Source organism: uncultured Bacteroides sp. (genome assembly GCF_947632445.1).
In the GTDB taxonomy this organism is placed as follows: domain Bacteria; phylum Bacteroidota; class Bacteroidia; order Bacteroidales; family Bacteroidaceae; genus Bacteroides.
In genome coordinates this window covers 1-57,671 of record NZ_CANRPM010000004.1, presented here as the reverse complement: position 1 = coordinate 57,671, position 57,671 = coordinate 1, and the positions used below count along the sequence as shown (strand labels likewise).

Annotated in this window: 46 protein-coding genes (1 of these 46 running past the window's edge); 27 read left to right on the top strand and 19 right to left on the bottom strand. The window is 52.3% G+C overall.

What is annotated here, in order from left to right; all coding sequences use genetic code 11:
- From Q0Z70_RS01615 to Q0Z70_RS01585, 7 genes are all read right to left on the bottom strand, one after another.
- Nucleotides 1–689: the beginning of an MMPL family transporter gene (locus tag Q0Z70_RS01615; RefSeq protein WP_298072007.1), read on the bottom strand. Its footprint begins 1,816 nt before the window's first position; the window shows 689 of its 2,505 coding nt (coding positions 1–689); its start codon is at nucleotides 687–689; its stop codon lies beyond the left edge, outside the window.
- Nucleotides 686–1,051: a beta-hydroxyacyl-ACP dehydratase gene (locus Q0Z70_RS01610; protein ID WP_298072005.1), complete on the bottom strand. Its 366-nt coding sequence runs from the start codon at nucleotides 1,049–1,051 to the stop codon at nucleotides 686–688. Before Q0Z70_RS01610 ends, Q0Z70_RS01615 begins: the two co-directional genes overlap by 4 nt.
- Before the next feature lie 29 nt (nucleotides 1,052–1,080).
- Complete coding sequence (locus Q0Z70_RS01605; RefSeq protein WP_298072003.1) at nucleotides 1,081–1,506, bottom strand: beta-hydroxyacyl-ACP dehydratase; 426 nt, start codon at nucleotides 1,504–1,506, stop codon at nucleotides 1,081–1,083.
- Entirely contained in the window at nucleotides 1,503–1,751 is a 249-nt protein-coding gene (locus Q0Z70_RS01600; protein WP_298072001.1) for a phosphopantetheine-binding protein, read from the bottom strand. Before Q0Z70_RS01600 ends, Q0Z70_RS01605 begins: the two co-directional genes overlap by 4 nt.
- 25 nt (nucleotides 1,752–1,776) lie before the next feature.
- Complete coding sequence (locus Q0Z70_RS01595) at nucleotides 1,777–2,997, bottom strand: beta-ketoacyl-[acyl-carrier-protein] synthase family protein (protein ID WP_298072000.1); 1,221 nt, start codon at nucleotides 2,995–2,997, stop codon at nucleotides 1,777–1,779.
- A gap of 31 nt (nucleotides 2,998–3,028) precedes the next feature.
- Nucleotides 3,029–4,165: an N-acetyltransferase gene (locus tag Q0Z70_RS01590; protein WP_298071998.1), complete on the bottom strand. Its 1,137-nt coding sequence runs from the start codon at nucleotides 4,163–4,165 to the stop codon at nucleotides 3,029–3,031.
- 401 nt (nucleotides 4,166–4,566) lie between these two features.
- Nucleotides 4,567–6,258 carry a DUF3078 domain-containing protein gene (locus Q0Z70_RS01585; RefSeq protein ID WP_298071996.1) on the bottom strand — a complete coding sequence of 564 codons (1,692 nt, stop codon included), beginning with the start codon at nucleotides 6,256–6,258 and terminating at the stop codon, nucleotides 4,567–4,569.
- Nucleotides 6,259–6,426: 168 nt separating this feature from the next.
- On the opposite strand from Q0Z70_RS01585, the gene Q0Z70_RS01580 reads away from it, so the two are divergent.
- The 4 genes from Q0Z70_RS01580 (at nucleotide 6,427) to Q0Z70_RS01565 (ending at nucleotide 12,663) form a co-directional block, all read left to right on the top strand.
- Nucleotides 6,427–8,079, top strand: coding sequence for a CTP synthase (locus tag Q0Z70_RS01580; RefSeq protein ID WP_298071993.1), 1,653 nt, complete (start codon nucleotides 6,427–6,429; stop codon nucleotides 8,077–8,079).
- A 24-nt stretch (nucleotides 8,080–8,103) separates the two neighbouring features.
- Nucleotides 8,104–9,951, top strand: coding sequence for a membrane protein insertase YidC (gene yidC, locus Q0Z70_RS01575; protein WP_298071991.1), 1,848 nt, complete (start codon nucleotides 8,104–8,106; stop codon nucleotides 9,949–9,951).
- An 11-nt stretch (nucleotides 9,952–9,962) separates the two neighbouring features.
- A complete protein-coding gene (locus Q0Z70_RS01570) occupies nucleotides 9,963–11,294 on the top strand; it encodes an MATE family efflux transporter (RefSeq protein ID WP_298072047.1) in 1,332 nt (443 codons plus the stop codon).
- Between the two features lie 349 nt (nucleotides 11,295–11,643).
- Nucleotides 11,644–12,663, top strand: a complete 1,020-nt coding sequence (locus Q0Z70_RS01565; protein WP_298071989.1) for a DUF6261 family protein — start codon at nucleotides 11,644–11,646, stop codon at nucleotides 12,661–12,663.
- A 284-nt stretch (nucleotides 12,664–12,947) separates the two neighbouring features.
- Here Q0Z70_RS01565 and Q0Z70_RS01560 read toward each other — a convergent pair whose 3' ends face one another.
- The 4 genes from Q0Z70_RS01560 to Q0Z70_RS01545 all read right to left on the bottom strand — a co-directional run bounded on the left by Q0Z70_RS01560 (nucleotide 12,948) and on the right by Q0Z70_RS01545 (nucleotide 22,529).
- Nucleotides 12,948–16,535, bottom strand: a complete 3,588-nt coding sequence (locus Q0Z70_RS01560) for a sugar-binding domain-containing protein (RefSeq protein ID WP_298072045.1) — start codon at nucleotides 16,533–16,535, stop codon at nucleotides 12,948–12,950.
- Nucleotides 16,536–16,673: 138 nt separating this feature from the next.
- Nucleotides 16,674–18,944 carry a GH92 family glycosyl hydrolase gene (locus Q0Z70_RS01555; RefSeq protein ID WP_298071987.1) on the bottom strand — a complete coding sequence of 757 codons (2,271 nt, stop codon included), beginning with the start codon at nucleotides 18,942–18,944 and terminating at the stop codon, nucleotides 16,674–16,676.
- A gap of 36 nt (nucleotides 18,945–18,980) precedes the next feature.
- Nucleotides 18,981–20,459 (bottom strand): glycoside hydrolase family 125 protein, encoded by a 1,479-nt coding sequence (locus tag Q0Z70_RS01550; protein ID WP_298071985.1) that lies wholly within the window; start codon nucleotides 20,457–20,459, stop codon nucleotides 18,981–18,983.
- A 12-nt stretch (nucleotides 20,460–20,471) separates the two neighbouring features.
- Nucleotides 20,472–22,529: a family 20 glycosylhydrolase gene (locus Q0Z70_RS01545; protein WP_298071983.1), complete on the bottom strand. Its 2,058-nt coding sequence runs from the start codon at nucleotides 22,527–22,529 to the stop codon at nucleotides 20,472–20,474.
- A 621-nt stretch (nucleotides 22,530–23,150) separates the two neighbouring features.
- Here Q0Z70_RS01545 and Q0Z70_RS01540 point away from each other — a divergent pair.
- Entirely contained in the window at nucleotides 23,151–23,987 is an 837-nt protein-coding gene (locus Q0Z70_RS01540) for a DUF6261 family protein (protein WP_298071981.1), read from the top strand.
- A gap of 37 nt (nucleotides 23,988–24,024) precedes the next feature.
- Complete coding sequence (locus Q0Z70_RS01535; protein ID WP_298071979.1) at nucleotides 24,025–26,142, top strand: S9 family peptidase; 2,118 nt, start codon at nucleotides 24,025–24,027, stop codon at nucleotides 26,140–26,142.
- A gap of 63 nt (nucleotides 26,143–26,205) precedes the next feature.
- Here the strand turns inward: Q0Z70_RS01535 and Q0Z70_RS01530 are convergent, their stop codons facing one another.
- Both Q0Z70_RS01530 and Q0Z70_RS01525 read right to left on the bottom strand, forming a co-directional pair.
- A complete protein-coding gene (locus Q0Z70_RS01530) occupies nucleotides 26,206–27,318 on the bottom strand; it encodes a PspC domain-containing protein (protein ID WP_298071977.1) in 1,113 nt (370 codons plus the stop codon).
- Between the two features lie 43 nt (nucleotides 27,319–27,361).
- Nucleotides 27,362–27,688 (bottom strand): PadR family transcriptional regulator, encoded by a 327-nt coding sequence (locus Q0Z70_RS01525; RefSeq protein ID WP_298071975.1) that lies wholly within the window; start codon nucleotides 27,686–27,688, stop codon nucleotides 27,362–27,364.
- 229 nt (nucleotides 27,689–27,917) lie between these two features.
- On the opposite strand from Q0Z70_RS01525, the gene Q0Z70_RS01520 reads away from it, so the two are divergent.
- Nucleotides 27,918–29,327, top strand: a complete 1,410-nt coding sequence (locus Q0Z70_RS01520; protein WP_298071973.1) for a hypothetical protein — start codon at nucleotides 27,918–27,920, stop codon at nucleotides 29,325–29,327.
- Between the two features lie 62 nt (nucleotides 29,328–29,389).
- On the top strand, nucleotides 29,390–29,887 hold the full coding sequence (locus Q0Z70_RS01515; protein WP_298071971.1) for a GNAT family N-acetyltransferase: 498 nt from the start codon (nucleotides 29,390–29,392) through the stop codon (nucleotides 29,885–29,887).
- 53 nt (nucleotides 29,888–29,940) lie between these two features.
- Here the strand turns inward: Q0Z70_RS01515 and Q0Z70_RS01510 are convergent, their stop codons facing one another.
- The 3 genes from Q0Z70_RS01510 to uvrA form a co-directional block, all read right to left on the bottom strand.
- On the bottom strand, nucleotides 29,941–31,473 hold the full coding sequence (locus tag Q0Z70_RS01510; protein WP_298071969.1) for a peptide MFS transporter: 1,533 nt from the start codon (nucleotides 31,471–31,473) through the stop codon (nucleotides 29,941–29,943).
- A 70-nt stretch (nucleotides 31,474–31,543) separates the two neighbouring features.
- Nucleotides 31,544–32,020: a Cys-tRNA(Pro) deacylase gene (gene ybaK / locus Q0Z70_RS01505; protein WP_298071968.1), complete on the bottom strand. Its 477-nt coding sequence runs from the start codon at nucleotides 32,018–32,020 to the stop codon at nucleotides 31,544–31,546.
- A 180-nt stretch (nucleotides 32,021–32,200) separates the two neighbouring features.
- Nucleotides 32,201–35,029 (bottom strand): excinuclease ABC subunit UvrA, encoded by a 2,829-nt coding sequence (gene uvrA, locus Q0Z70_RS01500; protein ID WP_298071966.1) that lies wholly within the window; start codon nucleotides 35,027–35,029, stop codon nucleotides 32,201–32,203.
- 179 nt (nucleotides 35,030–35,208) lie between these two features.
- On the opposite strand from uvrA, the gene Q0Z70_RS01495 reads away from it, so the two are divergent.
- The 9 genes from Q0Z70_RS01495 to Q0Z70_RS01460 all read left to right on the top strand — a co-directional run bounded on the left by Q0Z70_RS01495 (nucleotide 35,209) and on the right by Q0Z70_RS01460 (nucleotide 44,143).
- Nucleotides 35,209–36,279 carry a DUF1848 domain-containing protein gene (locus tag Q0Z70_RS01495; protein WP_298071964.1) on the top strand — a complete coding sequence of 357 codons (1,071 nt, stop codon included), beginning with the start codon at nucleotides 35,209–35,211 and terminating at the stop codon, nucleotides 36,277–36,279.
- 7 nt (nucleotides 36,280–36,286) lie between these two features.
- Entirely contained in the window at nucleotides 36,287–36,925 is a 639-nt protein-coding gene (locus Q0Z70_RS01490; RefSeq protein ID WP_298071962.1) for an AAA family ATPase, read from the top strand.
- Between the two features lie 9 nt (nucleotides 36,926–36,934).
- Entirely contained in the window at nucleotides 36,935–37,321 is a 387-nt protein-coding gene (locus tag Q0Z70_RS13520; RefSeq protein WP_366807083.1) for a 3'-5' exonuclease, read from the top strand.
- 184 nt (nucleotides 37,322–37,505) lie between these two features.
- The gene (locus Q0Z70_RS01485; RefSeq protein WP_298071960.1) at nucleotides 37,506–38,873 is read left to right on the top strand and encodes a hypothetical protein; all 1,368 of its coding nucleotides are present in this window, start codon (nucleotides 37,506–37,508) and stop codon (nucleotides 38,871–38,873) included.
- Nucleotides 38,860–39,690 carry a hypothetical protein gene (locus Q0Z70_RS01480; protein WP_298071957.1) on the top strand — a complete coding sequence of 277 codons (831 nt, stop codon included), beginning with the start codon at nucleotides 38,860–38,862 and terminating at the stop codon, nucleotides 39,688–39,690. The genes Q0Z70_RS01485 and Q0Z70_RS01480 overlap by 14 nt, the downstream gene beginning before the upstream one ends.
- A 44-nt stretch (nucleotides 39,691–39,734) precedes the next feature.
- A complete protein-coding gene (locus Q0Z70_RS01475; protein ID WP_298071955.1) occupies nucleotides 39,735–40,394 on the top strand; it encodes a class I SAM-dependent methyltransferase in 660 nt (219 codons plus the stop codon).
- Between the two features lie 365 nt (nucleotides 40,395–40,759).
- A complete protein-coding gene (locus Q0Z70_RS01470; protein ID WP_298071953.1) occupies nucleotides 40,760–42,535 on the top strand; it encodes a LysM peptidoglycan-binding domain-containing protein in 1,776 nt (591 codons plus the stop codon).
- A gap of 49 nt (nucleotides 42,536–42,584) precedes the next feature.
- Nucleotides 42,585–43,274, top strand: coding sequence for a porin family protein (locus Q0Z70_RS01465; protein ID WP_298071951.1), 690 nt, complete (start codon nucleotides 42,585–42,587; stop codon nucleotides 43,272–43,274).
- A 344-nt stretch (nucleotides 43,275–43,618) separates the two neighbouring features.
- Nucleotides 43,619–44,143, top strand: coding sequence for a hypothetical protein (locus Q0Z70_RS01460; protein WP_298071949.1), 525 nt, complete (start codon nucleotides 43,619–43,621; stop codon nucleotides 44,141–44,143).
- Nucleotides 44,144–44,224: 81 nt separating this feature from the next.
- On the opposite strand, the gene Q0Z70_RS01455 is transcribed toward Q0Z70_RS01460, so the two are convergent.
- Complete coding sequence (locus Q0Z70_RS01455; RefSeq protein ID WP_298071948.1) at nucleotides 44,225–44,440, bottom strand: hypothetical protein; 216 nt, start codon at nucleotides 44,438–44,440, stop codon at nucleotides 44,225–44,227.
- A 13-nt stretch (nucleotides 44,441–44,453) separates the two neighbouring features.
- On the opposite strand from Q0Z70_RS01455, the gene Q0Z70_RS01450 reads away from it, so the two are divergent.
- From Q0Z70_RS01450 to Q0Z70_RS01405, 10 genes are all read left to right on the top strand, one after another.
- The gene (locus Q0Z70_RS01450) at nucleotides 44,454–45,020 is read left to right on the top strand and encodes a sugar O-acetyltransferase (protein ID WP_298071946.1); all 567 of its coding nucleotides are present in this window, start codon (nucleotides 44,454–44,456) and stop codon (nucleotides 45,018–45,020) included.
- Between the two features lie 13 nt (nucleotides 45,021–45,033).
- A complete protein-coding gene (locus Q0Z70_RS01445; protein ID WP_298071944.1) occupies nucleotides 45,034–45,852 on the top strand; it encodes a carboxymuconolactone decarboxylase family protein in 819 nt (272 codons plus the stop codon).
- Nucleotides 45,853–45,961: 109 nt separating this feature from the next.
- Entirely contained in the window at nucleotides 45,962–46,555 is a 594-nt protein-coding gene (locus Q0Z70_RS01440; RefSeq protein ID WP_298071942.1) for an occludin, read from the top strand.
- 13 nt (nucleotides 46,556–46,568) lie between these two features.
- Nucleotides 46,569–47,468: an SDR family oxidoreductase gene (locus Q0Z70_RS01435; protein WP_298071940.1), complete on the top strand. Its 900-nt coding sequence runs from the start codon at nucleotides 46,569–46,571 to the stop codon at nucleotides 47,466–47,468.
- A 685-nt stretch (nucleotides 47,469–48,153) separates the two neighbouring features.
- A complete protein-coding gene (gene bioA / locus Q0Z70_RS01430) occupies nucleotides 48,154–50,400 on the top strand; it encodes an adenosylmethionine--8-amino-7-oxononanoate transaminase (protein ID WP_298072043.1) in 2,247 nt (748 codons plus the stop codon).
- Nucleotides 50,397–51,551: an 8-amino-7-oxononanoate synthase gene (locus Q0Z70_RS01425; protein WP_298071938.1), complete on the top strand. Its 1,155-nt coding sequence runs from the start codon at nucleotides 50,397–50,399 to the stop codon at nucleotides 51,549–51,551. Before bioA ends, Q0Z70_RS01425 begins: the two co-directional genes overlap by 4 nt.
- A gap of 73 nt (nucleotides 51,552–51,624) precedes the next feature.
- Nucleotides 51,625–52,290 (top strand): alpha/beta fold hydrolase, encoded by a 666-nt coding sequence (locus Q0Z70_RS01420; protein WP_298071936.1) that lies wholly within the window; start codon nucleotides 51,625–51,627, stop codon nucleotides 52,288–52,290.
- A complete protein-coding gene (gene bioC / locus Q0Z70_RS01415) occupies nucleotides 52,275–53,033 on the top strand; it encodes a malonyl-ACP O-methyltransferase BioC (protein WP_298071935.1) in 759 nt (252 codons plus the stop codon). The genes Q0Z70_RS01420 and bioC overlap by 16 nt, the downstream gene beginning before the upstream one ends.
- A 24-nt stretch (nucleotides 53,034–53,057) precedes the next feature.
- The gene (gene bioD, locus Q0Z70_RS01410) at nucleotides 53,058–53,708 is read left to right on the top strand and encodes a dethiobiotin synthase (RefSeq protein ID WP_298072041.1); all 651 of its coding nucleotides are present in this window, start codon (nucleotides 53,058–53,060) and stop codon (nucleotides 53,706–53,708) included.
- A 73-nt stretch (nucleotides 53,709–53,781) separates the two neighbouring features.
- Entirely contained in the window at nucleotides 53,782–54,954 is a 1,173-nt protein-coding gene (locus Q0Z70_RS01405; protein WP_298071933.1) for a glycosyltransferase, read from the top strand.
- A gap of 47 nt (nucleotides 54,955–55,001) precedes the next feature.
- Here the strand turns inward: Q0Z70_RS01405 and Q0Z70_RS01400 are convergent, their stop codons facing one another.
- Both Q0Z70_RS01400 and Q0Z70_RS01395 read right to left on the bottom strand, forming a co-directional pair.
- Nucleotides 55,002–56,246 (bottom strand): ABC transporter permease, encoded by a 1,245-nt coding sequence (locus Q0Z70_RS01400; RefSeq protein ID WP_298071931.1) that lies wholly within the window; start codon nucleotides 56,244–56,246, stop codon nucleotides 55,002–55,004.
- Between the two features lie 3 nt (nucleotides 56,247–56,249).
- Entirely contained in the window at nucleotides 56,250–57,449 is a 1,200-nt protein-coding gene (locus Q0Z70_RS01395) for a pyridoxal phosphate-dependent aminotransferase (RefSeq protein ID WP_298071929.1), read from the bottom strand.
- Nucleotides 57,450–57,671: the final 222 nt, after the last annotated feature.

Sequence of the window (57,671 nt, the reverse complement as noted above, 5' to 3'; positions counted from 1 at the left end):
GCTGAATAGTGTGGAGTCAAAAAAGCTACACACACGGTGGTATCAGGAACAAAAAAGTGCCCGTCAACAATATGATAACTGCCTGTCTCATCCTTGGATATATGCTTCATCTGACCTGCCAGCAAGTTACGCAGGCCTAACGGATCCATCTGTATCAACTCAGGAAACATCTGTCCAAAATTGCCTGTCAGATCCTGACGGTTCTGAAGCATCTGGCATTTCATGTGCTCAACAGTCAGCATCGAATCTATATGTATGTAAAGAGCCGTATCAATATAGGCCGGGAAATGACCAGTAAAGTAATCGACAACATTGGGTAACAAATCGTCAGAAAGACAATAGAATACGTCGTCAATCAATCGCCCATCTTCATCATAATCAGATGCTGCATTCCTTGCCTGCAACGAATCAACAAAAGTATCGCATACCTCAGCAATACGTTCTGCAGAAACTCCCTCCATTCCCTCAAAGAGTAAAAACGTCTTATCCTTAATACGCAGGTTGGCAAAAGCCAATTTGATACTTCCATCTTCATTTCTCGATACAGGAAAAAGTTTATTTAAATCCTCCTCCAAATGGATTTGTGAGGCAAAATAGCCACAAAAAAGAAACACCCCCACCATCATGCTCCAAAAGGTCACACGATGAAGACGAAAATACCGATAAATATGGATGCAAAGTCTTATCATACAATCATATTTCCTTTATATTCCATATAAATATGCTCTGCGTCGGCTATCGTGGCAACAATACTGTAGCCTGCTTCCACAGACTCCAGCTTAATCCTTACAACTAACTCAGGGCAAATAACCGGGGTAGCTAATGTAATCAGCCTACATTGACGGATATATCCGATACGCAGTGGCTTTCCGACTAACCGTTCGGCACATTCTTTCACAATCTGTATATTGCATACGCCAGGGCAAACAGGATGACCAGGGAAATGACCGGTATATATATCACATTCTTGCAATAAGGCTATTCGGAAAGTACTGCCATTCGCATCTGTACTTCTGTCAATTAAATTGTAATAATACCCTTCAAGTTTCATATCCCTTATCCTCTACTCAAAAATATTATTCATCTGTCTGGCTGGACAAATATTTTCATCTGCGTATCTGCCACCACTTCACCGTCTATATGGCTTTCTCCCGTTACCAGTGTTACCCCATTCACTTCCGTACCCAATCTGACTGTTGTGTATAACTTGTCCCCTATATGTGGACAACGGTAACAATGGAAGTGCTTAATCTCACCGATGTAGCCAATAGGAGGTCTTTCTGCTCCAGCCAAAACAGCCATATAACCGGCCAGTGCAGATGCTGACTGGGCCATATGTTCTATTAAACCTGTCTCTTCCAACAATCCGTCTACACCGATAAACAGATTGTCAGGGCGGATGGTGAAACAAGTCGTAGCCTTCTCGCTATCTGCTTCCAGCAACTCATCTACCATTAAAATGGGGCTGCGTTGCGGAATAAGTTCCTCTATACACCGCCTGCTCATTCGTTCGGAAGATGTGACTCGATGTAGTCATACAGATTATTGAAAGTCTGTATATTGCGTAACTCCGTTACGGGAATTTTCACTTTATACATCTGCTGCATCAGGGCTACAAGGTCTACCAAACTCAAACTATCCAGATTCAGGGTTTCTTTCACATTCGCATCCGGCAACAATGTTTCAGCCTTTACTTCAAATTCTTCTGCCAACAGAATGTTTATTTGCTTTACAATCTCTTCACGTGTCATGTCATTCAATATTAAAAAAATTACATTATATACTTTTCACAATAAGTGTCGAATTAGTTCCTCCAAAGCCAAAAGAATTGGAAAGGAACATGTCAAAATGAACTTCCTTCCGTTCGGGTAAAACATGGATACAAGCTGTATCTTCATCAGGATTTTCAAAATTGAGATTTCCGGCAATAAAATCATTTTTCATCATCAGCATCGAATAAATCAGTTCGCTTGCGCCAGCCATCCACATCTCATGTCCTGTCTGTCCTTTGTTCGATGTGACAGGTACCTGCCAATCACCGAATACGCGGGCAATAGCCTGCGCCTCGCGGGCATCGCCAATACGAGTCGATGTAGCGTGTGCATTGATGTAACCTATCTCTCTCGGCGTCACACCCCCATTACGCAAACAAGCTTCCAAAGAGCGCACCGGCCCTTCAATGTTGGGTGTCGAAATGTGATCGCCATTACCGGAAAAGCCCCAGCCAACAATTTCGCCCCATATCGGAGCACCTCGTCGCATGGCATGTTCGTAACTCTCCAAAACGAGGGTCGCCGCACCACCACCGGGCACCAGTCCATCACGATCGCGATCGAAAGGGCGGCTGGCGCAGGTAGGATTGTCCTCACGGACAGAAAACGATTGTATTCCATCGAAGGCCGCCACACTGTACAGATTATTTTCCTGTGCACCACCACATACGACACATTCCTGCAAACCATTCCGAATGAGTAACGCAGCCAATCCTACCGACTGGGATCCTGATGCACACGCCGCAGAAGCCGTCAGATTGATACCCTTCAGGCGGAACAAGCAGGCAAGATTCATCGTCACCGTAGAATTCATCGACTGAAAGATGGCACCACTGCCGCAGGCTGCCGTATCATGAAACTCCCGAAACTTGTCGAGGGCATGCATCGTGGCTTCAGCAACAGAGTCGTTGCCATATATCAGGCCTACCTCATGATGCTCCATGTAGTCGGCATCCAGCTTTGCATTCTCTAACGCTTGTCTCGTGGCCATATAAGCATACTGGGCCTCTTCGGGCATAAACTGACGCTGGTTGCGAGGAATGAATGGTTTCAAATCGGGTTTGGGGACATCGGTACACAAGGCTGAACGAAATCCCAAAGACTTGCGTTCGGCATTGAAAACGATGCCACTCTTGCCATTATATAGAGAATCACGCACTTCATCCAATGTCGTACCGATACAGGACCAAATGCCCATCCCTGTAATAACTACTCTCTTTTCCATATCATAATTCTTATTCCAAGCTATTCATGTTTCATAAATCTTTCTTGTAGCATCGTCTGCGTTTGACTATTGAAGGATTCAGCGGCTTCCATTGAGAGAGTTCACGTACATTACTTTCCAACTGAGGGCCGGTCTCCGCCCAACGATACCCAAGTTTGTTATATACAGGGATTAAGTCGGCAAAGAATAAGGCATTCACTCCCAACCCCTGATAATCGGGATGCACGGCCACAAGCAGAAGTTCTGCCTTATCCTCATGTTTCCATTTGAGAGCCCGTACCAAATGATACCACCCTGTAGGGAACAATCTGCCATGCGATTTCCGTAAAGCATTAGACAAACTTCCCATTGTAATCGCTATACCTACCACCTGCCCTTCCTCGTTTTCTATCACAGGCAGCATACGCTTATCCATCAAAGGTATATAGTGTTTCAAAAAAGAATCTATCTGTTTGTCTGTCAATTCCGTATATCCAAACAGAGGTGAGTAGGCAAGATTCAGCAGATCGAATACTTTTTTCCCATATCCATGCTTGAAAATATCCTTATCCGTAAGTTTTTTGACTTTCAAGCCAAACATTTCCTTCGACAAACGGGCGACACGTTCATATTTTTCGGGAACAGCAGGAGGCACATCAATGCGTATCTGTACCCAATCCACCGCCTTCCGGTAGCCTAATGCTTCCAAATGTTTGGGATAATAAGGCGGATTGTAGATTGTTATCATAGAGCCCATTTGGTCAAAATCCTCTATAAGCATCCCTTCTTTTTCAAAATCCAAAATGCTCATCGGCCCTTGTATATGTGTCATTCCCTGCTCGCGTCCCCACTGTTCGACCGTATCCAATAAAGCCCTGGATACATCCATGTCGTCAATAAACTCGATGAAACCAAATCTGACATTCTTCGTTTTCCACTTTTGGTTGGCACGGGAGTTAATGATTCCGGCAATACGCCCTACCGGTTTATCCGATTCATCGTAAGCCACAAACGGTTGAATGACAGAATACTCCAACCCCATATTTTTTGCCGGGTCGAAAGCATCCCGCGTATCTATCTCCAAATCCGGGACATAATAGGGAGAATCAGCATACAACATATCTGTCAACCGAACAAAATCATCCATCCGGTGTTTCGTATCTGCTCTTTTTACAATAACATGTTTCATTCCCCAAATTATCTCCTCAAATCAATAAAAATCCTTTCAAAAAGCCGGATAAACCATCCTTTGCCTTTCATCATAATCTACCCAATGTAAAACTTCGCCGCAAAAATAGATATAAACATTCATTTACATTTGTTCAATTTTCCACAAATAATAGTCTATAATTCACCTCAGATGAAAACCCACCGAAAAAATGAATTGGCGAACACGACGTTTGCAAACGTCAGCGTAGAATACTGAAGAGGAATTTTACGGAGCTCAGGAAAGACCCGGTATAATGATAAAGGAAATCGCTCTTTCAAGAGGATAACGAGAACCACAGCCGAAAAAGCAATGCTTTGCCAGACGAAAAACATCGTCTTCTTCATCACAAAACATTGCTTCCCCCATTGAATGCTTTCTGCTTACCAAGAGTAGTTGAGACCAAAACCAAGCGTTTCGGTAGCCTGCAAATAATTGTCACCTACCCTGGGTTTCGTACTGTCATCGAAACGGGCCAGCACATACAGCTTTGCCGACAAGAAACGAGTCAGGATAAAGTCGATGTTTGTCTCCCATTCGGAGCGAACCCATTTGTAGGTTGTCAGGTAGTCCAAGCGTGTAGCCAGTCTGATGGAAGGAATAATAGTCCAAGAAAAATTCGTCTGAATCTGCGAACCGAAATCATGCTTCACTGTAGCCCCTTCCTCCAAGCCGTAACTGGTTTCGCTTACTTTCTCATTGCCAACGTAACGCATCGTATGGGTCAGAGGTGCCAAGAACACGGACAATCTATACTTTGACTTCTCCAACTTGTAGTCCATACCAATACCGGTCGACCAATCGAACGGAGCCAGGAAAGCTGCTTTCAAGTTCATGCTGTTGCTCCCATAAGAATTGAAGAGCTGAGTCTTTAATTCGGTGGATATGGTATAATACCACCTGGTAAAGGCCTTAATACCCATTTTGCTATACAAGCGAAGCTGGTCGCTGGTTATCAAAAAGTCGTGATAGGTATCCGAAGGGGCCGAGTTCACATTGGTCTTGACTTCCAGCAGATTTTCCCACTCTACGCGCTCATGGTCATTGTAATTGGCCCTCAGCAGAAGGTTGAACAGCACAGAGATTGAGCTTTCACCTCCCTTGTACCAGTTGTTCGAGATGCTGTTTTGAGAGAACTGCAACGAGCCGTTCCCCGATGTTATCCACCAGTTAGGTTTGTGGATGATGACTCCCGCCTCTTCGTTGATGTCGATGTGGCTCTTCTTTATCAGCTTCGTAACCGACGGCTTGGAAGAATCTTCTTTCTGGATGTCGTCATTGTAACTGGGCTTCAACATCACTTCGTCCTCCGTCAGTACCACCTGCTTCGAGCAGTAGGGATAGACGGCAAGCAGGGTACGGTTCACCACCTCGTTGGTTTGCTCTATGGCCCTAAAAGGTAGCGGGTCGAACGAAAGCGGCTCAGGAGTGGAGACGGTCACCGAGTCGCTCCATAACGAAGGCTTCCACTTCAACTGGGAAATCTCCGCCATCGGTGCATAATAGAAGGTAAAGGGCAAGAACAGGCGGAAGTATTTGGGGTCGCGGGCAATATAGCGTTCAGGAGTAGCCGGATCGTTCAGATAATACAAGACGCCCAAATTCTTTTCATACAAGAACGACACGGTGTCCAGTTTCATCTCCGAAGTACCTTCTGCGGGTTTCAGCTTGAGAACGCAATAGCGGGAAAGAAATTCCGATAATTGCGGCCGTTTCTTCCTGACCTTCTTTTCCGGCTCCTTCTTCGCCCCTTCCAGAGACTCCGACTCCTGACTTACCGTATCCTGCCGCAGGGTGTCGGCCTGTACGACTGCCGACAACAAAGAGTCTACCCTCAGCGAATCGGCCGGCATGGAAACAGCAGACTGCAAGGTGTCGGCCCGCAAGGAGTCCGACCGGACGACAGGCACCAGCGAAATCAGTGTGTCCTGCTTCAAGAGATTGTCTTGACCGAACAGACTTCCTGCCCGCGAAGAGGCGGCCCATTCATCTTCTACCATAGTGACTTGCGCCGAAAGCGACACGGACATCACCGACAACATCGCCCAGACGCATACATAATATTTATTCTTCATAAAACTCATATAAACCATTAAGCCCTAAAATCCATGAATACGGCTACAAATTTAGCTTAAAATATTTACTTTCTCTTCTTTTTTTATAATTTTGCGGCTTAAAATGTAATCAAGGCCGGAAGACCTTCTGCGGATAAGCAAGCTAACATATTAAACTCTATTATAATTGTGGGAGAAACAAAGTATATTTTCGTCACCGGTGGTGTTGCCTCTTCCTTAGGCAAAGGAATCATTTCGTCTTCCATCGGGAAACTGCTGCAGGCAAGAGGGTACAATGTAACCATCCAAAAATTTGACCCGTATATCAATATCGATCCGGGTACGCTCAATCCATACGAACACGGTGAATGTTACGTAACCGTAGACGGACACGAAGCCGACCTCGACCTGGGGCATTACGAGCGCTTCCTGGGCATCCAGACGACCAAAGCCAACAATATCACGACGGGACGCATCTACAAAAGCGTCATCGACAAAGAGCGCCGCGGAGATTACCTGGGGAAAACGATACAGATCATTCCTCACATCACGGACGAAATCAAACGGAACGTGAAGCTGCTTGGCAACAAGTACAAATTCGATTTTGTCATCACCGAAATCGGCGGGACCGTCGGCGACATCGAGTCGTTGCCTTATCTGGAAAGCATCCGACAGCTGAAATGGGAATTGGGCAAAGACGCCCTGTGCGTACACCTGACCTACGTCCCCTATCTGGCCGCCGCCGGCGAACTGAAAACAAAACCCACCCAGCACTCGGTGAAAGAGCTGCAAAGCGCCGGCATCCAACCGGATATTCTGGTGCTGCGTACCGAACATGAACTCAGCCTCAATCTCCGCAAGAAAGTCGCCCTGTTCTGCAACGTGGACGAAGACGCGGTGGTGCAGAGCATCGACGCGCCGACCATTTACGAAGTGCCTATCCTCATGCAGGCCCAGAAGCTGGACGAAACCATCCTGAAGAAAATGGGGCTTCCCGTGGGCGACACGCCGGGCCTCGGCCCCTGGCGCAGCTTCCTGGAGCGTCGCCACAAGGCGGAGAAAACCGACCCCATCCACATCGCGCTGGTAGGGAAATACGACTTGCAGGATGCCTACAAGTCCATCCGCGAGGCCCTGTCGCAGGCGGGAACCTACAACGACCGCAAAGTTTCCGTAGACTTCGTGAACAGTGAAAGGCTGACGGACGGGAACGTCGCCGAAAGTCTGAAAGGCATGTCGGGCGTACTCATCGGCCCCGGCTTCGGCGAGCGCGGCATCAACGGCAAGTTCGTGGCCATCAAGTATGCACGCACGCACGACATCCCGACCTTCGGCATCTGCCTCGGCATGCAGTGCATCGCCATCGAGTTCGCCCGCAACGTATTGGGGTATGCCGACGCCAATTCGCGCGAGATGAACGAGAAGACGCCGTACAACGTCATCGACATCATGGAAGAGCAGAAGTCCGTCACCAACATGGGCGGCACGATGCGGCTCGGCGCCTACGACTGCATCTTGCAGAAGGATAGCAAGGCCTACGAGGCATACGGCACCACACACATCCAGGAGCGCCACCGCCACCGCTACGAGTTCAACAACCAGTACAAGGCCGAGTACGAGGCAGCCGGAATGAAATGCACCGGCATCAACCCCGAATCGGACCTGGTGGAAATCGTGGAGATACCCACCCTACGCTGGTACGTGGGGACGCAGTTCCACCCGGAATACAGCAGCACCGTGCTCCATCCGCATCCGCTGTTCGTCTCGTTCGTGAAGGCGGCCATCGAATACGGCGGGGGCGGCCGGAAGAAAACGGCAAACAATTCACTCACCGACAACTGATTTCACCCTTAATTCAAGACCCACATGGACAAAAATACCATTACCGGATTTGCGCTGATTGCCATTCTGCTGATCGGCTTCAGTTTCCTGAGCCGACCCAGCAAGGAGCAGCTGGAGGCCCGGCAACACTACTACGACTCCATCGCGCTCGTCCAGCAGCGCGAAGCCGACCTGAAAGCCAAAGCGGAAGCGGCCCTCGCCAACGAGAAGGAAGAGGCCGTCGACGACTCTACCGCCCTGTTCTTCCGCGCATTCAAGGGGCAGGACGAAACGATTACCATCCAGAACGACCTGATGGCGCTGGCCGTCCGTACCAAAGGCGGCACGCCGTGCTCCGTGACCCTGAAAGGCTACATGGAGCAGGACAAGAAGACACCGCTCACCCTGTTCGGCAGCGACGATGTCGACCTCAACTTCCTGTTCTACAACAAAAGGGAGACCATGCAGACGCGCAACTACTATTTCGAGGCGGCCGACCGAACGGACTCCACCCTCACCATGCGTCTGGCGGCCGACGACGACAGCTACATCGACTTCTGCTACAGCCTGCACCGGGGTTCCTACCTCGTCGACTTCAGCATACGGGCGACGGGCATGGACGGGAAGCTGGCCGCCGGAAACAGCCACGTGGACATCGAGTGGTCGCAGCGCGCCCGTCAGATTGAAAAGGGATACACGTTTGAAAACCGCCTCGCCGAACTGACGTACAAGGTCAGCGGCGAGGGGACGGACAACCTTTCCGCCGCCAAGAGCAGCGAGAAGGAACCCGCCGGCACGCTCAGCTGGATTGCCTTCAAGAACCAGTTCTTCTCGTCGGTATTCATCGCCGAAGACGACTTCGCGCAGGCCAAACTCGCCTCGCGGACGGAACCGCAGGGCAGCGGCTACATCAAGGACTACTCCGCCGAGATGAACACCCGCTTCGACCCCGCCGGAAACGACGCCACGCAGCTGCACTTCTACTTCGGCCCCAACCACTACAAGACGCTGACCGCCCTCGACAAGGGCCGCGACACGGAATGGGAGCTGAACAAGCTGGTCTACCTGGGCTGGCCCCTGTTCCGCTGGGTGAACAGGTGGTTCATCATCAACATCTTCGACTGGCTGTCCGGCTGGGGGCTCAGCATGGGCATGGTGCTGCTCTTCCTGACGCTCATCGTGAAGGCCGTCGTCTTCCCCGCCACGTGGAAGACGTATCTCTCCTCCGCCAGGATGCGCGTGCTGAAGCCGAAAATCGACGTCATCAACCAAAAGTACCCCAAGCAGGAAGACGCCATGAAGAAGCAGCAGGAAATCATGACCCTCTACAGCCAGTACGGCGTCAGCCCGATGGGCGGATGCCTGCCGATGCTCATCCAGATGCCGGTGCTCATCGCCCTCTTCATGTTCATCCCAAGCGCCATCGAACTGCGCCAGCAGGGCTTCCTCTGGGCGGACGACCTGTCGACCTACGACGCCTTCGTCAACTTCCCCTTCCGCATCCCGTTCCTGGGCGACCACCTCAGCCTGTTCTGCGTGCTGATGACGGCGACGAACATCCTGAACACGAAGTACATGATGCAGCAGCAGGACACGGGCGCCAACCCCCAGATGGCCGCCATGAAGTGGATGTCCTACCTGATGCCCGTCATGTTCCTGTTCATCCTGAACGACTATCCGTCGGGCCTGAACTACTACTACTTCATCTCCACGCTCGTCAGCGTAGTGACGACCCTCGTGCTGCGCCGGACGACCGACGAGGCGAAACTCCTCGCCCGACTGGAGGCTAACAAGAAAGACCCCAAGAAGATGAAGACATCCGGCTTCGCCGCCCGACTGGAGGCCATGCAGAAGCAGCAGGAGCTGATGAAGCAGCGGCAGAACCGCAGATGACGGCCCCCGAACTGCCTGCCCGCTACACCGACGGGCAAATCCGGCGCATCGCCTGCCCCGTCCTCGTCAGCCTGCTCATGGAGCAGCTGATCGGCATGACCGACACGGCTTTTCTGGGCCGCGTCGGCGAGGTCGAGCTGGGCGCCTCGGCCATCGCCGGGGTGTTCTACATGGTCATCTTCATGGTGGCCTTCGGGTTCAGCATCGGGACGCAGATACTCGTGGGGCGGCGCAACGGCGAGGGGCGCTACCGCGAAATCGGCCCCCTGTTCTATCAGGGCATCTATTTCCAGACCGCACTGGCCGCCGTGCTCTTCCTCCTCTCCCACTGTTTTTCGCCCCTGCTGCTGAAGCGCATCATCGCTTCGCCGCAGATTTACGAGGCCGCCTCGGCCTACCTGCACTGGCGCGTCTTCGGCGCCTTCTTCTCCTTCAGTGCGGCCATCTTCCGCGCGTTTTTCCTCGGCACCACACAGACGCGGACGCTGACGCTGAACTCCGTCGTCATGGTGCTGAGCAACGTGGTGTTCAATTATGTCCTGATTTTCGGAATGCCGGGGCTGCCGGCGATGGGCATTGCCGGAGCGGCCATCGGCTCGTCGCTGGCCGAGCTGGTGTCGCTCGTGTTCTTCGCCGCCTACACGCGCCGCCGCATCGACTGCCGCAAGTACGGGCTCGACCGCATCCCGCCGCTGCGGACGGACGTGCTGCGCCGGATGCTGGACGTGTCGTTCTGGATGATGTTGCAGAATTTCCTGTCGCTCGGCACGTGGTTCCTGTTCTTTCTCTACATCGAACACCTGGGCGAACGCCCGCTGGCGGTGACCAACGTCATCCGCAGCGTCAGCGGCATCCTGTTCATGGTGATGATGGCCTTCGCCTCGACCTGCGGCTCGCTGGTGAGCAACCTCATCGGGGCGGGCCGCGCCGGCAGCGTGCGCCCCACCGTCCGCCAGCACATCCGCCTGGCCTATACCTTCGTCCTCCCGCCGGCCCTGCTCTTCTGCCTCTTCCCCCGCGTCGTGCTGGGCATCTATACCGACATGGCCGACCTGCAACAGGCAGCCGTGCCCTCGCTGTGGGTCATGTGCTCCACCTACCTGCTGCTGGTGCCCGCCAATGTCTGCTTCCAGGCCGTTTCGGGCACGGGAAACACGCGCACGGCGCTCGCGCTGGAGCTGGCGACGCTGGTCGTCTACGTGGCCTACATTACGCTCATCATCCTCTTCCTGCGCGTCGACGTGGCCCTGTGCTGGACGTCGGAGCTGGTCTATGCCGCCTTCATCCTGTTCTTCTGCGACCGCTACCTGCGGCGGGGCAACTGGGCGGAGAAGCGGATATAGCGCACCGCGCGACGGAAAAGGCCGCTCCGCCCGACGGATTTTCGCGCCGCAAAGGCGGATTTTACCGACTATTTCATTATCTTTACGGCAGAAATCGCGATGGTCGGGCTGAAAACCTCGGTTGCGGAGCCGAAAATCGGGATGTTCGGGCCAAAAACCGCCGTTGCGGGGCAGAAAATCGCGAAAGTCGGCCGAAAACCGCGGTTGCGGAGCAGAAAATCGGGATGGTCGGGCTGAAAACCTCGGTTGCGGAGCAGAAAATCGGGATGTTCGGGCCAAACACCGCCGTTGCGGGGCAGAAAATCGCGAAAGTCGGCCGAAAACCGCGGTTGCGGGGCAGAAAATCGGGATGGTCGGGCTGAAAACCGCGGTTGCGGGGCAGAAAATCGGGATGTTCGGGCTGAAAACCGTCGTCGACGGGGCAAAAATCGGGATGTCCGGCCCGACAACCGCCGTTGCAGGGTGGAAAATCGCGATAGCCGGCATCGCCACCGCCGCAGACGAAAGGAAAATACAGTTAACCCAAATAATAACCTTTAAAATTGAAGTAAAGATTATGGCAGTATCACAAATTACAGGGTTCGCCCTGACGCATTTGACAACAGGCGCCCACAACAAGTTCCACCTCGACGTGAACAAGGCCATCGGCAACGCCACCGCAGCCGCCCTCCACGTGGAGAGCTACGTCGACGAGTACACGAAGAAAATCGAACTCGAAGGCAACATCGTCAACCGCAAGACCGCAATGGCGAGCACCGTCGACGTCAGTGCGGCCGACAGCCGGCGCGACCGGGGCGTGGGCGTCATCATGAACGTGACGGTAGCCCACACCACTTCCATCATCGCCGAAAAGGCCGACGCCGCCAACAAGCTCCGCCAGCTGCTCGCGCCCTACAAGGGCATCGGCGGGCACGCCTACCAGAAGGAGACGGCCGAAATCAACGGCATGGTTGCCGTGCTGAGCGCCGGCGAAGGCGCCACCTACGCCGCCGCCCTCGGCCTGAAAGACGAAGTGACCGCGCTGAAGCAGGCCAACGACGACTTCGAGAAGGCCTACGAGCGCAACCAGGAGGAAGCCGCCACGCTGGCCGCCCTGCAAAGCATCGACAGCCGCGAGCTGCGCACGCAAATTGACGCCATCTACCAGCAGATTGTGCTGACGGTGAACGCGCTTGCCGTGCTCCAGCCCTCGGACGAAGTGACCGCCTTCATCCAGAAGGTGAACGGCATCATCTTCAAGGCCGAACAGGAGATGGGCTCGTCGACCTCCGGCGGCTCCATGACCGACCTTCCCGACTCCGACACCGGCGGCGGTACGTCCGGCACCGGCGGCGACGGCGGAGGCGACGACGGCGAGAGTCCCCTCTAAACCGCGAGCGGACGACCGGCCGCAAACAGAAAGGGTGCCCCCGATTCCGAAAAGGGGCACCCTTTGTTGTGTCCGTGCGGGGCGGACGGGGCGGCGGCAGGCACCGGCGGTCAGAACCGCAGGCGGATTTCTCAAATGTTTGCGCCTGTAAGGAGGCAGCCGCCGCAAGGGCTGCCATCCACATCCGTTTTTCTTTTCATAATCCGAATGTTAATTGTAAACGATACCGCAAAAATAAGGATTTGCAGCCCTGCCGGAAAGAATTTTGCCGGCAGGCTGCCCGTTTACTTCACATTATAGCCCGACACGCGGAGCAAAGGCGCATTTCCGCGCGTGTCCGCGTCCTTCCAGTGCACGCTCACCTGCTTCGTCTCGCCCGGCAGCAGCGCAAAGTAGTTGTCGGAGTAGAAGATGGGGAGGAACTGCATGCCGTCCTTGTCGCCGACGATGTTCAGGCGGACCATCAAGGCCGGAGTCTCGGAGCGGTTCCCGACCGTCACTTCGGCTTTCCACTCGCCGTCGTCGCCCTTCGCGTAGCGGGTCTGCGTGCGCAGGGAAATCTTCGGGAGCTGCCTGAGTTCGCGGTAGTCGTTGTCCTCCGCCAGGCTGCGGTGGTAGAAGTTCTCGGAGACGATCCTGCCGTTTTCCTCCAGCGTCAGCCTGATGAAGTGGACGCGGCTCAGCCCTTCGGGAAATTCCGGCTTGATGCACTTCTCGGTCGTGTCTTCGCGGCTGTCCACCGTGACTTCCTTTTCCCAGACGGTGACGGCATCCATGCCCATCACTTGGGCGCGGGCTTTCAACGCGGGATGCCGGCCGGCATGGTAGTTCACCACCTCCACATCGCCGTCGGCCGGGTTCCACTGGATGTGCAGCGGCTCGGAAGCCTTCTTGATGGCGAAGTAGGCCGCCGTCGGCTCGAAAAAGTAGTCGTAGGTCTGCCACACCATCGAGGGCCAGCAGGGGTGGCTCATCCACATCAGCAGGCCCATGCGGTTCTTGCTGCGCGACTCGAAGAGGCTGCGGTGGCCGTCGTAGTTCACCCACTGGGCCAGGTCGGCAAATTCCTTCGCGCTTTCGGGCTGCCCGTAGCCGGCGGCGATAATCTCGTTGAACGACGCGGCGCCCTGCGCTCCCTCTAAGGTGTAGTCGTGCATCCCCCACTGGTCGGACTGCGGCCAGATGCCTTCGGGCGAATAGGTGCGGAGGAAGCTCTCGTAGGTCAGCACGTTGGGCATGCCGCGCTCGCTGTGGAACTTGTCGTTGCCGGTTTCCAGCGTGAAGTAGTCGCGGGCGGGCAGCATGCGGTAGGGGCCGTGCCCGCTCACCACGCCGTCGGCCGAACTGGAGATGTAGTGTATGCCCGGATGCTCCTCTTTCACGATGCGGCGCAGGGCCTTGTCGATGACTTCGGGCGGGAAGCCCTCGTTGCGGCCGCAATACAGGCCGACGGAGGCATGGCTGCGGATGCGCTTCACGTAGTCTTCGGCATTGGCGATGAACAGGTCGGGGCAATCGGGGTCGGGACCGTCGGCAGGGTTGGCCAGCCAGAAGTCCTGCCAGATGAGGATGCCGTATTTGTCGCAGGCATCATAGAGTTCTTCGTCGCCGGTCATGCCCACCCAGTTGCGCAGCATGGTGAAGTGCATGTCGGCGTGATAGGCCACAGCCGTCTCGTATTCGCGGCCGCGGTAGTTCAGGTTCGACTCGCTGAAGCCCCAGTTTCCGCCGCGCCCGATGAAACGGCGCCCGTTGACGTAGAGATTCAGCACGCCGCCGTCCTCGCTGAACGTCATCTGGCGGATGCCCACCTTGAAGTCGCGGGAGTCGGACACCTCGTCGCCCACCTTGAAGGTGAAGTTTGCGTCATACAGGTAAGGGGTGCCGTAGCCGTTGGGCCACCACAGGCGGGGGTTCTTCCATTGCAGTCCGGGGAAGCGGTCGGCATCGAACACCACCGTGCGTTCCTCGCCCGCCGCCAGCTGCACGGGCTGCTCGATACGGATGTCGCCTATCCTGCCCGACAAAATTCCGCTCACCTCCCTGCCGTCGTGGTTCTTCACCACCACTTCTGCCGTCAGCCGGGCCTGCGTGGTGTCGGGCAAGGCCAGCCGGGTCTGCACGTAGGGGTCTTGCACGGTGACCTTGCCGGTTGTCGTCAGGAAAACGTCGTTCCAGATGCCGATGTTTCGCCCGCGCACGGTGGGTATCCAGTCCCATCCGATGGTGGCGTGGAACGTAGGATTGTCCGCACCGAGGATGCCCCCGTTGAAGTCCGTGCTCTGCTTGTTCTTCTCCTTGATGGCGCCGATGTGGGCGTTCTTGATGATTTCTACGGCGAGTATGTTCGTGCCTTCCTTCACGTAATCCGTCACGTCGAACTTGCCTCGGATGAAGGCGCCCTCTATCCGGCCCGCCTGCCGTCCGTTCAGGTAGACATTGGCCTTCCAGTTGATGCCGTCGAAGTTCAGGAACACACGGTCGCGCTTGAACGACGGCGGCACCCGGAACTCGTTGCGGTACCAGAAGTCGGAGTTGAAGAACGACTCGGAGATCATCAGCTGGTTGTCGGCGTAGTTGGGGTCGGCCAGGGCTCCCACGTTCTTGTACGAAGTCAGCACCGTACCCGGTACCGTAGCCGTCACCCATCCTTCGGGCTTATAGGCGGGCGAGGCGATTTCCGTGCCTTCGGCCTGCACCTGCGAAGCGCGCTGCAACAGCCAGCCGCCTCCCGATAGCGTCAGCTTCCCGCCGGTTGCCTGGGGCATGGCTGCCGCATGGGGCCGCAGTCCGCCACGACCCATCACCTCCACTTCGCTCAGGATGTAACGGTCGCCGTTGGCCGACTGCTCCATGCAGACACGCACGTAGCGGGCCCTGCCTTTGACGGCTATCTCGTCCGTCAGTTCGTCACCGCCGGGCAGCGGGGCCGCGTCCTTCCACGTCTGCGCATCATCCGAAATCTGGATGCGTCCCTCGACAGCCTTGTTCACCCAATGGAGAATAACCTTGTCGAACTCCGAACGCGAGCCCAAGTCTACGCTGACCCACTCCTTGCCCGCCGTAGCGCTCATCCAGGCACTGGTGAAGAACTGCGACGGCTTCAGGTCTACCGCTCCGTCGGCATTGGAGAACTCCACTTCGTGGAAAGTCCACTCGTAAGCGCCCTTCATCCGCAGGCGGATGCGGTAGGAAGTATATGCCGCCGCGTCCGTAAACTCGAAGGTTTCCTCCAACCGGCGCATCGGCATGGACACGGTACCGCCGTTCTGCTTGTTGGGGTCGTTCACCTCCACCCGGCCGGAACGGGCCTCACCGGGCAGGCCTGCGCCCTCTTTCACGGCCAGCACCGTCCAGATACCGCCGTCGTTCGAGGCCTCCCACGTCATTTCGTAGCCGTCCTGAGCCGCCTTATCGTCGTAAATCAGGGTGCCGGTCACCACCGCACGGGTGATGGTCTTGCTGTAATTGTGCATGCCGAACACGAAAAAGGCCTCCTCGCCGCGCACGGTGTTGCGCGAATAGGGGCCTCCGTCTATCATCCATTCCCGCTCTCGCTTGGGCACACAGCCTTCGGCCGTCCGAAGGTCGAAATACTTGGGAACCAAGTCGGTCACGATGCCGTCGGTCAGCAGTTGCGAGGTCAGGTTGTAATCATAGGCCGACGACTGGTACGTGGCACGCAGAAGGGCCAGGTTGCGATACTGTTCGCCATCGGGCAGAAGCTCAGGCGAGAAGTCTTCCTGCGGACTGCCCGGATAGACGCCGATGCCCCTGGTATAATAGTCGGAACGAAGGAACGAATCTTCCGAAGTTGTACGCACATCGGAACAGGCGGACAAGAACAACAGGACCCCTACTCCGCCATACATGAATGCGATGTTTTTTTTCTTTTTCATAAGGACTTAATTGACAATCAGATTTTAAAGAATGAGAAAGCCGCCCTTCCCGGACGAAAAGGCTATCGGCCCTGGACAGGACGGCTTATCAGAGGTTTGGATAAGAGGCATTTATTCTCCCAACGAGCGGGGACGGTCTGCCGCGTCGGCACCGAATGCCTTGTTCGGCTCGCTGCCCATCTCGAAGCTCAGCGTACCGCCCTTCATAATATCCTCGTAGTTGATGTAGCTCTTTGTGTAAGGCTCGCCGTTCAAGCGTACAGACCGGATGTATTTGTTGTCCTTGCTTGCGGCCGGAGCCTCGACAGTGAAGGTCTTGCCTTCCGGCAGATTGATTGTGACTTTCTCAAAACGGGGACTGCCGAAAACGAACACACCGTTGGACGGATTTACCTGATAGAAGCCCAAAGCGGAAAGCACGTGCCAGGCGGACATCTGTCCGCAGTCCTCGTTACCGATGATGCCATCGGGCCGGTCGGTATAGAAGTTGTGCTGGATGTAGCTGACTTTCTCGGCCGTCTTCCATTGCTGTCCGGCATAGGCATAGAGGTAGGCCACGTGGTGGCTGGGTTCGTTGCCATGCGCATACATGCCAATCAGTCCGCTGATGTCGGCCGAAGCGTGCTCGCCCATGTCGCCTTCGGCCACAAAGAGCGAATCCAGCTTGCTCACAAAGCGTTCGTCGCCACCCATCAGGCTGATGAGACCTTCGGGATGCTGGGGCACGAAGAAGGTGTAGTGCCAGCCGTTGCCCTCGCAGAAGTCACCCCAGCCGTGAATGGACTGGAAGGGGTCGTAGGGTGTACGCCAGCTGCCGTCGTCCATCTTCGGACGGATGAAGTTGATGCTCTTGTCGAAATACTGCTCATAATAATGCCCGCGCTTTAGGAAAGTGTCGTAGATGTCCTGCTTGCCCATCTTCTGCGCCATCATAGCCAGTCCCCAGTCGCCCACAGCATACTCCATGGCGATGGAAGTGGCTTCGGGCAGCTTGTCGCACGGTATCCAGCCCTTCTCCAGCACGTAGGGCACGCCGCGCTGCTTCTCATACGTAGCCGAAGCGACCATCGCATTCAAGGCCCGTTCGGGGTCGAAGCCCCGGATGCCTTTCAGATAAGCGTCGGCAATGACGGGGATGGCGCTGTAACCCGGCATCTGATCGGTTTCGCCTCCCACCAACGGCCAGACGGGCAACTTGCCTTGCTGGTCGTAAATGCTCAGCATGGAGTTCACCATGTCGGGCACCAACTGCGGCCGGATGACGGTGAGCAGCGGATGAAGCGTGCGGTACGTATCCCACAGCGAGAAAGTGGAGTAGTTGGTCCAGTCGGCCTTATAAATCTTGTCGTCGTGACCGCGAAACTCTCCGTTCACGTCGGCATAGAGCGTCGGAGCGATGAACATGTGGTAAAGGCTCGTATAGAAAATCTTTTTGCCGCGCTCGTCTGTGCTTTCTACGTCGATGCACGAGAGTATCTGGTTCCAACGCTTTTCGGCATCTGTTCGGACTTTCTCGAAGTCCCATCCGGGCTGTTCGGACTCCAGATTTGCCAGCGCGTTAGCACAGCTTACGGACGACAAAGCTACCTTGAGCTGTACGTTCTTCGGATTGTCTTTGAAGGTTAATACGCCTTTTACGGACTTTCCCGAAAGTGTGTCCAGACCGGCCGGTGTGTCGTCGTCGAATACGGCTACGCTTTCGATAGGCTGTTCGGACTTCAGTACGAAGAAAACTTTGTGTTGCGGGCTCCATCCTTTGGAGAAGCGGTAGCCTTCTACTGTATATTCGTCCAAACGTTTCAGTCCGGTGGAATACGCGCGGTCTCCGTTGCCCTCCTTCAGGTTTATTAATAAGCGCGGCGTTCCTTCGGGATAGGTGTAACGATGAATGGCAACGCGATCGGTCGCTGAGAGTTCGGCTCGCACGCCGTTGTCCATCAACAGAGAATAGTAGCCCGGAGAAACCTTCTCATTCTTGTGCGAATAATAGGTCGAGCAGGCTCCCTCAATGTTATTCTGCTCTCCGCGAGCTGTGCGGGGCTCTCCCACGTAGGGCATCAGAAGCACGTCACCCAAGTCGGCACAGCCCGTGCCGCTGAGATGCGTATGGCTAAAGCCGATTAGCACGCTATCCGAATAATGATAGCCCGAACACCAGTCCCAGCCTTTGTGAATATTCTGCGGACCTGCCTGCACCATGCCGAGGGGAACACAGGCGCCGACGAAGACATGTCCGTGTTCTCCTGAGCCGATGTAGGGGTCGACGTAGCTTAGATAATTCTGTTCCGCGCTCTTGTTCTCTTTCCGAAGCGTGCAGGAAAACAAAATTGTGACCAGCAGTCCGAGCAGCGCGATCGTTTTAATAAATGAAATGTGTCTCATATCATCAGGATTATTATTCGTTGAGTTTTCGGGTTGTTAAAGGCTGTTCAGCAAGTCCAGTTTACCGTCGCCGATCAGCTTAAGAATGAGTTCGCCGAAGAGCGTGTTCTGCCAGGCAAACCATTTTCGCGTGAACTTCTCCGCATTGTCTTTGTGGAAGGATTCATGCATGAAGCCGGTGCCCGCATCGGTTGTCATTAACATGCGGAGGCAGTCGCGGATTTCTCCGTCGTCCCGGCTGGTGAAGGCTCTCATCATGATGCTCATCGGCCACACCATGTCATAGCCGATGTGAGGACCGCCGATACCCTCGCCTGCTTTCCCTTTGAAGAAGTAGGGATTGTCTTCGCTCCACACCAGTCGGCGGGTGTTCTGATAGACCGGGTCGTTCACATCGACATCGCCCAGATAGGGAAGTGCCAGGAGGCTGGGCACATTGGCATCGTCCATGAACAGGCGGCTGCCGAAGCCGTCGATCTCGAACGCATAGACGGTACCGTACTTCGGGTGCTCGAACGTGGCATATTTTTTCAGCGCCTGCTCCACTTCCGAAGCAAGGTCGGTACACTGGCGGGCAAGTCCGTCGTTTCCGTTGACTTCCGACAGGATTTCGGCGGCCTTGCGCAGGGAGCTTACGGCAAAGAAATTGGACGGGATGAGGAACGGAAGCGTCGTGGCATCGTCCGACGGGCGGAAGACAGAGACAATCAGCCCCACCGGATTGACCGGACTGCCCCAGCCGTCGTTGACGGTGGTGTCCGTTGCCCGCTCGGTCTTGCGCTGAAAGCGATACGGGCCTTTTCCTTCCTTCCGCTGCTGTTCCTTGAAGGTTTGCAGGATGTTTTCCACCGCCTTCAGCCAGTTCTCGTCGAAAACGCCGGTGTCGCCCGTCATCTTCCAATAGTGGTAGGCCAGCCGCAGGGGATAGCACAAGGAATCAATTTCCCACTTGCGTTCGTGTAGTTCCGGTCTCATCGACGTGTAGTCGGAAGCCCACTCGCTGCCGGTCGGTCCGTCGTTGAATGCGTTGGCATACGGGTCGAGGTTGATACATAAGAACTGACGCCGGATGACACCTTCGAGCATCGACTTCAGTCTCCCGTCCTCATTGGCGAATTGTACGTAGGGCCAGACTTGTGCCCCGGAGTCGCGGAGCCACATGGCGTGGATGTCGCCCGTATAAACAAACGTATCGGGAAGGCCGTTCTTCAGGCGGAAGTGCACCGTAGTGTCCAGCGTGTTCGGAAAACAGTTCTCGAACATCCACGACAGGTACGGGTTTGTCAACATCGCCTTGACTTCGGCAATTTTCTTCTCGATGATATCCGACCGGAACAATCTTTCTTCCTGCGGAGGGCGTTGGCTTACGTAACGTCCCACGTTGTCTTTCGGCGCGGTCAGGGGCGCTTCGGCAAGCGGCTTGAAAGCATCCGGCGACATGGCGGAGGCAGCTGCGCCCGGCGCGACGCCCGAAAGAAGCAGCGCGGCGGCCCATAAGAGTCTTTTGTTTGTCATAGATAATTTATTTTAGTTAATTACAATTTCATCGGTAAACAGCCAGCCCATTACTTCGCGGTTCAGGAGGCCGACGAAGTGCACATAGCGTGTTTTCGCAGAGCCTTCCCACCGGTAGTTTTGGAAAACGAGCTTTGTTTCGGTCACGGGCACGTCGGTGACGATGCGTTTCACTTCCGTGAAGGTCTTTCCGTCGTCCGAGAAGGAAATCGCCACTTCTTTCGGAAGCCAGATTTCGGGGCCGCGCAGCTGCATAAAGTCGGCTTCGACCTGCCGGATGTCCGACACCTTGCCCAAGTCGACGGTGACATCCACATCCTTGCAGAGAAAACCCTGCCAGCGTCGGTCGCCATAAGACCACCCGCCGCGCAGTCCGTCGGTCAGTGTGGAGTCTCCTGCGGCGGGATAGGCTGCCGACCACGGCTGCGCGTAGGCAACCGCGCAATGAAGTCCGCGATGCGCCACCGGCCGGAGGGACTCGCGCCGCTCGCCCACCTCTTCGGAAAGGTCGAACGGGTGATACCCGTACATTTGCAGCCATGCCACTTCCTTCAGTGCCGCCTTTCGGAAGCGCGGGAAGTCTTTCCGAGCAGGCGACGTCCATGCCACTTCGGACAGCGCCAACAGACGCGGATACGTCATATATTCGGCGTGCTCTTCCGTCGGCATGTATTCCGCCCAGACATTGGCCTGTACACCTCTTATATATAGTTGCTGTTCGGCGGAAGCTCCGTCGGGAACGGGATTGTACGAATAGACTTTTTCTAAGGTCAGGTAGCCTCCGATGGCTTCCGGCTGCGTTACGGGAGCATCCTGATAAGCATCCAAGTAACAGAAAGCGCCGGGCGTCATAATCACCTCGTGACCCGCCTTTGCCGCAGCGATGCCGCCTTCCTCACCCCGCCACGACATGACCACCGCATCCTGCGGCAGACCGCCTTCGAGGATTTCGTCCCAGCCGATGAGTTTGCGCCCGTGTTCGCCCAAGAATTTCGCGATACGGCCTATCAGGTAGCCCTGCAACTCTTTCCCGTCCTTCAAACCTTCGCTGCGCATGCGCGCCCGACACTTCGGACACTGCTCCCAGCTGACGGTGGAGGCTTCGTCGCCGCCGATATGGATGTATTCCGACGGAAAGAGTTCCATCACCTCCTCCAACACATGCTCCAGGAAGTCGAAGGTTGCTTCGTTGCCGATGCAAAGCTCTCCGCTCCGTTGCGAATGGTTCGGACAGGCCAGTTGCGGGAAAACGGCAAGTATCTCTTCCGAGTGCCCCGGCATCTCGATTTCGGGAATGACGTCGATGTGCAGCCTGCGCGCATGTTCGAGCACCCGGCGCACGTCGTCCTGCGAGTAATATCCGCCGGAAGCTCCCGGTGAATCCTTGCTGCAATATTTGCGTCCGCCGTTCCACCACGATTTCCAGTCGGGGTACGGACGGTAGGCGGCCTGTTCCGTCAGCTGCGGGTAGCACTTGAGTTCCAGACGCCACCCCGCGCCGTCGGTCAGGTGCCAATGAAAGCGGTTCAGCTTGTATCTCGCCATCGCGTCGAGCTGCTTCATTACAAATTCCACCGAACGGAAATGGCGCGATACATCCATGTGCATGCCGCGATAAGCGAAACGGGGATAGTCGGTTATGCGGACGAACGGCATCGTGAAGCGACCGTCTTTTTCCTCGGCCAACTGCAACAAGGTTTGAAAGGCGTAGAACAGTCCGACAGGCGCAACGGCCTCGGCACGAATGCCGTCGGCATCGACCGTCAGCCGGTAGCCTTCTTCGGAAGAAACATCGGGCAGCGCATCCACGCGCTCGAAGCGGAGCAGCGCGCCGTCGTCGTCCGAAGCCGTCAGGCAGAAAGGCGAAGAAGCGAAAACGGCCGAAAGGTCAGCCCGTTCGCTCTCCGACAGATTGGTATGGAAAGCGCAGCCCGTCGCAAAGGAATATGTACCGTCCTGCACGTCGAGCGACTGCGGTTGCGGAACGACGCTCACCTCGCGGTCTGCGGATGAGCTGCACGCTGTCAGCAAGAGACACGGAACAATCAGAGAAAAGAGTGCTTTTTTCATGGTTAACAAATTATGTTAGTTTACTGTTTCATTTCGGCCGACCAAGATACGAAAAACTTTCGGATAAGCAAACTATTTAGCCGAAATTATTTTTTATTTCATTTTTTCTGTAAAATATTTGCAGGAAACAAACCGATTCCGTAACTTAGAGCCGAAATTGCTAAAGTTCGTTATAAAACGCCATGAAAAACGACACAACGGTGTATTGAGCACCATTTCCGAACGGTTGGGGTGGTCGTCGTACTTTCCGACGGTCTGCCCCAACGCTCGGAGAGACTTTCGGACATTCCGACAGAGCGCGAAAACATTTGGAGAAACCTTCGGACGTTCCGACAGAGCGCGAAAACGCTCGGAGAGACTTTCGGACATTCCGACGAAGCGCGGAAATGCTCGGAGAGACTTTCGGACGTTCCGACAGAGCGCGAAAACGCTTGGAAAGACTTTCGGACATTCCGACAGAGCGCGAAAACGCTCGGAGAGACTTTCGGACATTCCGACAGAGCGCGAAAATACACGGAGAGACTTTCGGACGTTCCGACGGACAGAAATAAATGTGAAACATTACCTCTCGCTCGGCGAGACAATGAAATATACCTATTATTAACTTTAAATTAAGATAGTATGCAAATTATTACTTCGCAAGTTCCCTACACGAGCAAGGCCCGCAATGCGGAACACAATTATCTCTTCAACAAACTTGTGGATGCCATTCCGCAAGACTTCGCAGAGAAGCACGGATTTTCCGCCCATCACAAACGGCTGACCGACGCGTTGGCGAACGAAAATGCAAGCTACACGCGCACGACGAGATACGTCGATACCGAGGCGCTGGTGCAAAAAGACAATAAGCGGGACAATCTCTTCCGGCGAATGAAGCTCCATTTTCAGTCGTCCGAGCTCGCTCCCGACGCCGACGTGGCCGCAGCTGCGGCGAAATGTCTTGAGGCCGTCGGCTCTCAGAACCCGACCATTCTGCCTTATACGGAGAACACCGCTGCCGTGCGCGACATCGTGGCCAAACTGGAATCCGACCGCTACGTTTCGTCGGTGAAGAAGGTGGATGCAACCCAGCACGTCAACGACTTGAAAGAGGCCAACGACGACTTCGACGCCCTCTATTCTGCCCGCGCCGATGAGCGGTACGCCCGAAACATTTCGGCGCCCGATATGAAAGATGCCCGTGCGGCAATGGAAGCGGCGTATGCCGATGTGGCGGACATTCTGAACGCTCTCTACATTCAGGCGACCGTTCTCTCGACGGACGAGGAGACACAAAAGGAGCTGCTTGCCATTGCCACAGCGGTCAGCGCGATTATTTCGCAATATACGCTGGTGCTCTCGCGTCGCGGCGTGGGCAAGACGACGGAGGATGCCTCTTCTACCGATGCGCCGGATGAGGGCGATACCGGTGATACGGATTCCGGCGACCACAATGATGAGGGAGAAAGCCCGTTGTAACAGCGTCGTCAGACAATCACATAACAGAAGAAAAAGTATGAAACCGATTAATCTATTATTCATGTCAGCATTGATGACATTGGCTTCGTGCGGCAGTTCGTCCGAAGCCGCGAAAGAAGCGGACGACTCTCTCATCGGTCGCTCGGACATCCGCCTTGAGAACCGCCGTCTGACACCCGAAGCGCTTTGGGCCATGGGCCGCATCGGGAGCGTGGCACCTTCGCCGGACGCCGGCCGCGTGGCCTACACCGTAAGCTACTACAGCGTGGCCCAAAACAAGAGCAATACCGAACTCTTTATGATGAATGCCGATGGCTCGGACAATACGCAGCTCACCCGCACCGCGTGGAATGAGGGACAACCCGCCTGGATAAAAGGCGGCACGAAACTGGCATACCTGAGTAGCGAGAGCGGCTCCAGCCAAGTATGGGAGATGAACGTCGACGGCACGCCACGCCACCGTCTGACAGACTACGACGGCGACATCGAAGGTTTTGCTTTCAGTCCCGACGGTCGGAGACTGCTCTTCATCGCCCAGGTAAAGACCGTTTCCTCCGTGAAAGACAAATACCCGGACTTGGATAAGACGACGGGCATTCTCGTTACCGACTTGATGTACAAACATTGGGACGAATGGGTGACGACAGCTCCCCACCCCTTCGTAGCAGACTTCGACGGCTCGGCCGTTGCTTCCGATGCGAAGGACATTCTCGACGGAGAGCCCTACGAAAGTCCCATGAAGCCCTGGGGAGGCATCGAACAGTTGGCGTGGAGTCCCGATGGGAAGGAAGTAGCCTACACCTGTCGGAAGAAAACAGGCCTCGAATATGCTGTTTCCACCAACTCGGATATCTATGTCTACAACGTAGAGACCGGTCAGACCCACAATCTCACGGAAGAAAACAAGGGCTATGACACAAATCCGCAGTATTCGTCCGATGGTCGGTACATCGCCTGGCAAAGCATGGAGCGCGACGGATATGAAGCAGACCTGAACCGCCTTTTCATCATGGATCGCCGGACAGGAGAGAAAACGTTTCTCAGTCACCCCTACCCTTCGAACGTTGATTCTTTCGTGTGGGACGATGACTCGAAAGGCATTTATTTTCTGGGCGTTTGGCATGGAGAAGTGCAAATCTATTACGTTGCTCTCGACCATCCCGACCAAGTAGTGCAACTTACCGACGGCATGCATGACTACGGCTCCATCGCTCTCTGCGGCAACAAGCTGATAACGACCCGTCACTCCATGAGTATGGCCGATGAAATCTACGCTGTAGACAAGGCCCGCCAAGGTGACGCCTTCGCACAAAACACTCAGCTCACTACAGAGAACAAACACATCTACGACCAGCTCGATATGGGCCGCGTAGAGGAACGTTGGATGAAAACCACCGACGGTAAGCAGATGCTGACGTGGGTTATCTATCCGCCTCAGTTCGATCCAAACAAGAAGTATCCTGCTCTGCTCTACTGCGAAGGCGGTCCGCAAAGTCCCGTCAGCCAATTCTGGAGCTATCGCTGGAACTTCCAGATTATGGCGGCCAACGATTACATCATTGTGGCGCCCAATCGCCGCGGGCTGCCGGGCTTCGGAGTGGAATGGAACGAAGCCATCAGCGGAGACTATGGCGGCCAGTGCATGAAGGACTATTTCACCGCCATCGACGAAATGGCGAAAGAACCGTTTGTCGACAAAGACCGTCTGGGCTGCGTAGGCGCCAGCTTCGGAGGCTTTTCCGTCTACTGGTTGGCCGGACATCACGACAAGCGCTTCAAGGCCTTCATCGCCCACGACGGCATCTTCAACATGGAAATGCAATACCTGGAGACGGAAGAGAAATGGTTCGCCAACTGGGATATGGGCGGCGCCTACTGGGAGAAGGACAACGCCACGGCCCAACGCACCTTCGCCAACTCGCCTCACAAATTCGTAGACAAATGGGACGCTCCCATTCTCTGCATCCACGGCGAGAAAGATTACCGCATTCTGGCCAACCAGGCGATGGCCGCCTTCGATGCCGCCAAGATGCGCGGCGTGCCGGCCGAACTGCTTATCTATCCCGACGAGAACCACTGGGTATTGAAGCCACAGAACGGCGTGTTGTGGCAACGCGTGTTCTTCGAGTGGCTAGACAAATGGTTGAAGAAATAAAAAGCTGAAATGTATAAAAAAGAGGCACCGGAAGATGCCTCTTTTTTGTATGAACAACTGCCGTCACACCGACAGATATTCCTTCCCCATATAGAGATCGGGGAAAGACAAGCCACTCAACGTGAAACACAGTGCAAACACCACTGCACTGATTATCCAAAGTATCAGCAGCGTCCACTTCAATCCAACAGTCATGGGCTGCCACTTCAACAGGTTGCGGAACAGGGCATGCAGCAGGCTGAACAGCGGAATGGCCACCAGCAGAATACCTGCTATATACATCGTAATGGCCTCGAACGGTGAAGCCGGCAGCATAATGTCCATCGTGGGAAAGAGCGAGAACAAGGCCGCCCCTCCTCCTACAGCCACCATGATGGCCGCAAACAGCAAAGCGACAAACGCAATGCCTAAAACAAACAGAACCGGACTGCAAATGACAATCAGGACAATCAGTCCCACTTTCAGGATCCATCCTGTCAGCGTAACCAGTGCATCACCAATCCTCTGCAGCAATGTACGGGGCTTATCGGAACGCATGTAGCTGTTTACACCGTCAGCCATCCGTTCAAAGCCTCCGGTCACCGTCTTGCCGATGTTCTCTACCGTCACCGCCTCACCGTGCATGCTTAACTTCTCAGCAGCTGTGCGTGCTTCTGGAATAATCAGCCAACAGATAATATAAATAGGTATCAGCATGCCGTAACCAAATATCAGGATAACAAACAGCAGCAGACGCACCAGCGTCGTGTCACAGCCCAAATAAGCAGCCAAGCCACTGCACACGCCTCCTAACATCTTATCGTCGGGATTTCGAAACAGTCTGCGACGCACCTTCACCGGCTCCTCGTTCCGCGTCCATGAACCGGCTCCATATCCTCCAGCACTGCTCGCTGTATGTTTTTCCTCTCCGTCAGCATCATCCATCTCTTCAGGCTTGCCCATGCGGACTATTACCTCTTCTACATCGTTCAAAGTAACCACCTGACGGTTTCCGGTGAGTTTCTCGGCCAGCAATTCAGAAATACGACGTTCTATATCGTCTACAATCTCGTTCGCACCGGCTTCCTTACGAAAGTGCGACTTCAAATTCATCAAATAATCATCCAACAGGCGGTAGGCATCTTCGTCGATGTTGAACACCGTTCCACCCAGATTTACAGTCAATGTCTTTTTCATTGTGATATGTTTGTTTTAAAGTTTTCGATATTCATTCTTATTTTTAGTTCCGGCGAATGTGTTCCACCGTTTCGTTCAGTTCCTGCCAGGCAGTTTCCAGTTCCTGTAGAAAGTTTTCTCCTTTCGGTGTCAGCCGGTAATATTTTCGCGGCGGCCCCTGTGTCGATTCTATCCATTCATATTCCAGCAGGTCGTCGTTCTTCAGACGTGTCAATAGCGGATAGAGCGTCCCTTCCACTACAATCAGCTTAGCCCCTTTCAACCTCTGAATAATGTCCGAAGCATAGGCAAGCTCTTTATGCAGCAACAGCATAATGCAGTATTCCAGCATCCCTTTGCGCATCTGCGACTTCACATTGTCTACATTCATACCTTATTTCCTTAATCGTTTGATTTGCTTGCTTATTTTGTATGGCACAAATATATGTATTATATAAGTACCTTGCATTACATAATACCATATATTAGGATATATTAACGTATGAAATATATGCAGCATACGGAGCGAAGATCAGAAAGAAAACATCTTTTTATCGTATCAGTTTGCACATCCCGGAAAATGTTGATACCTTGCAGAAAAATTTAAAAACAACGAAACAATGAACCAACCCTTGAAAAAAACGTATGTACACATTCTTTGTTTGGGAATAGCTTGCTGCACGCTTTCCCATGCTATGGCACAAAAGGCTGACCGGACTTTGAAAGAAAAACATCGGAAAGAAGTAACTTCCTTTTTTGACCACCGACTGAGAGATGATACAATCGCTTTCAGGACATCCATCCGTATGAAATGGAGAGAAACAGACGATATGCGGCAGGCTGTATGGCAATTATGGAAAGAATCCAATGAAACTTTCAAAGAAGAAAAACTGCCTGTTCTCTCTCCGCTCTCCGAACAGTCAGCAAGCAGTTGGAAGCTGCCTCAAGAATTGGAACCGAATGCCACATTGAATTTCTACTGGGGATGGAAGAAAACGGCCGAGTCAACAGCTGCCGGACAAAAATTACCTCTATTTCTCTATCTCCACGGTTCGGGCCCCAAAGCGTTAGAATGGGCCACCGGACTGAAGATATGCAGTCGGTTCGACGATACCCCGTCCATCTACTTCATTCCACAGATACCCAACGAGGGAGCCTACTACCGTTGGTATCAGCGCTCCAAACAATACGCTTGGGAAAAACTCCTGCGGCAGGCTCTACTGTCTGATGATATCAACCCCGACCGCATTTATATATTCGGCATCTCCGAAGGCGGTTACGGCAGTCAGCGACTGGCCTCATTCTATGCCGACTATTGGGCGGCGGCAGGCCCCATGGCAGGCGGTGAACCCCTGAAGAACGCTCCGGCTGAGAACCTGAGCAATACAGCTTTCTCACTTCGCACGGGTGCCGAAGATAAAGGTTTCTATCGCGACCGCCTCACCCGTTATACTGCCGAAGCGCTGGACAGCCTGCAACGGCTCTATCCCGATCGCTACATCCATTGCGTCGAACTTATTCCCGGCTACGGACACCACATCGACTACTCGCCCACCACTCCCTGGCTGAAGCAGTACGTCCGCAATCCCTACCCCAAACACTTCTGTTGGGAGAACTTCGAAATGGACGGACGTTATCGTCAAGGGTTCTACAACCTGCGCATAGACGAACGTTCGAATGCCGACAGCAATACACGTACACGCTACACGCTGGATATTGAAGGCAACCATGTATCGTTGGCGATTGACGAAGTGACCTACCGCACTACGGAGACCGACCCGCAATGGGGCATCGAACTGAAATTCGCCAAAACATACCGACCTGCACTACGGGGAAAGGTAACGGTCTATCTATGCTCCGAACTGGTAGACTTGGATAAGCCAATCACACTGACTGTCAACGGACACACCGCATTCGAAGGCCACGTAAAACCTGACGTGAAGCATCTGGTGAACAGTTGTGCCACATTCTTCGATCCGAAACGTCTCTATCCCGCCGCTATCGAAGTAGATCTGGAAACACTGCAATAACTACCATCTGACAACCGAGAACACATTTTATCGAACCATTAGAATTAAAATACAAACACATAATGTTTACAATTCGAAAAGCAGATATTGCCGACTGCCGGCTCATCAACAAGCTGGCTTGGGACGTCTTTCCTGAAACCTACAAAGACATCCTGACCCCAGAACAGATTGAGTACATGATGGACTGGATGTATTCCCCCGAAAACATCCGCAAGCAGATGGAGGAAGAAGGCCACGTCTACCTAATGGCCTACGAAGAGTGTGAAGCGACGGGCTACGTGTCCGTCCAGCCCGAAAGCAAAGACCTCTTCCACCTCCAGAAGATTTACGTCCTGCCCTACTTCCAGAAAGCCCATTGTGGCAGCTTTCTTTTCCACGAAGCTATCAAGTACATCAAGAAAGTACATCCCGCTCCCTGCCGCATGGAGCTTAATGTAAACCGCCAAAACCCTGCCCTGGGCTTTTACCAGCACATGGGTATGACGAAAGTGCGCGAAGGCGACTTTCCTATCGGTAACGGTTACTACATGAACGATTACATCATGGGGATGGAGATATAAAGAAAGTGGGGCAGAAAAATCCTGTCCCACTTTCTTTCTTATATTAAAATCATTTAAGCTACTTTTTCCAGTCTCTTCATTACGGAGAAAATAAACAGGGCTGCCAGCAGGCAAAGTACCATCAATACGCCCCATACAACCCATAAAGGCATATCACCCCACAAATCGGAAGCCAAACGGGTACCATAATTACCAATGGCAGTAGCCACGAACCAGCCCCCCATCATCATGCCTTTGTACTTGGGAGGAGCTACTTTCGATACGAAAGAGATACCCATCGGCGAAAGCAACAGCTCGGCAAACGTCAATACCAAATAAGTAGATACCAACCAGTTGGACGATACAAACGAAGCCGTTCCACCCTCAATGGCTGCCTGCTGTGCATTAGGCGTAAGCAGACTGACGGATGCTAACAACATCAACACATAACCGCAAGCGGCCACCAACATACCCAAACCGATTTTACGCGGAGCGGAAGGTTCCTTGCCCTTGCGTGCCAAAGTTCCAAAGATAGCCATTGAAACCGGTGTCAGAGCCACTACGAAGAAGGGATTGAACTGCTGGAAGATAGGAGCATCCACCGGCGTAGTGCCTTCGATGGCGAAATAGCGATATACCAGGAAGAGGACGGCCAGCAGGATAACGACACCCGAAACAGTCTTGCCTTTGCCCGTCTTCGACTGGAAGAGGGAGAACAGGGCATAGACGATAAAGATGACAGCTACCAGGTTCCATACACTGAACATCATGCTCTCCAACCCTTCGGAAGTGCGGGCAGTGAACTGCTTGGCAAACAGAGTCAGCGTCAATCCGTTCTGATGGAAAGCCATCCAGAAGAAAATAACCACAGCAAACACCAGGCAGAGAGCCACGATACGGTCTTTCGTTTCACGCGGAGACAACTCCTCGACAGTAGCCGAAACCGTGCTCTTGTTGGAAACTGCCTGCTTGTTGCCACCTTCCACATGCTTGAAGGTGCTGCGGAAACCATAATAAATAGCCATCGAAACGATGAGAGAGACACAAGCCACAGCAAAAGCAAAATGATAAGAGTCTTCATGGCTTACACCAAAATTCTTCTGGGCATAGTTCATAATCTCCACAGCCGCGGTAGGAGCAAAAAGCGCACCGATATTGATAGCCATATAGAAAATACTGAACGCAGAGTCGCGACGGGCCGAATATTCCGGCGCATCATACAAATTGCCGACCATCACCTGCAAATTGCCCTTGAACAGACCAGTACCGCAACTGACCACCAACAATGCAGTGAACATTGCAATCAAACCTGTCGTCCCGCTACCGGCGGGTAAAGACAAAAGTACATACCCGGCAAACATGGATATGATGCCGATAGTAACCATTTTACCATATCCGAACTTGTCGGCCAAGATACCTCCAATAAACGGTAAAAAATAAACTAAGGCCAAGAAACCTGCGTATATGTTTCCCGCTTCATCGGCAGACATGCCGAAGTTATCCATAAGAAACAAAACGAAGATAGCCAGCATCGTGTAATAGCCGAAACGTTCGCCCGTATTGGCGAGTGCCAAGGTATAAAGACCTTTAGGTTGCCCTTCAAACATAATGTTGTAGAAATTAAGATTAATAAATTGAGTTATTTTGCGCAAATATAAAACATTTGACTCATATTTCCTAAAAAAGCAGACAAACTTCGGCTCCCGTCTCCTTAATCAAATCCTTCGGATCGAGCTTCAGCTGAAGGCCGCGCTGCCCCGCACTGATGTAGATATAGGGAAAACGGAGGCACGTCTCGTGGATATACGTGGGGAAAGGCTTCTTCATTCCGATGGGCGAACAGCCGCCACGAATATAGCCTGTCAGGGGTAACAGCTCTTTTACGGGAATGAGATCGCACTTCTTGTTGCCCGACACTTTGGCGGCTAACTTCAGATCCACTTCGTGTTCGCCGGGGATGACACAGACGAAATGGCCCGTCTTGTCGCCGTGCAGGATAAGGGTCTTGAACACGCAATCTATATTCTCGCCCAGGCTGGCGGCTACATGCACCGCACTCAGATCACTTTCATCCACCTCGTAGGGGATTAATTCGTAAGCTATCTTAGCCTTATCCAGCAACCGGGCTGCATTGGTCTTATTGATCTTTTTCATCGTTCTTTCCTATATATCTGAAGCAAAGCATTGCTTCAATCCGTTTATACTGTCAGTTCAACGTCTTTGTACTATCAGTTCAAAGCCTTTAAACCGACAGTTTAATACACGTAAACTAACAGTTTATTTTCTATAAACGAGAATAAACTCATATTTATCTGACAAACAACACCTTTTCTGTCACAGGCCCAATTCCTTTTTGAGGAACTTCGGCGTGTATCCCTTGCCGCTCATCGCCACCTCTTCGGGCGTGCCGCACGACAGGATTTCTCCCCCACCCTTGCCGCCTTCGGGGCCCATGTCGATGATATAGTCGGCCATCTTGATGACATCCAAGTTGTGTTCGATGACAATCACCGTGTTGCCCTTGTCCACCAACCGTTCCAGCACGTTCATCAGCACGCGAATGTCCTCGAAATGCAGGCCTGTAGTGGGTTCATCGAGGATGTAAAGCGTCTTGCCCGTATCTCGTTTGGACAGTTCCGTAGCCAGTTTGACGCGCTGGCTTTCGCCGCCAGAGAGCGTGGTACTGGACTGTCCGAGCTTGATATAGCCCAAGCCCACGTCCTGAATGACCTTGATTTTGCTCAGTATCTGCGGTACATTCTCGAAGAACTCTACGGCACGATTGATGGTCATGTCGAGCACGTCGGCAATGGACTTGCCCTTAAAGCGCACTTCCAGCGTTTCGCGGTTGTAGCGCTTGCCGTGACAAACCTCGCAGGGCACATAGACGTCGGGCAGGAAGTTCATCTCGATTGTCTTGTAACCGTTACCCTGACAGGCTTCGCAACGGCCGCCGCTCACGTTGAACGAGAAACGTCCGGGCTTGTAGCCTCGTATCTTCGCTTCGGGCAGACCGACAAACAGGTTGCGGATGTCGCTGAACACGCCCGTATAGGTGGCAGGATTGGAACGCGGTGTGCGCCCCAAAGGCGACTGATCGACGTTCACCACCTTGTCGATATATTCCAGCCCTTCAAGGTTGTCGTATGGCAAAGGGTCTTGCAGAGAACGGTAGAACTTCTGCGAAAGGATGGGTTGCAGGGTTTCGTTGATGAGAGAGGACTTCCCGCTACCCGACACGCCCGTCACACAGATGAGCTTACCCAAAGGAAACTCTACGTCGATGCTCTTCAAATTGTTGCCACGGGCTCCGCGCAGCCATAAGCTGTGTCCGTTGCCTTTACGCCGTTTTGGGGGAACTTCGATAGCCTTTTCACCGTTCAGATATTGTGAGGTCAGCGTATGCGTCTGGAGCATCTGGCGGGGCGTGCCTTCGAACACCACTTCACCACCCAGCCGTCCGGCCTTGGGCCCCATGTCTATCACGTAGTCGGCGGCCAGCATCATGTCCTTATCGTGCTCCACCACAATGACAGAGTTCCCGATGTCTCTCAATTCTTTCAGCGAATTGATTAGGCGCAGGTTGTCGCGCTGGTGCAGACCGATACTGGGTTCGTCCAATATATAAAGCACATTCACCAGTTGTGAACCAATCTGTGTGGCCAATCGGATGCGCTGGCTCTCACCGCCGGACAAGCTCATCGAACTGCGGTCGAGCGAAAGGTAATCCAATCCCACATCGAGCAGGAACTTCAGGCGGGTACGTATCTCCTTGAGTATCTCCACAGCTATCTGCCGCTGCTTGTTGTTAAGGTGTTCTTCCACATGCATCAGCCATTCGTAGAGTTCGCCGATGTCCATCGTGGCCAGCTCTTGAATGTTCTTGTCGTGGATGCGGAAAGACAGCGCTTCACGGTTCAGCTTGGCTCCATGACACTCAGGGCAAGTGGCCGTGCGGGCAAACTGCTCGGCCCATTTCTGTGCCGTAGGCGAAGGGTCGCGCTCCTGCAACAACTGGATGTACTTCACCACGCCTTCGTAGGTCGTGAAGTAGTCCGACGATGTTCCCACCAACTGGCTCTTGATTTTCAGCCGCTCATCCGAACCGTTAAGTATTTCGTCTATCGCTTCGTCGGGCAAATCTTTGACCGGCGTCTTCAGGTTGGCATCATACTTCTCTAATAACGCTTCGATCTGCCAGAAAATCATGCTATTTTTGTATTTTCCCAACGGCACAACAGCTCCGTTGTACACGGACAATTCGCGATCGGGAATTACCTTGTCGATGTCTATCTGGTTCACTACGCCCAACCCCTTGCATCGGTGGCAGGCACCTTGAGGAGAATTGAACGAGAAGTTATGGGGGGCAGGCTCCTTATAGGAAAGGCCCGTCACAGGACACATCAGGCGTTTGCTGTAGTGGCGCAGACTTTCCGTCTGCACATCCAGTATCATCATCAGCCCGTCGCCCTGACGCATGGCCGTCGCCACACTGCCTTTCAGCCTCGTGTCGTCCTTGTCGGACACGACCAGCTTGTCTATCACCACCTCCACATCGTGGTTCTTATAGCGGTCCAACTTCATGCCCGGCAGCGCTTCCTTCAGTTCGCCGTCCACGCGGACGTACAAGTAACCTTTCTTCCTTACCTGTTCGAACAATTCCTTATAGTGTCCCTTGCGATTGCGCACCAGCGGAGCAAGCAAGTAGATGCGTTTGCCTTTGTATTCTTTCAGAATGAGATCCAAAATCTGTTCCTCCGTATATTTCACCATCTTCTCGCCGCTGAGATACGAATAAGCCTCACCCGCCCTGGCATAGAGCAGACGAAGGAAATCGTAGATTTCGGTCGTGGTGCCTACGGTAGAGCGCGGGTTCTTGTTCGTTGTCTTCTGTTCGATGGAGATGACAGGGCTCAGTCCCGTTATCTTGTCCACATCCGGGCGCTCCAGATTGCCCAGGAAGTTACGGGCATAGGCCGAGAACGTTTCGATGTAGCGTCGTTGTCCCTCGGCAAAGATGGTGTCAAAAGCCAGCGATGACTTGCCGCTGCCGCTCAGCCCGGTAATGACTGTCAGGCTGTTTCGCGGGATTTGCGCATCAATGTTCTTCAGATTATGCACCCTTGCTCCGTAGACATTGATATATTCGTTTTCTTCTTGCATATCCGACTGCATTTTATTCAACTTGCAAAAATAAGCGTTTCTTGGCGAATATCAGCTTGTCGTCTGCTTTTTTCGGCTTTGGAAAAACACAATATTATTTCTCTGCCTGTATTTCAAATATTTTTTTTACTTTTGCATTCTGTACAAATCAGGCGTTTTACAGCGCAACTTATAGTACTATGGCTTGGAAGAAAATAAATATTCAGCGTGAAAATGGAGAATGGGTTGATGCCCAGGCTCCAGAGATTGTTTCTGCGAGTAGGAGCACTGACATTCCGGCCTTTTATGCCGACTGGTTTTTCCACAGATTGGAAGTTGGATATTCTGCATGGCGCAACCCTTTCAATGGAGTGAACAGCTATGTTTCTTATAAAAATACACGCTTTATCGTATTTTGGTCTAAAAACCCGAAACCTTTGTTGCAACATTTGGCCAAATTGAAATCCCATTCTCCAAAAATAGAGTGCTATATTCAGTACACGCTGAATGATTATGTGGCAGAAGGGTTGGAAAAAGGCGTGCCGCCATTGGATGAGCGTATTGAGACTTTTAAGGCTCTTGTCGAGAATTTAGGAAAAGGAAGAGTTATTTGGAGATTTGATCCATTAATCCTTACTGACAGAATATCACAGGATGACTTGCTTCACAAAATGGATTATATCGGCGACAGATTGCTTGGCTATACAGAGAAGCTTGTGTTCAGTTTCGCCGACATCGTTTTTTATAGGAAGGTGAAAATAAACTTGGAACGAAACGGCATAAACTACCATGAGTGGACTGAGACAGAAATGGTTGATTTCGCAAGGGAACTATCTGAACTCAACAAGAGATGGGGATATGAACTGGCGACTTGTGGAGAGAAACCAGAATACGGCAGATTTGGGATTATTCCGAATCATTGTGTAGATGACAATTTGATGATACGTTTTGCTTGGAAAGACAGTGTTTTGATGAAGGTGCTTAGCGTAGAGGTGAAAACAATCGACAATAGTTTGTTTGAGAGCCCAAAAATCCCGACAAATGCCATTATGCTTGACACTGAGCATTATGCTGTCAAAAAGAAAGACAATGCGGACAAGGGACAGCGTGAACTGTGTGGTTGCAAGATAAGCAAAGACATCGGTCAATATGACACTTGTGCGCATCTTTGCGAATATTGCTATGCGAATACAAGCAAAAAAACAGCTTGCAGAAACTATCGCACAGCGAGGGAAAGCGGATTAACATCAGAGACAATAACCGGAAAATAAATAGATTATGGCTGGATATTATTTTAATCTACCGCAAATAACAGATTTGACTATTCCGCAACAAGCGGCATTGGATGATCCAGAACAAATCGCTTTGTCTGGAGGACCGGGAACTGGGAAATCGGTTGTTTCACTTTGGAGACATATCTCAAACTATATGAATAATCCTACAAAGAGAAGTTTGTTGTTGACATATACGACAACTTTGAAGGAATATTTGAAAGCTTGCTGTAGAAGCCAGAATGAAGATGCAGCAAAAATGGTTGCGACTTCAATTAATAGTCGATATAGAATCCACAATTATAAATTTGCGGAAATAATCATTGATGAGGCTCAAGATTTGGATGAAGAATACTATCATGATATCTTGTCAAAGGTGTCATATGGAGCTGACGATTCGCAGATTCTTTATCCAAACCATAGTTGCACACAGTTGCAATTGAGAGGTATCTTCCCCAAAAATGTGGAGCATGTACTAAGTAGGAATTTCAGAAGTACTCAAAGGATCATGAGATTTGCGAAAGCAACTTTTCCGAACGCCGTAATCCCAAGAGAGATAATTGATGGATTGGCAAACAATATTGGAGAACTGCCTGTGTTTATGGTTTCAAATGGTAGCATATATGACCGAACGAATGAAAAATAAAACGATGCAATAATTGAGATTATCGAATCATTCCGTTCAAACACTCATAATATTGCGATTCTTGTTCCTTGGAAGAATGATGTTCAAGTTTTTGAAAACGTTCTTGAAGAAAATGTTGATGATTTCTCTCTTTATTACGAGGACAAAGAAAGATTTCCTGATGGTTGTGCCACCATCAAAAATGTGCATATAACAACCTTTAAATCAGCAAAAGGACTGGAATTTGATACTGTGATAATCCCAAATTTCCATAAGTTCGATGAAATCCTAGGCCAATTTAACATTGAATGGAATGATTATTATGTTGCTTGCACCAGAGCAAAAAGCAATTTATACCTAATTAGCAATTACGACATGCCGAGCCTGAATTCGGTAGTTGATAAAACTGTATTGTAATATGAGAACCTACTATTTCCCTATAAAATCTGAGTGCCTAGCACACTATTTCGGCTGCGCTTGTCTTAAGCCAAGTAAGTATTTCACGAACAAACCGCAGGACATCCAGAACTTGTTTGAAAACTTCTTGCTTATAACAACAAGCAGGGGTTGTATTGAATGCAACTGTAACTTAGAGATTGTCTTGACAAACGAAGAAGAAACGGATCTAATATCAGCGGGTGGAACATGGTACTTATTTGAATTCGCTTTGCCTATTACACGAGTAAAGAAGATTTACTTCATAGAAGAGCAGCAGAAAAACAAAACCCTATCTAACATCAGAATGGGAACAGCATTCGTTCCTGATTCAATTGTTGGAGCTGTTAGTAGTTTCGAAGATATCACAGTTAAAGAAGCTAAGGTACCGGAAGGTTGTTATATCAAAGACCACACAAAAAAGATAGAACTGTATGACCGTATCCTTGGCGCCTTGATTATAATGAGATTGGCAAGGGAAAAGTATATGAATTTCTCAGAGACATACATTGAGACGCTTGCTGTTTTCAACAAATTGATTGCCGACGCACTTGACAGAGCAGGAAAAAGTTCCAATAGCCAATATTCTGGACTATTTACGCAATCAGAAAGCTATGCTTGTTTGTTACCTTATTTAAATAAACAGGTAGATGTTGTTGATGTAAAGCAGATGGCAAAAAACGAGGGCCAGACTGTATTCCAAAATAAAATCACAAGAAAGATAGAATTGGATAGTCTCAACAAAAAGGCATATATCTTAGCTGTATTAGCAAGCTATGGAGTTGGAGCCGAATCGAAAAGAGACAAAATTGACGGATTGATTCTTTCTAATTTTGAAGGCATTAAAAGTGCACAATTAGTCGCATTATGCTTTGGATACAACCGTGGCTACAATGTGTTCAACAGTTTTTATGGCACATCAGAAGGCAACAGAATTGATGTAAAGTTTCAGCTTGACTCACAATTAGACTATTACACGATTGAAAGTGTATATCAGTTTGTCTTCAACAAGAAGATTTCTGAAAATTTCTATTATTTGGACTCATGGTGCAACAAGCAACGTACACCAAGCGTAACAAAAAAAACAGACTATTGCGTATTAGATACAATTGTAATAGGTAAAAAAAAACCGAAGGTTGGCTCCAAAGAGTGGTGGAGTTCTTTGTCTCAATTTTATCAAAGGATTGATGTTAGTTCTATCTTTCAAACACCTTTGTCAAATCTGTTCAACAGAGTTGCAGATTATGTCATTCAAGAATGTATTGAAGAAAAAGAAGAAGAAATTGCAGAGATAAAAACTCAATACGAGAAAAAAAACAGCCGCTTAATGGAATTGCAAAAGACAGAGGAAAGAACTATTAGTATAAGTCGCGAAGATATAATGAAAGAAGTTTTTGATTATTTCAATAAGGATGACAAAGAATTGAATGTGATTCTAAAATCTTTAGGAATAAAATCAAAAGGCTTGAAGAAGAATGAAAAGATATTCAAGATCCTGATTACAAAAGAGCAAAACATTTTTGACAAAGATTAATATGAGTTTCTTCAATAATGCATATGCAGAGGCTTCAAGTGTAGAATCGCTTGAAGCCTATCTTCGAAATCATTCTGACGAATTGTATGACATATATTCATCAAGGCGTGATGTCCTGTCTAAAGTATCTGATGACATTAACAAATTTGTACAACTAAAATTCAAGTATTACTCTCAACTTGATTTCTCGAGCACTCAAAACAGATCCTTTTTGCTGATTATGCTTGACTTGGCAGAACGTCTTAACTTGCAAGGTGCGATGGCTCGTCTTGCAAGACTCGTGTCAGATAAAGAAATAGAAATAACAAGCAGAATACAGGCAGGCTTGTCCTTTGTTTACCCAAAACCTAGTACTGCTGATGATTTAATATCGAAATTTGATGATATTTGCCGTTTGCTTCAAGTTGCAATTGAAGAAGAAGAGGACAGCAACCTTCCTTCTCTGATTACATTCCTTAATTACTATAGTGCTGTTGTAGATTCATTACATCCTACGAAAGCTCTGATAGTGAAAGACAAATTTCTTGAAGCTGTAGAACAAAATAAATATCCCTTCTTGAATGATATTAAGGATATCTGTAAAATTAATGTCAATAATGAGCAAGCCCATGAACAATTGCAAGAAGCAATAGATCATCTGAATTGTCAAAATCTGAGTATTTCACCGTTTGTGCCAAATGAACTGTGTCTCATTGAAGAAGGTACAGAGTATGTGAATTGGATAAATTCTGGTAATAAAAACTTTGATACAATTAGACAACATGCTGTTATCCTTGCTTCTGACAGCTTTGATCATGGTCGTGGCGTTATCTTATAACAGAAGAACAAGGGTTATATAATTATCTAAAAAACTATGGAAGTATGCATAAAGCTAAGATGCAGTCTGCTCTGGCAGAACCTTTCCCGCAACAATTTGACCAACCATTGACAATAATTGATTGGGGATGTGGACAAGGATTGGCATCAATGCTATTCTGTGAGAAATATTATCAAGAAAATGCCAATCAAATCATATTAATCGATCCGTCGGAATTGGCGATTAAACGAGCTTCGCTTCATTGCAAAGCCGTTAATCCAGAATGTTCTGTAAGAACAATATGCAAAAAGCTTGACGATGTTGAACTAAATGATATTGGCATCATAAGAAACAACGTTGTAGTGAATCTTTTCTCGAATATACTTGACATAGACGATTATTCTACGCCACATATCCTTTCGTTAATGGCTGGAATAAAGAAAGCTGAAAACTATTATGTCTGTGTATCTCCACATATCAACGATATTAAAACGAACAAGATTGATAATTTCAGACGTTATTTCCAAACCATGTCTGGATATGTAGAATTCCATAACATTGACAATACAAAACAAGGTGATTTTTGGATGTGCAACAATGTATTTAAATCTGGGGTTATTAATCACGGAGTACAATATGGTTGCTCTCCATACCACGATGAAAATGGATGTATAAAAAAATGGACAAGAGTACTGAGAGTCTTCAAAGTGACAAACTGCAACTGAAAAAGCTGTTTACCTGCAAAAAATGGTGAATATTTCATAAAATACTGTTAATAATTCAATATTAAAAATCACACATGTAAATAACGTGAGTTCGAGATTATCGGACACTCCGACAACTACTGTGTGAACATCATCCACATACCGTAGCTTATCCTGTTATGGAATATGTGAAAAATCCACAGAGGTGTCTCCCCGTACATCAAATGGGATTGTCACTTCTGACATTTTATCATTGTCCAACTTTGCCTAAATAAGAATAACACAATATTATTTCTTAACTCAATCCTTTGGCTGAAATGAGACAGATTTGTTAACTTTGCGGCAACTTTGGGTATTATTTTATTAGAACCGAACGAATGATTGGAATGAAAACAGCCAAACGCATCTTTTGCACCCTGCTGCTGGTTACAGCCTGTAGCATCGGCATCCGTGCACAAGAAAACCAGACATACTTTTTGCACACCATCGAAAAAGGTCAAAGCCTCTATTCCATCGCCAGCATGTATGGCGTCAGCCAAGCCGACATTGTCCGACTAAATCCGGGTAGTGACGAAAAGATATATGTAGGACGTACCCTGCGCATCCCCCGCAAGAAAGAAAGCCGGACGCAGGAAACCTTCCATACCATCGCTGCCGGAGAAACGCTCTATCGCCTCAGCGGTCTTTACGGCGTAACCATACAGGCTATCTGCGACGCCAATCCCGGTCTGGATGCCAATAACTTCCGTGCAGGACAAGTCATTCGCATCCCTGCCAAGACACCTGAAATAACAGTCGAAGCTCCCAAAGAACAACCGAAAGAGCCCGAAATGCTCAAACCCAAGTGCCGCGACATGCACAAGGTGAAACGCCGTGAAACCATCTACAGCATCAGCCGTGAATATGGCATCACGGAAGAGGAGCTCATTGCCGCCAATCCTGAACTGAAAGGCGGAAACAAAATCAAACACGGTTCCTTCCTCTGCATTCCCTATGCACGTGAAAACCATTCGGACAAGAAGGCAACGGAGCAAAAGCCACTCACCGACCGTGAGCTGTTCGAAGAAAACGACAAGAAAGCCCAGAAATATGCTACCGTAAAGGCTGCTATCATCCTGCCTCTGCTGCCAGAAGGCATTCAGAAAAGCGAGTCTACCCGTATGCTCGAATACTACGAGGGATTACTGATGGCCGTTGACAGTCTGAAGCGCCAAGGCATATCATTCGATCTCTATACTTACAACTCCGGCCCCGAAAACGCTTCGCTGCAAAACATCCTTTCCCGTCGTGAGATACAGAACGTAAATATCATTTTCGGTCCGCTTTATCAGCAACATATCAAGCCGCTGGCCGAATTTGCCCAAAAGAAAGACATCCGATTAATCATCCCCTTCACGTCGAAAGACAATTCGGTGTTCCGCAATCCCTGCGTCTACCAGATTAATACCCCGCAGTCTTATCTCTATTCTGAGGTCTACGACCACTTCCTGCGTACCTTCAGCCGCCCTAATGTCATCTTCATCGAAGCTAAAAGCGGTGCCGATGAAAAAGCCGACTTCATCAAAGACTTAAAAGAAGAGCTGCGTAACCGCTCCATTCCGATGGTTTCCCTGTCGGACGGTTCTAACGACACAACGTTCAGTGCAGCAATGCGGGCCGGATACGAGAATATCTTTATTCCAACTTCAGGAAGCAATCTTACACTCATTAAGTTCCTGCCACATCTGACACTGGCTGTACGCCAACATCCTGAGATGCAATGCCACCTGTTCGGCTATCCCGAATGGCAGACCTATACCAAGGATCATCTGGAATCGTTCTTCGAACTCGACACCTATTTCTATTCATCTTTCTATACCAACAACCTGTTGCCGGCAGCCTCCAACTTCACCCGCAACTACCGTCATTGGTATAGCAAAGATCTGGAAGAGCGTTACCCAAAGTATGGAATCTTAGGATTTGATACGGGATATTTCTTCCTGAAAGGCTTGTCGCAATACGGTTACAAGCTTGAAGACAATCTGGACCGCCTGCAAGTCAATCCTATTCAGACCGGCTTCAAATTCCAACGCGTCAACAACTGGGGAGGCTTTATCAACCGGAAAGTATTCTTCGTACATTTTACCAAAAACTACGAGTTGTTTAAGCTGGACTTTGACTAATTGAGAGTTGAGAATTGAGAGATGAAAATAGAGAATTGAACGTTGAATAATGAAACTGAAAACCGTACTTCCCGTCCTCCTGCTACTTTTCGCCCTGGCTGCCCCGCTGCATGCCCAAGTGGGCGAACAGCGCTACGACTTCACCGTCGGCATCAACGGCGGTGTCAACCTCAACAGTGTCAGCTTTTCGCCCAGCGTGCAACAGAAGAACTTGATGGCTCCAGTAGGAGGCGTCACGTTGCGCTACGTCTCCGAACGCTTAGGCAAGATGATTTGTGGTGTCCAAGTGGAAATCAACTATTCCCAACACGGATGGGACGAGTTCTACGAAGACTATCCCGATTTGCAATACACGCGCAAGATGAATTACGTCGAACTCCCGTTCCTGGCCCATCTGGCATTCGGCAAGGAAAGTCGCGGCCTGCAGTTTTTCATCAATGCCGGACCGCAGATCGGCTTCTTCCTGAACGAAAGCTATACGCAAAGCGGTCCGTGGGAAAACTATTCCAACCTTACCGTCGAACAGCATGACATGGATGTGGAGAACAAGTTCGATTATGGTATCACAGGGGGACTTGGCATGGAACTGCGCACCAAAATCGGCCATTTTCAGGTAGAAGGACGCTATTATTATGCCCTCTCCGATTTCTACCACAGCACCAAGAAGGACTATTTCTCCCGTGCTGCACACGGCGTTATCGGAATCAAAATGGCTTATCTGTTCGATATTACCAAATAATCCGGGGAAGGGGAAATGAATTTTTCCTCCTTCGGAAACAATTTTAAAATAATTTGCAACTCTAAGAATTTATTCCTACATTTGTAGCGCATTGCTGAAAGGCATTGCGCTTTTTTATATAATTAGCTCAATCGCTGTCGAATCACCACCTCGGATGCAAACGAGCTATTACAATTCTTGTTGGGATTTGTGCTTTTTCGCGCAGACCTTCCCATAAAGAATTGTGGCTTGTGGTGAGCCAAGACAGCGTATGGCGATAGTCTGCGCTTTTGTTGTTTATAGACATTTGCGCGACACGTCTATGATGCCGGCACTATTGCACAAAACTTATAAACTTTAAATGTATGAACAAACGTATTCTTTTTTATGTGCTACTTCTTGCACTTATATTACCATTCGTATCAGTTGCTGATGAAACAGAAGTGTCGAAAATTGAATGGTTGGTATCAAAATACCATTACAGTCTTCCTTCTATGAATAAGATTGAAAACTATTCTCTATATTGCAAGATTATATATAATCGTCAATATCAACCTGAAGATTATATATTTGTATTTCGAGCTCAAAATGATAAGTATGATGTTTTAGAAGATCAATTTGTTATTTGTTCTGGAGATGCACAAAAAATGTATGACACGTTGAGTGCTTGTATCTATTTTTCAGAAAATGTTAAAGAGAGTGGACTCACTTTTAAGACAAATGGTATCGCTTTGGAGAATACGAAACTTCCTTTAGGCGGCGGTTGGATTACTTATATAGAGATCGACGGAAGTTATCATGGATTCAAAATGAAAGAGCTCAAGAATTTAATGACGAAATTTGAAGCATTTTGTAAAAAACAAGGATTGCAAATTAAGAAGCAGGACTAAATAACCCAAACCGTCGGAAAACGATTTGTCGCATATTTATAACAAAGCTGGCAACAGGCAAGCCTGCGTCAGCCGGTCCAATTACACGACAATGCGTCTACAGAAGCCCACGCCGACAATCTCGCGCTGTTGCCAGTACGATTCTCTGCATTGTGAAGGATTCCTGCGAGCGGATGGGCTTTTCAGCCTTCCGCCCACGCCGGCCTCCTTGAGGAAATCCGTAAAACGGGTACAAAAATTCTGCGTCGGGGTTATCTTTCCATCCGCTCGTTGCGCTATCTTTGCATCGAATATCATAACGGACCGAATTATGACCATCGAAGATTTCAAAGAACTTGTAAAGACGCGCCGCCCGCTGGATACCGAAGACATCGGACAATTCATGAACGACATGAGCAACGAGGCACGGCGCATCACTTTCCAACTGAACACGGCCTACCACACGCCCGACGAAGTGCGCAGACTGCTTTCCAGTCTCTTCGGCTACGAAGTGCCTGACTCGCTCCGCGTGTTCCCGCCTTTCTATACAGACTTCGGCAAAAACATCACCGTAGGGCGCGACGTATTCATCAACGCCTGCTGCCATTTCCAAGATCACGGCGGAGTGACGCTGGGCGACGGTTGCCAGATAGGACACAATGTCGTGTTCGCCACACTTAATCACGAGCTTATCCCCGAACGGAGACATGTCACCCTGCCCGCTCCTATCGTATTGGGGCGCGGCGTCTGGGTAGGGTCGAACGCCACCATCCTCTCCGGTGTGACCATCGGCGACAATGCCGTCATAGCGGCCGGTGCTGTCGTGACGAAGGATGTGCCGTCCGGCGTCGTAGCAGGAGGAGTGCCTGCCCGCATCATCAAGCGCATCACCGACTAAACATTATATCATTATGAACAAACTAATCGTATCATCCCTCTTTTGCATTCTAACACTAAACAGTATGGCACAACAGAAAATTGTACAGACAGCCGGACGTGACCAACTGGGCGAGTTCGCCCCAGAGTTCGCACGCCTGAACGACGACATCCTATTCGGAGAAGTATGGAGCCGCAACGACCTCTTGAGCTTGCGCGACCGCAGCCTCGTCACCCTGACCGCCCTCATCAGCCAGGATATGACCGACTCGTCGCTTATCTACCACCTACAGACGGCCCGTCAGAACGGCATCAGCCGGACGGAAATCTCTGAAATCATTACCCACATCGCCTTCTACGCCGGATGGCCCAAAGCATGGGCAGCCTTTCGCCTGGCCAAAGACGTCTGGGCCGACGACACGCCCGCTACGGACGCCAAAGCCGCCTTCCAGCGGACAATGATTTTCCCCATCGGCGAACCGAACACAGCCTTCAGCCGCTACTTCACGGGTAACAGCTATCTGGCCCGCATCTCGGATGCACAGGTATCCATTGCCAACGTCACTTTCGAGCCGCGCTGCCGTAACAACTGGCACATCCATAAAGCCACGAAGGGCGGCGGACAGATGCTCATCGGTGTGGCCGGACGTGGCTGGTATCAGGAGGAAGGCAAGCCGGCACAGGAAATCCTGCCCGGCACGGTCATCCACATCCCCGCCAACGTGAAGCACTGGCACGGCGCGGCTGCCGACAGCTGGTTTGCCCACCTGGCCTTTGAAATCGAAGGCGAGAACACTTCCAACGAATGGCTGGAGCCTGTAACGGACGAGGAATACGACCGGCTTCAACCCTAAAGACATCCCTTCGTGTACGAAGGGGAATAAAAACCGATAAATAGTCTTAAGACGGAGTGAGAATGTCAAGAAAAGCCGTATCTTTGAAGCGGCAACAATGTATAGAGATATGAAACGGTTCTCAGTCCTCTTTTCACTCCTTACCCTCTACTGCGGCATCGCCTTTGCACAAACAGAGGCGGCCGCAGACACCCTGCGTCATACGGCGGACGACATCCCTCCGACAGGGGAACAACTTCTTCCCGACGGCGTGAAAAGTTACGACGGTTTCCTGATCGACCTGAACAGCCTGATGAAACTGCCTGCGCAGGGTTGGGAAAAGCCCTTCCAAATAGTCATCCCCGACGCGAGCAAAGATTATAACCGGATATTCCGACTGAACCCCGATGTCACCTATTCTTCGGGACTGAACAATATGTTCTCCCTGTCGGGTTCGCCCTATTTCAGCAGCAACCCATTCGGCCTCATGGGCTTCGGCAGCACGACGGATAACCTTCAGATGGGCAGCTTCCGCCTGAAGAACGGCTGGCGGCTGAATACGTATGGCCAGTATGACAAGGACGGCCGGCGGGTGTCCAACCCCTCGGCCCTTCCCTGGCAGCAAAACGACTTCAAGGGCGCTTTCGAACTGAAGTCGCAGAACGGCTCGTTCGGCATCCGCATCGAAGTGCAGAAGGGACGCGAAACTCCGTTTTTCCACTAACGTACCGAACACCATGCAACAGAAGATATTGATTGTAGGAACCAACGGATTTACCGGAAGACGTATCCTCGACACCCTGTCGGACAAAGCGGACTATCGGGTGACGGGCTGTTCGCTGCACGCCGACATCCGCCCGCATGCGGACAGCCGTTACCGCTTCGTGCAAGCCGACATCCGCGAGGAAGCAGCCATCCGCCGCCTGTTTGAAGAGCTGCGGCCCGACGTCGTCATCAATACCTCCGCCCTCTCCTCGCCCGACTATTGCGAAAGCCACCGCGAAGAAACGGACGAAACCAACATCCGTGCTGCCGCCCGTCTGGCCGAGAACTGCGAACGCACCGGCAGCCGCCTTATCCACCTGTCGACGGACTTCGTGTTCGGCGGAGACAGCGACCGGCTTTATACCGAAGAAGACATGCCCGCCCCCGTGAACTACTATGGCCGGAGCAAATGGGAGAGTGAACGTCGGGTAACCGGCCTGTGCGGCAACTGTGCCGTGGCACGTATCGTCGTGGTCTACGGCAATCCCCTGCCCGGCCAGCACAGCAATATCGTGCGCCTCGTGGCAGATCGCCTGCGCAGCGGGCAACCCATCCGGGTGGTGAACGACCAGTGGCGCACGCCGACTTTCGTAGACGACGTCGCACAAGGCATCGACCGGCTTATCGTCCACCCGTCCAACGGAATCTTCCACATCTGCGGCCCCGAATGCCTGACCATTGCCGACATCGCCTACCGCGTGGCAAACGCATTGCGGTTAGACGCCTCGCTGATACAGCCCGTCAGCACCGCCGAGATGCAGGAAGCCACTCCCCGACCCCGCTTCAGCGGCCTGAGCATCGACAAGGCCCGCCGTCTGCTGGGATACCGTCCGCACTCGCTGGAAGAAGGCATCCGGGCAATGCAAGGCTGAAACCGCATTTCCGTTTCTCTATTTCCCGCCCCCACGTCACATTTTGTCCACCCACACGAAAGATCAGTCTACAGATACGTATCTACCAACATGACAGATGCGTATCTGCAAACTTACAGATGCGTATCTACCAACATAACAGATGCGTATCTACCAACTGACAGATACGTATCTACAAACATGACAGATGCGTATCTACGAATTTACAGATGCGTATCTACGAATTTACAGATGCGTATCTGTGCTCCTGACAGATGCGTATCTATACACCTGATAGATGCGTATCTGTACTCCCCATAGATGCGTATCTGTACTCCCTATAGATGCGTATCTGCAAATATACAGATGCCAGGCTATAAGGATATAGTCGGTAGCAGGAACCGACGGAAGCAGGGGCGACAAGTCAACGACTTTACGGCGTATCGACAGATAAATTTGGACGAACGGATTTTGTTCCCTATCTTTGCTCCCCGAAACCAACAGGAGACTGACTCTCGTGAAAAAGAAATTTATCCAAAAAACGTCCTTGCGCTTCCGTCGCTGGAGCCACCGAAGCTATGCCGCCTTTGCCAGCATCGGGCGGGATGTCACTATCGGGCATCTGTCCAAAGGCGTGGCAGACAGCTCGCTGCGCAAGCAGACGAACACGGCAGGCACGCTCCTTCCATCTTTATCATTATCCGTTATGACAATCGAACAACTGAAGCTTCGGGTACTGGCAGGCACAGCCTTGTCGCCCGAAGAAGCGGCCTGGCTGGCAGGTACGGCCGACCGCGAGGCGCTCTATCGCGCCGCCCACGAGATTACCGCGGCATGCGCTCCGCGCGAATTCGACATGTGCTCCATCGTCAATGCCAAATCGGGCCGATGTCCTGAGAACTGCAAATGGTGCGCACAATCCTCCCACTACCACACACAGGCCGATGTCTACGACCTGCTGCCCGCTGAAGAATGCCTGCGGCACGCCCGTGCCAACGAAGACCAGGAAGTCAACCGGTTCGGCATAGTGACCAGCGGACGAAAACCTTCCAAGAAACAGATTGAACAGCTTTGCGATACGGTGCGCTACCTGCGCCGCCACTCGTCTATCCGGCTCTGCGCCTCGTTGGGCCTTGTCGACGAAGACGGGCTGCGGAAGCTGCACGAAGCCGGTGTGACTCGCTACCACTGCAACCTTGAGACGGCGCCTACCTATTTCCCCGCCCTCTGCTCCACACATACGCAGGAGGAGAAGATACGCACGCTGGAGGCAGCCCGCCGCGTAGGCATGGACGTGTGCAGCGGCGGCATCATCGGCATGGGCGAGACGATGGAGCAACGCATCGAGCTGGCCTTCGCACTCCGCCGGCTGGGCGTGCAATCCATTCCGGTGAACCTGCTCAACCCCATCAAGGGCACCCCGCTGGAAGGTCAGGCGCCGCTGGACGAAGAGGAGATACTAACTACCATCGCCCTTTTCCGCTTCATCAACCCCACCGCCTCCTTGCGCTTTGCCGGCGGACGTTCGCAGCTCAGTCGCGAAGCCGTGAAAAAAGCCTTGTATATAGGTATCAATTCAGCCGTCGTGGGCGACCTGCTCACCACCCTCGGTTCAAAGGTAGCCGAAGACAAACGGCTGGTGCGCGAAGCGGACTACCTCCTCTGCGATTCGCAGTTCGACCGCGAACACCTGTGGCATCCCTATACTTCAACCACCGACCCGCTGCCCGTCTACAAAGTAAAGAGTGCGCAGGGGGCTACCATCACGTTGGAGAGCGGCGAGACGCTGGTCGAAGGCATGTCGTCGTGGTGGTGCCAGGTACACGGCTACAACCATCCCGTGCTGAACCGTGCCGTAGAAGAACAACTGAAGCGGATGTCACACGTCATGTTCGGCGGCTTGACGCACGACCCTGCCATCGAACTGGGTCGCCTGCTACTGCCGCTGGTGCCGCCCTCTATGCAGAAGATTTTCTATGCCGACTCAGGTTCCGTAGCTGTGGAAGTGGCGTTGAAGATGGCCGTACAGTATTGGGCCGGCCGGGGAAAGGAGAAGAAAAACAACTTCGTTACCATCCGTTCGGGCTATCATGGCGATACGTGGAACGCCATGTCGGTTTGTGACCCCGTCACGGGCATGCACTCGCTCTTCGGAAGCGCTCTGCCCGTGCGCTACTTCGTGCCTCAGCCCCGCTCACGCTTCGACGGCGAATGGAACCCTGACGACATCCTGCCGCTGAAGAAAACCGTTGAACAACATGCCGACGAACTGGCTGCCCTTATCCTTGAACCTATCGTGCAGGGCGCAGGCGGCATGTGGTTCTATCATCCGCAGTATTTGCGCGAAGCAGCCCGCCTATGCCGCGAACACAACCTGCTGCTCATCTTCGACGAGATAGCCACAGGCTTCGGACGGACGGGACGCCTCTTCGCCTGGGAACATGCGGGTGTGGAGCCGGACATCATGTGTATCGGCAAGGCGCTGACGGGCGGATACATGACTTTATCGGCCGTATTGACCACAAACGAATTGGCAGATACCATCTCGAACCATGCCCCCGGCTGCTTCATGCACGGCCCTACATTCATGGGCAATCCGCTGGCCTGTGCCTGTGCCTGTGCCTCCATCCGCCTGCTCACGTCGGCAGAATACGACTGGCAGGGACGGGTGCATCGCATCGAAGCACAGCTGCGCCGCGAACTGGAACCGGCACGCACGTTGCCGCAGGTAGCCGATGTGCGCATGCTGGGTGCCATCGGGGTCATTGAGACTAAGCAACCGGTAGACATGGCCCGGATGCAGCGTCGTTTCGTGGAAGAAGGCATCTGGGTACGTCCCTTCGGACGGTTAGTCTACCTGATGCCGCCCTTCGTCATCGAACCGGAACAGCTGAGCCGGCTGACAAGGGGAGTATTGAAGATCGTGTCGGAAATGAAACAAGACTTCACATGAACTTTCTCCGAGAACTGCAACAAGAGCTTGACGCCCTGCATGCCAGAGGCAATCTGCGCCACCTGCCCCGGTTAGAGCATGACGGACGCTACGTCATCACCCCCGGCAACGGACGACGGATGCTGAACCTCTCGTCCAATGACTACTTGGGACTGGCGGCAGACACCGACCTGCGCCGCGAGTTTCTGGAAACGCTGACACCCGAAACGTTCCTGCCCACCTCGTCTTCGTCTCGCCTGCTGACGGGTAACTTCCGCGTGTACGACGAATTGGAAGACGAGCTGGCCCGACGGTTCGGCACCGAAGCTGCGCTGGTGTTCAACTGCGGCTATCATGCCAATACGGGCATCCTGCCTGCCGTAGCCGATGCGCAGACGCTTATCTTAGCCGACAAGCTGGTGCACGCCAGCCTCATCGACGGCATCCGACTGTCCGCACCCGCCCGCTGCATCCGCTACCGCCATAACGACACGGCACAGCTGGAACGGCTCGTCGACGAACATAGCAGTCGGTACCACCGACTCATCATCGTCACCGAAAGTGTATTCAGCATGGACGGCGACCGTGCCGACCTGCGCCGCCTTGTGGCTCTGAAACGACGGTATGACAACGTGCTGCTCTACGTCGATGAAGCCCATGCCTTCGGTGTCTTCGGCCCTACGGGGCTGGGCTGCGCCGAAGAAGAAGCCTGTATAGCCGACATCGACTTCCTCTGCGGCACCTTCGGCAAAGCCAGTGCCTCGGCGGGAGCTTACGTGGTATGCAGCCGGACGGTACGCGACTATCTCGTCAACCGCATGCGCCCGTTCATCTTCACCACCGCCCTGCCGCCCGTCAGTGTGGCGTGGACGCTGTTCGTCGTGCGCCGCCTCGCCGCGATGAACGACCGTCGCCGCCACGTGCTGCGTCTGGGCGAACGGCTACGCACCCGCCTCGCCGCACATGGATACGCCTCGTCCAGTGCCAGCCAGATTGTCCCGATGATTGTCGGACCGAGTGCTGACACCGTGATGCGTGCCGAAGCCCTGCAACGCCACGGCTTCTACACTCTGCCCGTCCGTCCGCCCACAGTGCCCGAAGGCACATCGCGCATCCGCTTCTCGCTGACGGCGGCTCTGACGGAGGACGAAGTGGACAGCATCCCCCTCTGATGCTATAGGAACGAAAAACGCCTGCCATACCGATGAGCAACATACAAAAACGAATCATCAACTCCAAAAACGAATGAAACAAATCTATCTCATCAACGAACACCATCCCCGCCTGCTTCTGTTCTTTACCGGATGGGCAGCAGACGAAACACCCTTCCGTCCCTACCGCCCACAGGGAATGGACTATATAATCTGTTACGACTACCGTACATTGGACTTTAACGCTACGCCCCTGTACAACTATACTGAAGTACACGTCGTAGGCTGGTCGATGGGCGTATGGGCCGCCTCGCACGTGCTGCCCGCTACGGGCCTGAACCTTGTGAGTTGCATCGCCCTAAACGGCACACCCTATCCCATCGACGAACGGCGCGGCATCCCGCCCGACATCTACCAGGGCACGTTCGACGGACTGACGGGCGCCTCGATTCACAAATTCCTGCGCCGCATGTGTGCCGACAGCACCGCCTTCCGCCAGTTCCTTGAGCGCACGCCCCGCCGACCGTTAGACGAGATACGCGACGAACTGGCCTGCATCGCCCGCCTTAACGCCGCGCTGCCCGCTCCCTCGCTGACATGGACTGAAGCTGTCGTGGGCCGGAACGACCGCATCATCCCGCCCGTCAATCAGCTGAACGCCTGGCACGAACTGGGCACACCCGTCCTTGAGACCGACGACGCACACTATCAGGAACCTCTCTTCAAATACCACCTGCAATACCGATGGACAAACGACTGATTGCCGAACGATTTGCCCGTGCCCGTACTACCTACAGCCGCGAGGCGCACGTGCAGCAACAGGTAGCCGAGAAGGAGCTTGCCCTGCTCCGCCACATTTTGCCCGATGCCCACTTCGACCGCATTGCCGAGTTCGGTTGCGGCACGGGGCTGTATTCGCAGCTCATCTACGACACGTGGCATCCTTCGCTGCTCCACCTCAACGATCTCTGCCCTGAGATGCGTTTTTGCCTGGAGAGTCTGACGACACAGCCCGGCGTGACCTTCGAAGCAGGCGATGCCGAAACCTGTCCCCTGCCCGACGGGCTGGACCTGCTGACGTCCTGCTCCACCCTCCAATGGTTTGCCTCGCCCCGGAATTTCTTCCGCCGCAGCACCTCGCTGCTTCGCTCCAATGGCGTACTGGCTTTCACCACCTTCGGTCTGCGTAACCTGCTCGAAATACGCACACTGACGGGCAACGGACTGGACTATACGCCGCCCCAGCAGCTTCGCCGCGAACTGGAGGATGCCGGTTATCGCATTCTCCACTTGGAACAGGAAGAAGCCGTGCTTCGCTTCCCTACTCCCGTCGATGTCCTGCGCCACCTGCGTCTGACGGGCATCACCGGCACGGAGAAGCAGACCTGGAGCCGAGGCCGCCTGCAGTGCTTCTGTGATGAATACGTCCGCCGCTTCGGCTCGGTCGAAGGGGTAAGCCTGACGTATCAGCCGATATATGCAATCTGTATAAACGAAAACTGAATGATAAAAACGAAACAACAACCCATGAACTCCAACAACATCTACTTCATCAGCGGCATCGACACCGATGCCGGGAAATCCTATTGCACCGCCTGGCTGGCAGAGCAGCTCATCAAGGAAGGCAAACGGGTCATCACCCAGAAATTCATCCAGACTGGCAACGTGGGCCACAGCGAAGACATTGATCTGCACCGCCGCCTCATGGGTACCGGCTACCTGCCCGAAGACCGCGAAGGATTAACCATGCCCGAAATCTTTTCCTACCCCGCCTCACCCGACTTAGCGGCACGTATCGACAGCCGTCCCATCGACTTCGACCGCATCGACCGCGCTACGCAGGAACTGGCCCGCCGCTATGACACGGTGCTGGTTGAAGGTGCCGGCGGCCTGATGGTACCTCTCAAGGACGAATACCTCACCATCGACTACATCGCCGAAAAGGGTTACCCGCTCGTTTTCGTCACCTCTGGTAAATTGGGTAGCGTGAATCACACCCTGCTTAGCCTGGAGGCCGTCGCCCGTCACAGCATTCGGCTTGACACCGTGCTCTACAATCTCTATCCCACCCTCGAAGATACCACCATCCGGGAAGACACGCAGCAGTACCTGCTCCGCTACCTCGGACGTCACTTTCCGCAGTGCCGCTTCCTGACAGTCCCCGTGCTGGAGAAATAAGAAAAAGGAAGGACAGGCAGTACAAGGTGTGGACAAAAATTCGTACTTTTGCGCAATACTATAATGAAGCAAAATGGAAGCATTCGCATTCGACACAACAGAACAATACCTGCTGGCAGCCGTCGGCATCCTGTTCGCCGTCCAGGTCCTCTACTACCTCGTTCTATATAACCGCATTCACCTGCGCAGCCGCAAGGCCGGACGCAACGACTTGCACTTCACGCAGGAGCTGTCCCCCTTGTCCGTCATCATCTGTGCCCATGAGGAAGTGGAAAACCTGCGCCGCAACCTGCCCGCTATCCTCGAACAGGACTACCCGCAGTTCGAAGTCATCGTCATCAACGACGGCGAGAAGAGCGAAAACGAAGACTACCTGACCCAGCTTGAGAACCATTACCAAAACCTCTACCACAGCTTCGTGCCTGACTCTTCGCGCTACATCAGCCGCAAGAAGCTGGCCGTCATGCTGGGTATCCGTGCTGCCCGTTACGACTGGTTGGTAATGACCGAAGCCAACTGCTGTCCGCAAAGCAACCAATGGCTGCGCCTGCTGGCCCGCAACTTTACCTCGCACACCGAAGTAGTGCTGGGCTACAGCGGCTATGAACGTGGCTACAACTGGCTCCACCGCCGTGCCGCCTTTGACAGCCTGTTCACTGCCATACGCTACTTGGGTTTCGCCTTAGCCGGCAGTCCCTACATGGGCATCGGTCGTAATCTGGCCTACCGCAAGTCGCTCTTCTTCGACCGGAAAGGCTTTTCCGCCCATCTGAACCTGCGTCGCGGCGACGACGACCTCTTTGTCAACCAGGTGGCTTGCCGGGACAATACCCGTGTGGAGACCGACCCGGCAGCCGTTGTCCGTATGCAGCCTCTGTTCCACACCAAGGACTGGCGCGAAGAAAAGATAGGATATACATCCACCGCCTCCCTCTATCACGGCATGCAACGCCGGCTCCTCGGATTCGAGACCTTCAGCCGCCTGCTGTTCCATGCCGCATGGATAGTCACGGTTGTGCGGGCCATCCTTCACGCCCACTGGCTGGTTGCAGGCATCGGCATCCTGCTGTTCGCCCTGCGCTTTACGATGCAGACGCTCGTCATCAACTTCACAGCCAAAGACCTGGGAGAGAAATACCGTTACCGATTCCTTCTCCCCATCTTCGACATCCTGCAACCGCTCCAGTCCCTACGCTGGAAGCTCTACTGCCTCTTCCGCGACAAACGGGAGTTCCTGCGGAAATAAAGTTTTCTTTTCTCTTCGTTACGGGAAGGAAGTGGAGAAAGCAGGCATCATTCGTAGCGCATGGAGTCGGCCGGACGGATGCGCGTGATGAGATAGGACGGACCCACCAGCATCCACACCGAAGCAAGCAGCGTACCGGCATTGAGCAGCAGGAATATCCACAGGTTGAAAGAGACGGGGACGGTGTCCATGTAATACGTAGCAGGATCGAGCTTGAAGAGCCCGAAGAAACGTTGGACAAAATAAAAGGCCAGCCCGATGGCATTGCCCCACAGCATTCCCTTGCCGATGAGGAACACCGAAAACCACAGGAACAGGTGGCGGATGGTACGATTGTCAGCCCCCAACGACTTCAGCACACCAATCATTGATGTGCGCTCGATAATGATAATGAGCAATCCCGATATCATGGTGAAGCCCGCCACGCCGATTATCAGTACCAGAATGACCCAGATGTTGACATCCAGAATGCCGAGCCAGGCAAAGATACCGGGATTGAGCTGTTCGATGTTACGGGCACAGAACTCTTGTCCATAACGGTCGGTTTTCCCCTCCAGACCGGAAGCCAGTTCCCACGTGATGTCCTCCAGGCGGCTGTAGTCGTTCACCGCCAGCTCCAGTCCGCTGAATCGGTCTGTCTCCCAACGGTTCAGACGGTTCACCGTATGGAGGTCGGTGACAAGATAGAGATTGTCAAACTCGGTCAGATTCGTCTGGTAAATGCCTGCGATGGTCAGGCGGCGCGCCCGGATATTATCCTGTATGAAATAAGTATCTATCTTGTCGCCCAACTTCAGTTTCAGTTTGTCGGCCAACGAGCGCGAAACAATCACCCGATTGGACGAGGCCGTGTCGCTGAACTGAGGCATCTCGCCTTCCAGCAAGTGACGACGGAAGAACTCCGTATCATACTCCGGCCCGATGCCCTTGAGCAACATGCCTTGAAAAGCCTCGTCCGTCTTAATCATACCTGCCTTGAGCGAATAGCGCTGTACGTGGCGTATGTCTGCATCGGTACGCAACGAATCCAGTTCTGCCGCCGTCATCGCGATGGGAAGCGACTCGTAAAGGGAACCGGCATTCAGATTGGTAATCTGTATATGCGAACCGAAGCCTGCTATCTTGTCGCGCACCTCTTTCTTGAATCCGACAATGACAGACACGGCTACAATCATCACGGCCAGCCCGACGGCGATGCCGACCATCGCAATAAGTACCGCCGGTCGCGAAACCTGCTTGCCGGAATCATTGTCACGATAGATGCGACGAGCGATAAAGAGAGGCAGGTTCATAGCTTATTCCGTTCTTCCTGGATATGCCTCCAACGCTTTCCGAAGGACAAAGAGGGCACGCATCAGATCTTCTTTCTTCAGTACGTAGGCGATACGCACCTCGTTGCGTCCGGCACCGGGCGTGGTGTAGAAGCCCGAAGCGGGCGCCATGAACACCGTCTGGCCTTCATATTCAAAGTCGGACAGACACCACGCACAGAATTTGTCGGAATCGTCCACAGGCAGCTTGGCTACGGTATAGAAAGCTCCCATCGGGATGGGCGAATAGACACCGGGGATGCGGTTCAGCCCGTCGATGAGACACTTGCGGCGTTCCACATATTCGTCATACGTATCGCGCAGGTAGTCCTCGCCCGCGTCGAGCGAAGCCTCGGCTGCAATCTGTCCTATCAAAGGAGGGCTTAGACGAGCCTGGCAGAACTTCATCACGGCATCGCGGATTTCCTTGTTTTTCGTAATCAACGCCCCGATGCGGATGCCGCACTCCGAATAACGCTTCGATACGGAGTCTATGAGCACCACGTTCTGCTCGATGCCTTCCAGATGGCAGGCCGAGATGTAGGGCGAACCGGTATAGATGAACTCGCGATACACCTCGTCCGAGAAGAGGAACAGGTCGTATTTCTTCACCAGGTCGCGTATCTGGTTCATCTCGCGACGGGTATAGAGATAACCGGTCGGGTTATTGGGATTGCAGATGAGGATGGCGCGCGTGCGCTCGTTGATCAGTTCCTCGAACTTCTCTACCTTAGGCAGCGAGAAGCCTTCCTCGATGGTGGTGGCAATGGTACGTATCCTGGCACCGGCCGAGATGGCAAAGGCCATGTAGTTGGCATAGGCCGGTTCGGGCACAATGATTTCGTCGCCCGGATTGAGACAGGCCATAAAGGAGAAGAGCACGGCCTCCGACCCGCCCGAAGTCACGATAATGTCGTCCGCTGTCAAATGGATGTTATACTTCTCGTAGTAGCCCACCAGCTTCTCGCGATAGCTGCGATAGCCTGCACTGGGACTGTATTCCAGCACCGTGCGGCCGATGTTGCGGATGGCGTCGATAGCCACCTTCGGCGTCGGCAGGTCGGGTTGTCCGATATTCAGGTGAAACACGTGTATGCCCCGCTGCTTGGCGGCATCGGCCAGTGGAGCCAGTTTGCGAATGGGAGATGCGGGCATTTCGTTCCCCCGGATAGATATTTTCGGCATGAATTCTTCCTTTTTACAGTTTAGAGTTTTGCATTTGCTGAACTTTCATTCCAGTCATTTAGGAGTTGCAAATGTAGGCATTTATTTGATACCACAGGAAAGCATGGCATAAAAACTTTAAAAACCTTATGACGGTGCTCAAACGAAGGGTCACGAACACCCTTTATCAAGGGTCACGAACACCCTTCATCAAGGGTCACGAACACCCTTCATCAAGGGTCA

Excerpts from the sequence above, each read along its gene's own strand:
- Q0Z70_RS01610 (WP_298072005.1), bottom strand. The coding sequence starts at position 1,051 with ATGAAACTTGAAGGGTATTATTACAATTTAATTGACAGAAGTACAGAT.
- Q0Z70_RS01605 (WP_298072003.1), bottom strand. The coding sequence starts at position 1,506 with ATGAGCAGGCGGTGTATAGAGGAACTTATTCCGCAACGCAGCCCCATT.
- Q0Z70_RS01600 (WP_298072001.1), bottom strand. The coding sequence starts at position 1,751 with ATGACACGTGAAGAGATTGTAAAGCAAATAAACATTCTGTTGGCAGAA.
- Q0Z70_RS01595 (WP_298072000.1), bottom strand. The coding sequence starts at position 2,997 with ATGGAAAAGAGAGTAGTTATTACAGGGATGGGCATTTGGTCCTGTATC.
- Q0Z70_RS01590 (WP_298071998.1), bottom strand. The coding sequence starts at position 4,165 with ATGAAACATGTTATTGTAAAAAGAGCAGATACGAAACACCGGATGGAT.
- Q0Z70_RS01585 (WP_298071996.1), bottom strand. The coding sequence starts at position 6,258 with ATGAAGAATAAATATTATGTATGCGTCTGGGCGATGTTGTCGGTGATG.
- yidC (WP_298071991.1), top strand. The coding sequence starts at position 8,104 with ATGGACAAAAATACCATTACCGGATTTGCGCTGATTGCCATTCTGCTG.
- Q0Z70_RS01565 (WP_298071989.1), top strand. The coding sequence starts at position 11,644 with ATGGTCGGGCTGAAAACCGCGGTTGCGGGGCAGAAAATCGGGATGTTC.
- Q0Z70_RS01560 (WP_298072045.1), bottom strand. The coding sequence starts at position 16,535 with ATGTATGGCGGAGTAGGGGTCCTGTTGTTCTTGTCCGCCTGTTCCGAT.
- Q0Z70_RS01555 (WP_298071987.1), bottom strand. The coding sequence starts at position 18,944 with ATGAGACACATTTCATTTATTAAAACGATCGCGCTGCTCGGACTGCTG.
- Q0Z70_RS01550 (WP_298071985.1), bottom strand. The coding sequence starts at position 20,459 with ATGACAAACAAAAGACTCTTATGGGCCGCCGCGCTGCTTCTTTCGGGC.
- Q0Z70_RS01545 (WP_298071983.1), bottom strand. The coding sequence starts at position 22,529 with ATGAAAAAAGCACTCTTTTCTCTGATTGTTCCGTGTCTCTTGCTGACA.
- Q0Z70_RS01540 (WP_298071981.1), top strand. The coding sequence starts at position 23,151 with ATGCAAATTATTACTTCGCAAGTTCCCTACACGAGCAAGGCCCGCAAT.
- Q0Z70_RS01535 (WP_298071979.1), top strand. The coding sequence starts at position 24,025 with ATGAAACCGATTAATCTATTATTCATGTCAGCATTGATGACATTGGCT.
- Q0Z70_RS01530 (WP_298071977.1), bottom strand. The coding sequence starts at position 27,318 with ATGAAAAAGACATTGACTGTAAATCTGGGTGGAACGGTGTTCAACATC.
- Q0Z70_RS01525 (WP_298071975.1), bottom strand. The coding sequence starts at position 27,688 with ATGAATGTAGACAATGTGAAGTCGCAGATGCGCAAAGGGATGCTGGAA.
- Q0Z70_RS01520 (WP_298071973.1), top strand. The coding sequence starts at position 27,918 with ATGAACCAACCCTTGAAAAAAACGTATGTACACATTCTTTGTTTGGGA.
- Q0Z70_RS01515 (WP_298071971.1), top strand. The coding sequence starts at position 29,390 with ATGTTTACAATTCGAAAAGCAGATATTGCCGACTGCCGGCTCATCAAC.
- Q0Z70_RS01510 (WP_298071969.1), bottom strand. The coding sequence starts at position 31,473 with ATGTTTGAAGGGCAACCTAAAGGTCTTTATACCTTGGCACTCGCCAAT.
- ybaK (WP_298071968.1), bottom strand. The coding sequence starts at position 32,020 with ATGAAAAAGATCAATAAGACCAATGCAGCCCGGTTGCTGGATAAGGCT.
- uvrA (WP_298071966.1), bottom strand. The coding sequence starts at position 35,029 with ATGCAAGAAGAAAACGAATATATCAATGTCTACGGAGCAAGGGTGCAT.
- Q0Z70_RS01495 (WP_298071964.1), top strand. The coding sequence starts at position 35,209 with ATGGCTTGGAAGAAAATAAATATTCAGCGTGAAAATGGAGAATGGGTT.
- Q0Z70_RS01490 (WP_298071962.1), top strand. The coding sequence starts at position 36,287 with ATGGCTGGATATTATTTTAATCTACCGCAAATAACAGATTTGACTATT.
- Q0Z70_RS01475 (WP_298071955.1), top strand. The coding sequence starts at position 39,735 with ATGCATAAAGCTAAGATGCAGTCTGCTCTGGCAGAACCTTTCCCGCAA.
- Q0Z70_RS01470 (WP_298071953.1), top strand. The coding sequence starts at position 40,760 with ATGAAAACAGCCAAACGCATCTTTTGCACCCTGCTGCTGGTTACAGCC.
- Q0Z70_RS01465 (WP_298071951.1), top strand. The coding sequence starts at position 42,585 with ATGAAACTGAAAACCGTACTTCCCGTCCTCCTGCTACTTTTCGCCCTG.
- Q0Z70_RS01460 (WP_298071949.1), top strand. The coding sequence starts at position 43,619 with ATGAACAAACGTATTCTTTTTTATGTGCTACTTCTTGCACTTATATTA.
- Q0Z70_RS01455 (WP_298071948.1), bottom strand. The coding sequence starts at position 44,440 with ATGATATTCGATGCAAAGATAGCGCAACGAGCGGATGGAAAGATAACC.
- Q0Z70_RS01450 (WP_298071946.1), top strand. The coding sequence starts at position 44,454 with ATGACCATCGAAGATTTCAAAGAACTTGTAAAGACGCGCCGCCCGCTG.
- Q0Z70_RS01445 (WP_298071944.1), top strand. The coding sequence starts at position 45,034 with ATGAACAAACTAATCGTATCATCCCTCTTTTGCATTCTAACACTAAAC.
- Q0Z70_RS01440 (WP_298071942.1), top strand. The coding sequence starts at position 45,962 with ATGAAACGGTTCTCAGTCCTCTTTTCACTCCTTACCCTCTACTGCGGC.
- Q0Z70_RS01435 (WP_298071940.1), top strand. The coding sequence starts at position 46,569 with ATGCAACAGAAGATATTGATTGTAGGAACCAACGGATTTACCGGAAGA.
- bioA (WP_298072043.1), top strand. The coding sequence starts at position 48,154 with ATGACAATCGAACAACTGAAGCTTCGGGTACTGGCAGGCACAGCCTTG.
- Q0Z70_RS01425 (WP_298071938.1), top strand. The coding sequence starts at position 50,397 with ATGAACTTTCTCCGAGAACTGCAACAAGAGCTTGACGCCCTGCATGCC.
- Q0Z70_RS01420 (WP_298071936.1), top strand. The coding sequence starts at position 51,625 with ATGAAACAAATCTATCTCATCAACGAACACCATCCCCGCCTGCTTCTG.
- bioC (WP_298071935.1), top strand. The coding sequence starts at position 52,275 with ATGGACAAACGACTGATTGCCGAACGATTTGCCCGTGCCCGTACTACC.
- bioD (WP_298072041.1), top strand. The coding sequence starts at position 53,058 with ATGAACTCCAACAACATCTACTTCATCAGCGGCATCGACACCGATGCC.
- Q0Z70_RS01405 (WP_298071933.1), top strand. The coding sequence starts at position 53,782 with ATGGAAGCATTCGCATTCGACACAACAGAACAATACCTGCTGGCAGCC.
- Q0Z70_RS01400 (WP_298071931.1), bottom strand. The coding sequence starts at position 56,246 with ATGAACCTGCCTCTCTTTATCGCTCGTCGCATCTATCGTGACAATGAT.
- Q0Z70_RS01395 (WP_298071929.1), bottom strand. The coding sequence starts at position 57,449 with ATGCCGAAAATATCTATCCGGGGGAACGAAATGCCCGCATCTCCCATT.